Genomic DNA, 40896 nt, shown 5'->3' with positions numbered 1-40896 from the left:
TTATCCTGTGCTTGTATTGTCGTCAGGGCAATTCAAGTTTTCGGATAGGCACTTAAAAGCCTACTAACCTGTTGCCCATTTTTCTGATTAGGTGAGCGTATGGCTTTTAAGATTAGTGCCCTCAAATTACCCATTTTGAGAGTCGGGTCTACGGGGGCCGCTGTTGGCGCGTGGCAGCGTTTTTTACAAGATTTGAACTTTCCGATCGGCGGGATCGACAACAGTTTTGGCCAGGCGACCGATCGCGTGACTCGTGACTTTCAGAAGAAAAACGGTCTGACCGCAGATGGCATTGTCGGGGCCGGAAGTTATAGTAAGGCGCTGGCTCAAGGGTTTATCTATCGCGTCGCAAACCTGACCCCAGCCATGTTGCTGGACTACCTTAACTATGGGCCGTCTGAAGTCAGGGATCTGCAAACCAGCTTGAATGCGATCGGTCGGCTCAATCCTGCTCTGAGTGCGGATGGTGACTTTGGGGCGAGAAGCGCTAAGGGGTTGTCAGAGGCGTACAAAATTCTGGATGTGGGGTTTCGATCGCGGCTAGAGCAGCAGCTTTCGACGGCAACCAAACAGAAATTGGGCAGTGATTTTACGCCTGGGTTGGAGATTTTGACGGAGTATGCGAGACGGCTGCGCGCTCGGTTGAGTGGGGCCCAGTGGGTGAGATTTTTCCCGGCGAGTCGGTCGATCGATGATCTGGCCTCTCCGTTTCGGCAGCGGGTGCAATCATTTGAAAAGGCGCTCAGAGATGCGGGGGCGACGATCGAGATCACCAACACGTATCGACCTCCAGAGCGGGCTTACATGATGCACTACAGCGTCTCTATCAACAATCGAGACATTGCCCCCGAAAATGTGCCGTCGATGAGTGGGGTTGACATTGACTGGGTGCACTACACCAACGCGGGATCGCTACAGGTTGCGCGGCAAATGGTGGAGGCGTATGGGATTGGGAGCAATCCGGCGGCGCTGCGATCACGTCACACTCAAGCGCTGGCGATCGATTGGCTGATTGATTGGCAGGGTAATTTGAATATCAGAAACGGGTCGGGCAGAACGGTGAGCATTGGTGCGCCTCGCAATGGGAATGACAATCCTCAGCTTTGGACGGTGGGTGCATCCTATGGAGTTTACAAACTGGAATATGATCCGCCGCACTGGTCGGTGGATGGGTTTTAACGTGAATTCGATGAAACCTTTCGCTGCGGTTATAGATCCAGGCAGCCCCCTAAATCCCCCATTCTGGGGGACTTTGAACATTTTGAAACATCTTCTGACGGGAGTTGGAGGTGAGGAATCGGAAGGGCGATCGCTTCAGGTATAAAAATTTTTGCCACTTTGCGGGGGGGCAGGGTGGGAGCGGTTATTCTGAATGGGAGTAAAATGCTGCGATCGCTCTTATGTCTGACGTTTTCATTTCTTACTCTCGTAAGGATAAGGTGTTTGTCGAAAGGTTGCATGAGGCTTTGTTGGCTGACCAGCGTGAAACCTGGGTGGATTGGCAGGATATTCCGCTGACGGCTGACTGGTGGCATGAGATCGAGCGGGGGATCGAGGGGACGAATACCTTTGTGTTTGTGATCAGTCCTGATGCGATCGCGTCTCAGGTGTGTCGAGATGAGATTGATCATGCGGTCAGGCACAATAAGCGGGTGGTGCCGATCGTGCGGCGGGATGGGTTTGAGATGGCAAAGGTGCATCCGGTGTTGTCGAAGCACAATTGGCTGTTCTTTCGGGAAACGGATGAGTTCGATCGTGGGTTTCGGGATTTGGTTGGGGCGATCGAGATGGATTTGGGGTATGTGCGATCACATACTCGCTTGACGGAACGGGCGGTGGAGTGGGAGGGCAAGCAGCGCAATGAGAGTTTTTTGCTGCGGGGCAGTGATCTGGAGGATGCGGAGCAGTGGTTGACGCAGGGGGCGAGTAAGCAGCCTCAGCCGACGGAGCTTCAGGGGGAGTATCTTGGTGCGAGTCGGAGGGGGGAGACGGCGCGGCAACGGGCAGAGGCAAAAAAACAGCGGGTGTTTGTAGGGATCGTGGGAGGGTTGGCGATCGCATCGACGGGAATCGCGGTTTTTGCATTTCAGCAGCGGCGGGTGGCGATCCTTCAAAGAAACGAAGCTAGATTGAGCGCCCAAAGTTCGACTTCGCTTAATTTGTCTGCATCTAAATTGACGTTGGAGGCTCTGGCGGAGGGCTTGAAGGCGGGGCACAACCTGAAGCAGTGGGAAAAAGACCTGGATAGCGGAACATCAATGCAGGTGAAAGCTAATCTGCAACAGGTGGTCTATCGCATCAATGAGCGCAATCGGTTAGAAGGGCACAGCTATGTTGTCCGCAGCGTGAGTTTTAGCCCGGATGGTCAGACGATCGCCTCCGGGAGTACTGACAGCACGGTGAAGCTATGGGATTTGCAGGGACGAGAGTTGCAGACACTCAAAGGGCACAGCAGTGCTGTCACCAGCGTGAGTTTCAGACCGGATGGACAGACGATCGCCTCTGGGAGTACTGACAATACCGTGAAGCTGTGGGACAGGCAGGGACGAGAGTTGCAGACACTCAAAGGGCACAGCCATCACGTCTACAGCGTGAGTTTTAGCCCGGATGGACAGACGATCGCCTCTGGGAGTTGGGGGTGGGGGGACAACACGGTGAGGCTGTGGGACAGGCAGGGACAAGAGTTGCAGACGCTCAAAGGGCACGGCGATGCTGTCAGCAGCGTGAATTTTAGCCCGGATGGACAGACGATCGCCTCTGGGAGTTGGGACAGCACGGTGAAGCTGTGGGACAGGCAGGGAAGGGAGTTGCAGACGCTCAAAGGGAACAGCGGTGCTGTCAACAGCGTGAGTTTTAGCCCGGATGGTCAGATGATCGCCACTGGCAGTGATGACAGCACGGTGAAGCTATGGGATTTGCAGGGACGAGAGTTGCAGACGCTCAAAGGGCACAGCAGTTCTGTCAGCAGCGTGAGTTTCAGCCCCGATGGAAAGACGATCGCGTCTGGCAGTGATGACGGCACCATAATTCTCTGGAATCTCAATTTAGATAGCCTGATGACGCTAGGCTGCGATTGGCTGCTCGACTACCGCACCAACAACCCCAATGGTCAGCAAGATCGAGAATTGAATGAAGCTTGCGGTGAGACAAAACAGTCCCAGGCAGTCCATAAGATGTCGCTGTGGCAAAAATTTGTGGCATGGGTTTGGCAGAGTTGAGCCAGGCAAAACACAGGCGTTGGGGGAGAGTCCGTCTCCTGCAAAAGAGGCGTTGCTGAATCGAAGCATGATTTTCCAGGTAGGGGTCATGCCCTCGCGTACCCTCTTTCCGCATCCAGGGCGACCCAGAGAGATGATTGTGATTTTGGCATGACGACTGGGGATGTGAAACTCTACGGTAGGGAATGCTGCCCTCGTTCCGATTCCAGGCCTTCGGGCAGCTACAGGGGGATTGCCCCTACCGTATGACTTTTCGACGCTTGCGCTTATCCTTTGCGGCGTGGGCGGCTGAGAATGCTCATCACTTCGCTGCGGTTGGGGGCGGGTAACAGCGGACTCCAATCACCCGCATCAGCGAATCCCCTTTTGTGGAGGTTGGCGATCGTTTCAGTGACTGCTCTTTTGAAGGAATAGAAGCAAATTATGAACGCTAAAATAACGTGAATTCGACAGAGTTTTTTCGCTTCGTGATTCAGCACTTTCGCCCCCCAACCCCCCAATCTGGAGGACTTCCGGACGGGATTTTTTGCTCAAAGTCCCCCAAACTTGGGGCATTTAGGGGGCAGCCCGGAGCGATCACCGCAGCGAAGGATTTCATCGAATTCACGCTAAAATACTTGCCGGAAAAAGGTTACGTCGTTTTTTAGTGATTTTACTTCTTCTAGCGTGACATTAGAGGGATAACGAGAACCGAGTTTACAGCCGTATAACAATTCGCTTGATCTCACTACCGCAAAATCTTCGTGTGGATGTCGAGGATATTTACAGCCGCCCAACCGAAACGTTATCGAGCGACTAACACTTGATGAACACCCCGACCCATATCAACAACATACCCTGTTCGTTGTAGCTCTGGAGTTGGCTTTTCGATGACTCGCCAGAATTCGATTCCACCTTCGGGTTTTGGGGTGAAATAGTCATAGATCGTGACGGCTAATGCCTTACCGCTAGCATCGAAGGCTGCACCCTCTGGCAAAATTCCCTCAAATGGATAATCCTTGAGTTTCGTGAGCTGACCTGATGCGCGATCGAGCATCATCAAACTCAAGGTTGCTTGACGGGTAAATCGAGGTGAATTAGTCGGGAAGGCAGTCCCACGCATATTTACAGTCACGACCTTTGAGCCATCTGGACTGATTGCTAAACTTTCGGGTGAAAGATCGGCGATCGCAGTTGAAACCACTCGATGCTGTGTTCCAGACGTATTTAATGGAGCAAGTTGAATGACGGATACTGTTCCTCGCGTTTCGGGTAATCGTTGTTCCAAGGTTTTGATTTGTTCACCAAAATTGCGCCCCCAATTGCTGCTGAGATAGAAGCGCCCATCAGGGGTGAATTGTCCTGTAAACGGGTCTTTGCCAACTTTCACGGGTGAACCCCAGGGAGTCAGTTGCAGTGCCCCTTCAGCGTTGCGATCGACTTCGTAAAAGACAATTTCATCTCGGTAGTCCAGATTTACAGCTAGATATTTTCCAGACGGATGCCACTGAACTTGACTCGCGTACAATCCATTTTGGAAATACTTTGGGTCAGGTTGAATTCCGATCTGACGAAGGGAAAATTCTGTCGGTTGACCGAGTTGATTGTTCTGAACTGGAATCAAAACAATTTCTTTGTTTGGAGTCTGCGTTGAAATTGCTAGTAAATTTCCATTGGGATGAACATGAACCGTTTCAGGCTTAGGAGGAACTTCAATTCGATCTCGAACAATGGGACGACGGGGATTGGATAAATCGATCGCCACCAATTGATTGCCAGAAGGAAGTTGCTCTCTTCGAGTCGCATTCGCTGGCATTGCTCCAAGGGTTTCAACGACAAATGCAGTTCGATAATCGGGTGATAGCGCCAGCGCATAAGGCGCTCCAATCACTGAATTTGAAGCATTAATTTGCGCGATCGCTTCCTGCTTTCCGTTGAGTGGCAAAGTTACGATCGAGAGTTGATCACTCACCCCTTGAGCAGGCAACTTACCATCTGCATAGGTGCTGGCAAGAAAATCACCATCTGAAATGGCAGCAATGTAGCGTCCTGTAAATTCCAACAACTGCTGTGTGGGTTGGGGATTGCTCAATTGAGTTGAAATTGAGATGCATGTGAGACAACCAATGATGAACGCGATCGCGCTGCGGGTGATGCTCAGATTAAAGTTTTTCATGGTCTTTGAATTAACCTTAAGCACTTCGTTCCTTAAACACTTCTTCCGCTACAGCCATTGCTTGCTGCACTTTCACAAAGCCAACATAGGGAAGCATATGTAGGATAGTTTCAACAATTTCCTGACGATTGGCTCCTACGTTTAAGGCTCCATTGATATGGACTTTGAGCGGTAACCCTGAAGCCGTGGTATTCAACCCAGTCAAGGCAGAAACGGTTGCCAGTTCACGGGTTTTTAGATCGAGATTTGGACGAGAAAAGACATCGCCATAGGCAAATTCCACGATGTAGCGTCCGAGGTCAGGAGCAATATCTTCAAAGCTGTTCACCACTGCCTCACCCGATGCTTTGCTAATTTGATTGAGAGCGTCTAAACCCCGGCGGTAGCGAGTCTCATTGCTTTCTGCCTGCCGCCGACTTTCTAGCTCTGGTTGTGGACTAGCAGGCGGAATTCCCTGTTGTTTGAGAGCGACAAGTTTCTGCTGCGCGGCAGCAATGGCAGTCAGGGTTTTGGGATAACCTGCATACACGGTCATTTGCATCAGCAATTCTTTAATTTCAGTCTCCGTTGCGCCCGCCCGCAATGCCCCTTCAACGTGAGCCTCAACTGAATTGTTCTGATTGCCGAGAGCCGTGACCATCGCTAGCGTGGCAAACTCGCGAGATTTGAGGCTGAGTCCGCGCCGATTCCAAATTTCACCCCGCGCAAATTCAACGATTAGCCTTGGTAAATCGGGGGCAAGGGTGGCAAACCGAGTGGCAATGGTTTTGACACGATCGCCTTCTGTTTGTTGCAAATTTTGAATCCCAAGCTGGTAGCGATCGCCCTCCGGTCTGGCTGAAACAGGCTTGAACTGAAGGTTACGCTCTTTGAACACTTCCCGCGCGATCGTCATTCCATCTTGCGCGGCTGGAAAGCCAGCATACACAACGGCATTCAGAATCGTCTCTACCACTTCTTGAGGCGTACAGCCGACATTCAGCATTCCATGAATATGAAACTTCAGTGCCGGACGTACCGAGCCGATCGCAGTTAATGCCGCCACGATCGCGATTTCTCGCTGTTTCAAATCCAGTCCGGGTCGAGATAAAACATCGCCAAACACATGGTTCACAACCATTTGGGCTAAATCTGGCGAAAATGCTTCTAGTGGGCGAGTAGCGCGATCGTAATCATTACCCCCGACTCGCTTGAGCGTTTCAATGCCGCGAGTGTAGCTATCGCTGGGTTGAGCTTGCGCTTTTTTAGTAAAGATTCCTAGAACAAAAGTTGTCAGTGTTGCGATCGCGGACGTGAGCAGCGATCGGCGCATTCGTTGAGCAGTTTGTGACATGATTTTTACGACAAAATAATTGTAATTTTGCAAATCTCAACTACAGATCAGACATCATGCCCCCATCTGCCAAAAGAGAAACGCCAGTATGGTGTGGAAAACGATCGAAAATTTTCGTTGATTTAGAAGTCTTTGTCCAAGTTATGAACAGCGGCAACTTTGCATTTCTCTTTTCGGGGTTTATACAGGTGGCGGATTTCGTTCGGAAAATTGCCCGTTCCAATAGGGGTAATAGGGATATGGCGGTGTCAAATAACTTGCCGTATCTAGTCTTGCAATTTGCTCCTGGGTGAGGTTCCAGCCGACTGCCCCAAGATTCTGCCTCAACTGCTCCTCGTTGCGCGCACCAATTAGAACAGTCGCGACGGTGGGTCTTTGCAGCAGCCAGTTCAGGGCGATCTGTGGAATGGTTTTATTGGTCTCTACCGCCACTTCGTCGAGCGTATCGACGATCCGATACAAGTGCTCATCATCAACTGGCGGCCCGAACTTAGCCGTATCGTGTAACCGACTGTCCTCAGGTAAAGGCCGTCCCCGCCGGATTTTTCCGGTTAAACGTCCCCAACCGAGCGGACTCCACACAACAGCCCCAACACCTTGGTCTTGACCTAATGGCATCAGCTCCCATTCATAATCGCGACCGATCAGTGAGTAGTAGGTCTGGTTGGCGACATAGCGCGAGTAACCATAGCGATCTGCGACAGACAGAGATTTCATGAGGTGCCAGCCAGAGAAATTGGATACTCCGAGGTAGCGCACTTTCCCGTCACGCACTAGGTCATCAAGCGTTGACATCACGCTTTCAATGGGTGTCATCGCATCGAAGTGGTGTAATTGCAGCAGATCGATATAGTCCGTACCAAGGCGTTTGAGTGCAGCGTCAGTAGCCTGTATAAGGTGATGGCGAGAAGCTCCAACGTCATTTGCACCTTCGCCCACACGAAGCGTAATTTTAGTCGATAAAATTACTTGGTCGCGGCGACATCTGACTGCTTCCCCCAGAATAGATTCCGAGATTCCGTCAGAATAGACATCGGCGGTATCAAACATATTCACGCCAGCCTCAAGGCAAATATCGATCAAGCGTTTCGCCTCATCTACATCCGTATTACCCCAAGCACTGAAAAGCGGTCCTTTGCCACCAAAAGTACCTGCGCCAAAACTTAACGCAGGAACCTTAAAGCCAGATTTGCCCAGAAAGCGGTACTCCATGAGTTATTATCCTCGTTGATAAGTGTTGAAAAACTTTGTCGTGAGGTTGTGAATCACGATCGACGTAGAGGTTGAGAGATTTGTGACATGACTTTTACGACACAATGATTATGATTTTGTAACCTTTAATTACAGACCGGACATCATACCCCCATCAGCTAGAAGAGACGTACCTGTAATGTAGGGACAATCGTTGGATGCAAGAAACAATGCTGCTTCGGCAATCTCCTCTGCGGTGGCAATTCGCTTCAGTGCATCTGCCAACTGTCGAGCCGCTTCTACTTTCTCTTTTGAACCTCCGGTCGATCGCTGAAATAGCGGCGTATCCGTGATTCCAGGTGAAAGCACATTCACTCGAATCCCTTGCTGCCCGTAGTCCAATGCTGCCGCTTGTGCTAAACCCAAGAGCGCCCGTTTTGCAGAAGCATAGCCAGAAAACCCCGGTCGGGTGGCTATAGTATGCTGTGAGGCAGTAATGACAATATTTCCACCCCGCTTCAGCATGTGTGGAATCTGGTACTTCATGGCAAGAAAAACACCCCGTAGGTTCGTATTCTGAACCCAGTCCCATTCCTCAACGGTAATCTCGTGGAGGGGTTTGGAGAGTATATCTCCCGCATTGTTCAGCGCAATATCCAGTTGACCGTATTTTTCCACGATACGATCGACAAACGATTCAACTTCTCTCGGCTGGATCACATCTGCTTTGAGATAAGTCGCCTCGCCACCACTTTGCCGAATTTCCTGTTCTACCGCAGCACCCAGGTTTTCTCTCCGTCCGCAGAAACCGACTTTCGCTCCTTCACGAGCAAAGGCAAGTGCCGCCGATCGCCCAATTCCAGAGGTTGCGCCAGTGATCATCACCACCTTTCCAGCAAAGCGCCCTTTTGCATCTGTGGGCTGAGGGGCTGGCTGCTGAGCGTTCGCCGTTAATCCATTCAGAGTTAATCCATTCGGAGTTAATCCAACTGTAGCGGCTCCTGCCAGTCCAGCCAGCCCAGTTTGAATCACTTGCCGACGGCTAGACTGTTGATCTGTAGTGCATTTCATCATTAGTTTTTGGGGTGTAAAAACGACTCAAAATTCTGTGGTTTCTGTGAAAGTTTTTTCGCAGGTTGATGATGGACTTGCAAAACAAGCTTCGATAGCCTAAGTGTAGATTCATGCTCAAAAAAATAACAATGGCTTTTTCAGGCACCACTGTCATGCTAAAAACGCATTAATTATCATGAGTCGTTTACACGATTTAGAAGTCTTTGTGCAAGTCGTCAACAGCGGCAACTTTGCCAGAGCAGCGGCAGCATTAGAAATTAATCCATCAGCTATCAGTCGCCGCATTAGCCAGCTTGAAGATCAGTTGGGTGTCCGTCTGTTTAATCGCACCACCCGCAGCCTCAGCCTGACCGAAGTGGGAGAGCGCTATTTCAATCGTTGTCTCAGCATTTTGGCAGATTTAGAAGAAGCCGATCGCGAGGCAAAACATCACAGCGCAGCCCCGCAGGGTGTTCTGCACGTTAGTTGTTCAACCCTGTTCGCCCATCGTCATCTACTAACGCGCATTCCTGAGTTTTTGACCCACTATCCCCGCCTCAGCATTCAATTAGCGCTGACCGATGACTTAGTAGATATTGTGGGTGACAGTATCGATGTTGCCATTCGCATTGGTGAACTGGCAGATTCTGCTCTGATTACCCGTCGGTTAGTCTCCGATCGCCGGATTCTTTGTGCGGCTCCAGCCTATCTCGATCGCTATGGAACTCCCACAACTCCCGATGATTTAGCCACTCACAATTGCCTCGCCCTGAATGCCTACAAAACGACCTTGAATCAATGGCGCTTTTGCGATCCTGTTGGAGTGAGAGAAATTAGCGTGGGTGGAAATTTTACCGTCAATAGTGGGATGGCCCTGTATGAGTCGGTTCTGGCAGGTTTGGGCATTGCTCGTGTGACGGCATTTTTGGCAGATCAGGCGCTGCGATCTGGACAACTGATTCACATCCTTTCGGAATACGAAGATGAGAATGATGTGGGAATTTACGCCATCTTTCCTAGCAATCGTTACTTGCTTCCCAAAGTGCAATGTTTTGTCGAGTTTTTAGTTGAAAGTTGTTCCAGCAAAGCAGTAAACGGACAAAACAGTTTAACTGAGGCGTGACTCCAAAGATCTGGACTGTTCCTCCAGGGCCGCAATTTGCTGTCTGAGCTTCAGAGTAGGGATTGTAAAATAAATTGCATCAAAGTCAGAAGTTGAGATTTAATGAACTACTGAACCAAAGACATGAGTACGATGACCTTTCAACCCGAACTGCTGGATCAACTGCTTAGGTTTATACTGTGTTCTGGACAATGCACAAACTAATGAGTTTTGACCAGATTTTTGGGATGTCAAAGTGCTGCCTCGTCTCACAACAAGTAACAGCCTTTCAGAGAGAATATGAGAATTTTTCATTCCGTCAAGTGGGCAGACGAGAGAAAAAAGTCCAAAGTCCAAAGTCATTCCTCATCCCTCATCCCTCATCCCTTCTTCTAGCTCCGGCAAAGGCTCCTCTGCTTGCAAAAATTCCGGTTCAGTCTTGTCGTAGCGATCGTTCTTCCACTCATCCAAAATATCTCTCACCAACGCCTCTCTCAGCCAAATCTGACCCACCAGCACCAGCGGAATCGCCAGAAACAATCCCAAAAAGCCAAAAAAGATGGCAAAAACTACTTGAGATAAGAGCGTGACCGCCGGAAGCAGCGATAGCTGTTTTGACATGACAAATGGCACCAGCAAATACTGCTCAAGCTGCTGAATGACAATATACAAAATCACTACAGCGCCCGCTTTCCAGGGGGCATCGAGTAAGGCGATCGCCATCGGCGGAACCAAACTCAACACCGGCCCCACATTGGGAATCGCCTCTAACAACCCGGCTAACAACGCATTTGCCAGCACCAATGGCACGCCCAAAATCCACAAACTGATGCCGCTGACGACCCCAATCACCACCATGTTGATCAAAATGCCGCCGACCCAGTTGACCAGCGCCACCTCACACAGTCCGAGAATTTCATCCGCTCGCCGCCGATAAAACGACGGAAACAACAGCACAAACCCTCGACGATAAGGTTGGGGATTGATCAGCAGCATGACCGTCAGAATGATCACCAGCAGCAGATTTAACAAAACCGCCAGCACATTGGAGAACAAGGAGAAGAAGTTTCCGACGACTCGCCCGGCTAGCGGTTGGATTTGTTGAATCAGATCATCAATGCCCGGCAAGTATTGTGATGACCCAGGAATCATATCCTGCATGTCTTGAAACCGTTTCTGAAGATTGTCTAACCCCTTGGGCACCAATTCCACAAGCTGTTGAAACTGAGTGATAAACGGTGGCACAATCAGCCCGACAAAGATGATCGAGAGAATGACGAAGAGCGCGATCGAGAGTGCAGTTGCCGCCCCTCGTTTTAAGCCAGCCCGCTGCATTCGGCGCACCAGACTATTGAGTGCAGTGGCAAAAATCACCGCCGCAAACACCAGCAGCAAAACCTGATGAATCTGCCACAAAATGTAAGCTGACACCGCAAATGCCAAAAGCCCAACCCATTTTCCCAATCCCACAATCTCACTCCTTCCCATGCTGGCTTAACTGAGTATGCCATTTTGCAGAAAAAGCGAAAAAGAAAAGAGACAAGACTTCTGCGAAGATGCACCAAAAGCCTAACTAAAGGAATACATCAAACGCTCGAATCGGTGATTGGGGGTGAGACTAAATCACGCTGCCAGATTTTTGGGAGGACGATCGTGCGTCACAATAGCGATGGTGTTCAAAATAGTTGAGTTATGCGATTTGCAGTTTCGGGCAGTTCTGGGCAGGTGTTGGCGTATGGGAAGCTGTTTATCCAACCGGATGAGGAGGGGCAGCGTCTTTGTTTTTGCACCGATCGCGGCACTGTCATTGTCGGGGGAATCATCGATCCAGATGGCGATTTGTCCAATGCGAGTCAGGAGTTATTTCGAGAATTTCTTAAAACCTGGGGGATGATGGGGGTAACGCTCACGTCTCAGGCTCGTTAGGCGTTCAGAATTTAGTCTTATTGTATAAAAGCGCTACTTTTTCGAGCAATTGCCCACTCTAGAGTAGAACGGTTGAGAGATCAGGAACAATCTGGCTTCTGATCTCATCCGATAAATCAGAGTGGACGATGCAATGCAAAGATGTGGAACCAGAGTGCTGAATTGGCTGATTTTTGTGCTGGTGGGCTGGGCGATTGTCACTCAGAGTCAGCCGTCTATTAGCGCCACCAAAGCAGAATTTGTAAATCTTCAAGCGATCAGTCCAAATATTGTATTGGATATTCGCTATGCAACGACAAATAATTTTACAAAACAAAAGTTATACCGTCAGGCAAAATGCTTTTTGAGAATCAGCGTGGCAGAAAAGTTATCACGAGTGCAAACAGAATTAGAAACGCAAGGGTTAGGACTCAAAGTATACGATTGTTATCGTCCGCTGTCGGTGCAAAAACGCATGTGGCAACTCAAGCCTGATCCCAATTATGTAGCAAACCCAGTTTATGGATCGAGACACAATCGAGGATCTGCGGTGGATGTGACGCTGGTCGATCGCACAGGCAAAAATTTAGCAATGCCGACTGAGTTTGATGAGTTTAGCGATCGTGCTCACCGCGACTACAATAGTTTAAGCAATACCGTCAAAACAAATCGAGCAACGCTAGAGCGAATCATGGAAAAGCACGGATTCGTTGGGCTACAAACTGAGTGGTGGCACTTTGATGCGACTGAATGGAGACAGTTTCCAGTTGCGGATGTCTCGTTTGAGGCGATTTAGAAGGCGCTATTTAGAAAAGTTCGGTAGTCACAGGAAAGCATTCAAAATTGCGGCGTATCCATTCCCACTTCGTTGTTGATGTATGACCAGATGAAATACATTCTGAATCACTAGTTCTAGCAATTGTATTTGTGGTAGCGTTCTCTGCTGCAATCTGGGTAGCGTTGTACAACCTGTATGATCAGATTCTAAAGCGTGAAAGGGACAGGCGATCGTACTACTAACGGGTTCGTATTGGCTTGAAGATGCGTCGCTATATCATTGCACCTGAAGCAAGCGACAACCTAACTACTAAATCGCTCCACCGAAAGAACAAACCCAGGTAAAACAGCTTCACCCGACAAGTCGATCGGAAGCCCCAACTTCTGAACGTCTTGATTAAGTCGATAAACGTCAACCTGTTGATCTTGAGGATTGATCAGCCAGCCCAAACGCACACCGTTCTCCAAATATTCCTGCATTTTGTCTTGTAGCATTTTTAGCTCGTCTGTTTCGGAGCGCAGTTCGATGACAAAATCGGGGGCAATGGGTGCAAATTTCTTGCGTTGAGTGAGGGTGAGTGCTTCCCATCGGCTTCTTTCAATCCAGGCAGCATCAGGAGAACGGACAGAACCATTCGGAAGTGTGAAACCTGTGGACGAACTAAAAACCCGCCCCAAATTTGTTTGACGATTCCAAATGATCAAATCGCCAATGTAATCCGCTTCTTGACTGCCGCCCTCTGCTCCAACGGGTGCCATGATGATCAGTTCTCCTTTGCAATTGCGTTCTAGTCTCAAGTCCTGATTGTGCTGACAGAGTTCAAAAAACTGATCGTCTGTTAGATGAATCGCATCTAGATTTAAGGTCAAAACTGTCATGGTTCCGCTCATAATTTACTAACGTTTGCTAACAAACTGAAATCTTCCTGCTTCAACTCGGAGAAGTCGGCTTCACCCGATCCACAGGCTGACACGGGATGGCTTCCCGCGTTTTTCAAATTGATTGCCGCATTCAGATCTCGGTCAAGACTGAATCTGCAATGCTCACAGGTGAACACGCGCTCAGAGAGAGTGAGTACTTCTTTTTTGGCTCCACAATTCGAGCAAGTTTTACTCGACGGAAACCAGCGGTCTACGATGACGAGTTCTGATCCGTACAGCCTGGTTTTGTAGTCCAACTGACGACGGAACTCATAGAAGCCCATATCACCTACGGCTTTTGCCAGCTTGTGATTTGCCATCATTCCAGATACATTCAAGTCTTCAATGACTACCGTGCTGTGGTTCTTGGCAAGAGAAGTCGTGAGCTTGTGGAGCGTGTCTTTGCGGAGGTTGACAATCCGTTGGTGCAATCGGGCAATTCTGATTTGCGCTTTCTTCCAGTTGGCTGATCCTCGCTGTTTGTGGCGATTGAGCCATTGCAGTCGAGACAGCTTTGATTCAAGTTTGCGATACGATTTCGCACCCTCAAAGACTTCGCCCGTGCTGAGAGTGGCGAGAGACTTCACGCCTAAATCCACTCCCACAACATCAACTGATTTAGGCGATGCGATCGGCTCTACCTCAATTCGGAATGAGAGATACCATCTATCGGCGGTGCGGCTAATCGCGACATTCTTGATGGGCACTTGCGGCAACTCTTCGTAAGTTCGCAGGATGCCAAGTTTCGGAACCTGAATTCGACGAGTACCACGAATCTTGATTGTGCCGTCCAACTCAAATGAGTCGCCTTTACCTTTCTTCTTAAACCTGGGAACCCCTGAGACTTTCTTAAAGCACCTATCCCAAGCCAGTCGTAAATCTCGCAGCGCATATTGAGGCGCACATTTTGAGGACTCAAAGTACCAGGGATTTTCAGGCTTCACCCATGCCACCAACCATTTATGCAAGTCAATTGCAGAAGGGAATTTAATTCTGTTCTCTGGATTTGCTTGGTTGTGGTCAAGAATTTGTTTGGTTAGTCCGAGTCCCCAATTCCACGCATGACGCGCTACGCCAGAATGTTTCAGCAGGTCGGTACGCTGCTGATGGTTGAGTTTGAGTTCCGTCTTGAATCCTAAGAGCATGATATTATCGTACGGCAAGTAACGTACAAACACCATGTCTAAACGATTAGATTTTCGGGTTTCAGATGAAGACTTTGCAGCACTCGAAGCATACTGCAAGAAAACAGGTGCCACCAAGACAGGCGCAATTCGGATGTTGCTCCAAGTTCTCAAAGATGAGCAATTGTTAGTAATTGTGAGAAAATCAATCACTGTTGATTGACCTCTTATCTTCCAACAGGATTATTCTTTGTCTTTTAGCCCGATCGCTTCAATTCCCAACTGTTTTTGAATTTGTCGAATCGCCTGATACATGTCATACAAACGGCTATACATCGCAGAGGCTTTGAGATAAACCTTGTGTTCGACCGCAGGGTAGCCCGAAACCGTCATCCCCGGTGGCACATCTTTATGAACTCCAGCTTTCGCAGAAGCGACAGAACCGTCTCCCATTTTGGCGTTATTCGCTACTCCGACCTGTCCTGCGAGAATCACCCGATTGCCGATCGTCGTCCCCCCTGCGATGCCACATCCCGACGCAAACGCACAGGCTTCTCCGACCGTCACGCCATGACCGACTTGCACCAGATTATCGATTTTGGTATTGCGACCAATGCGCGTTTCACCAACTGAGGGACGATCGACATTCGAGTTACAGCCCACCTCAACGCCATCTTCTAACACGGTGTAGCCAGACTGCTCCATTTTGAGCCAGCCTTCACGAGTCGGCACAAAGCCAAATCCCTCGGAGCCAATCACCGCTCCTGCATGAATTACACAGTCTGCCCCAATCTGCGATCGCTCATGAATTACACAATTGGCATGAAGAACGGTACGATCGCCCACAGTTGCCCCCGGATAAATCACCACATTGGGATGAATCACCACCCCATTCCCAATCTGAGTTTCTGCCTGAATGACGGCATGGGCCCCGATCGCCACCTCTTTACCAATTTGCGCCGATGGATCAATGACGGCTGTTGAGTGAATGACTGGTGCAGGTTTGAACGGCTGATAAAAGAGCGCGATCGCCTGAGCAAACACCAATCGAGGTTGACGAGTCGCAATCCAGGGAATGTGTCGATCGTTGGCTTTGGCCTGTAGCGTTTCGTCAGGCGGCAAAATCAGAACGCTGGCTCCAGTCGTGTCAATTTGTGAGCCAAACTTATGACCGTCGGCATAGCTAATTGTGCCTGGAGTTGCCTGATCGATCGCTGCCACGCCTATAATTTCGGGATCGTTGTCAGGGGCGATCGACAAGCTGTGTGAAACGATAGAGGCGCTGAGTCTTTCGACAATTTCACTAAACTTCATAGACGGGTTGGAGGGATGAGGGATGAATTCGTGATATCGAATAGTGTGGATGATTTTATCAAACTGCACCGCTCCATCTTTTCTATTCCTAATTTAGAACTCATCCGGTCAACCGTTATCCTTCATTTCTTCTCAAAAACGAAGCGCTCTCAACGTGAGCCGTCTGTGGGAAGAAATCTGCGGGTTGGACTCGTTCAAGCTTGTAAGCACTTGATTCGCAGAGCATCTTGAGATCGCGGGCTAGAGTAGCCGGATTGCAACTAATGTAGACGATGCGTTCGGGCTTCATCTCTCTCAGCGTTTGGATTACAGCCGGGTCGCAGCCTCTACGAGGAGGATCTAATAAAACAACGTCAGGATGGACTTCTAGCAAGGGCAGAATCTTTTCGACGGTGCCCGTTTCGATCGTCACATTCTCCAATCGATTTAGTTCGGCGTTCAATTTAGCTTGTTCGACGGCTTCGGGTTGGACTTCGAGACCGATCGCTTGTTTGACTTTTTTGGCGATCGGCAAGGTAAGCGTCCCAATTCCACAGTAGGCATCGACAACGATTTCGTGACCCTGAAGATCCAACTGGCTCAAAATCACTTGCAGTAGGGCTTCGGCTTGCTCAGTGTGGACTTGAAAAAAGGTGTCAGGGAGAATCTGAAACTTGAGTCCCGCAAACTCTTCTTTGAGATAAGACTGACCTGCGATCGTTCTCGTTTCTTTGCCAAAAATGGCGTTGGTGCGATCGGCGTTCAGATTTAGCGATACGCCTACGAGATTGGGATGTTGAGTTAACCAGGTTTGCGCCTGTTCTTCAAGCCCCTCTAGATTGGCATCTCTGGCGACCAACGTCAGCAAAATTTCACCCGTGTGGCGACCAATTCTCAGACCCAAATGACGCACTTTGCCACGATGCAGCGTTTCGTCATAGATGCCCCAGCCGCGAGTTTGCAGGTCTTGTTTGACCTCTGACAACAACGGATTCAACCGCTGATCTTGAATCGGGCACTGATTGAGATTGACAATCTGATGGCTGCCTTTTTGGTAGTATCCCGCTTGCACCTGTCCAGTGGAGGAGCGCCGCAGCGGATAAGTGGCTTTGTTGCGGTAGCCCAGCGGTTCAGACACATTGAGAACGGGGTTGATGTCAATCTCGCGAAAGCCGCCCAGTCGCTCTAATGCCTGCACGAGATGATTGCGTTTGGCTTGTAGCTGATAGTCATAATCGACATGTTGCCACTGACAGCCGCCACATTTGTCGGCCACAATGCAGCCGGGGCGAATCCGATGGGGTGAGGGGTTGAGAAGCTCATGTACCTTGCCTTGTGCATACTGGGGCTTGACTCGGATCAAACGAACTAAGACACGATCGCCCGTCACCGTATCGGGCACAAAAACCACGCGCTGCTCAAATCGACCCACGCCATCGCCACTGTCGCTGAGGTCTGTGATTTCGACTTCGACCAGTTCTCCTTGCTGCCACTGGTTGGTCGCGTCGGTTGTTTCAGAGGGATGGGAAGTGGGCACAAAAATTGTCCTGTTAAGTAAGATAGACGAACTCTATTGTGGCGTTTCTTTTTGAGATATGGCTGATCTAACGAGTGTCTCGCAATTTATCGCAACGATCGAGCGACAAAATCCCGGTAAGTCTGTTTACGAAATTGCTAATATTTTGCGCGGCTACACCAAGCCTAGCTACACGACAAAAATGTGGACAATCGCCACTGGTTTTGAGCAAGCTTTTATCGAAGGAACGCTGAATCAAGACCTTACTTTAGCAGGTGAAGTGACCGATCTTGGGCATCTAATTGCTTCGCTGTCGGATCAAATTAATCAACCGGGGCTACGCTGGTCAGACTTTACGCGCTGGACGGCTGATCATACGGCGTGGGCTGGGGATATTGGGTCAGCGATCGGGCTTTATCGCACGACTCCAGAAAAATTCAAAAACCTGGGGGAAGCGCTCGATCGGTTTGCTTCAAATTCTGATTATGCGGCGGATGTGGCGGCGTTTGTAATGGGAGCCATCATCAATTCAAATACTCAAATCCCCCTGTCAACGCTGATTTTGCAATACGATAAAAAAGCATTGTCGGAGCAGATCAAACTGTTGATTAAATATCGCTTTGCGGGCGTGGTTGAAGGCAATCAATTAAAAAATCCTGCTAAGTTAGAAGCCGAAATTCGTAGTTGTGTGTTTGCTTATTTAGAACTGTCTCCAGATTCAGGAGTTTTGAAGTCGTTGAATAAGATCTTTACTCAAAAACTCAAGATTGAATGGGCGGAGAAAGAGAGCACGATCGGTGCTGATATTCTTCAAGGTTCTCTGCACTTTTTAACCTTTCTCATTCAAAAATCGGGCCTAGATCCCGTAAGATTTAAGCCCTACCAATTGCCCCAAGCGCCCTGGCTGGGAACCGTTCACTATGAAGTAACAACTCTGCCAGTTTGAATGATTTATCGTCAGATCAGAAGATCGCTAGATCAAGAGAAATCTCAGCAACCTCGAAAAGTGCAAAGCATCCAATCTCCGCAAAAAGTTGAAAGCTCCAAATACAAAGCTCTCTACATTCGGTCAGACTACATGCGCGATAGGGCAATCACTTTTGATCGCTTGTCTTGGGCTAATCCCTCTAATTCAGTAAGATGTAGCCAGCCTTCTTTGACCAATCCAGCAAACACAAAAAGTAGAGCAGAATATTGATAGTCGTATTTACCGTCAATTTCATGTCTCTTAGCACTCAAAAAGTCGTGTAATTTCCAAAGATCACTCAATTCAGCGATCGTGCTGGCTTGTTCTTGAACTTGTTTTAGCAAAGCCTCCACTTCTCGGTTGTATGCTTTATCAAAAACAGTTTTGGCTACTTTTTTTTCGGTGTCAGTCCACTCGGCTTCAGTCACTTGCATGATCCAGTCTAAAGTTTGTACGGTTGTAGGGTGGGTTAAAAATGCTTAGGATCGATCGTGAATTAAACAACCTGTAATTCTCGCGGTTTCGCTTCGTTTGATTCGGCTTCTGCCCCCTAAATCCCCCAAATTTGGGGGACTTTGAACCGCGAAACTGCCTTAAATTCTAGAATGTCTGCTTTCTCAAAGTCCCCCAGAATGGGGGATTTAGGGGGCGAAGCAACCAGGCAATCATCGATCTTATTCAATTCACGATCCTTAGAAAAATTGAGCGCCCTGACAAAGAGAGCGCCCATTACGATCGTTCTCGATCCTGTTGATTTGTCTTTAAGCGCTTCCTAGCGAACCAGGTTTAAAAGCTCTTTAGGAGACGCTAACAGGTCAATAGCAACAAAGAAAATTTTGCCTTCAGGATTGAGCAAAAAGCGCCAGGCCATATTCATGCCGACGGCTGCCCCAAACCAGGGAGTTTGCACTTTGCCCGTGACTTTTACCTGAGTGTAGCCATCGTCTGCGGGTTCAGACACGCCGCGCTCTGGGAGTAACTGGAGGTTTTGGCACTCTTCTCTAAAGAAGCGCATGATTGCATCTTTGCCCACGATCGGTCTCTGGAAGGGAGGCTGCAACGCACCGTCTGCGACAAAGAGCTTGATCATTTCGTCAAAGTCATTGGCGTTTAGGTTGTTCATGTAGCTCAACACGGTTGGATTGTTGAGACCTTGAATGGTGACCTTGGTACGTTGAGACTGTTCTTTGGGTGCGACGACAGGCTCAGAAACTCTGGTGTAGCTGCCGAGCTTACCTGCATCAAATCCCATGTCTACGACAGAGTTTCGCAGAACGGTGATCTGTTGTCCTTGATCCAGGGACTTGAGGGTTTCTAAGACGGCCTTCGCGTTGGCAGAAAGCTGGTAACCCGTCGGAATGGGGGCGACGATGCCTTGCTCCATCCATTTCCCAAGCTGATCCCAGAACCCTAATTTGATGTTGGGTGACCAGGTAGCATAAGTGCGACAGATCGGTGTGTCTGTGTGGTTTGCCAAGTCACACATGACTTGAGTTTGTTGCTCAAAGGTCATCTGCTTGACATCGTTAAGAATGCCTTCGGCAAACTGCATACTCGCTGCACCGGGAGCCGCCACGGTGATCGTTTTACCCATTTCCAGAAATGCAAACCAAGTCCATGCCAATTGATCTTCAGCGCTAAGTTGGTTGAATCGCGCGGTCAATGCGGGCACTGCATCAGCAGATAAAGTGCCGGGAAAAATGCCACGAGCGGAGTCAATAGTAATCGCCATAAAAAAGGCTACCTCATTAAGTTTCCAACTGACCAAAAGCGAAGCAAGACATTTTGGAAGTGCTGTTTTGCTCTCGGTTATCAAATTATCACAGAACGTTACAAAAGTTAAAACCCTTCCATATTAATCTCAGAAGGTCAAAACAGATAAACGCCACGAAGCACAAAGGAATTTCTCCATTGGAATTACTTATCTCTTATTTTGAAATTAAGTTTAGATACATTTCTTAATCAAATAGAATTCATATATTTTTCAAATGTTTAAGTGAGCCATTCACCCTGCGATTTTAAAATCAATTCGATCAAGCTTGATCTAAAAGGCGTTCTCAACTCGATCGCTGTAGACTGTAGCGAGGTTGTCGATCGCATTCACATCATTTCAAGAGAAAGCTGAATCAGGAGAGCTTGCGGCCTGCCAAAACTCTTGATGCGCCTGCACAATTTCTGCCTCAACTTCAAAAATCGGGCCCCACACTTTAATGGGCTTTTGACCTTGCTCAAAGAGCGATCGACAGGGCAAATTTAACGTGAGATTCTCCGTATGATTGCCCGTCAGCTCCAATAATCGCGCTTCAGAAATGCCGTAGACTAAGCGACCGATGTTTGCCCAATAGAGCGTTCCGGCACACATAGCGCAGGGTTCCGCCGTCGTGTAAAGCGTACAGTCCCATAGATAATCAAAATCAAAATTCATCCAAGCTGTGCGAATTAGCACCGATTCAGCATGATTCACCGTATCGACGTTGCCCTGCTCAAATAGCACCGTTTCGTGATCAGGAGCCACCAGAATTGACCCAAACGGATGGTGCCCAAACTGACGAGCGCGGAGGGCGATTTGGTGCGATCGCCGCAAATGTCGAATCATCTGTTCTCGTGTCGGTTCATCTAGATGTCTCAAACGGCTCTCCTTAGCTTCTTCTACCGTGTATACACAAGTTGGTCGATCTGTGGTTGGCGATAGGCTTCGCCCCCTAAATCCCCCAGTCTGGGGGACTTTGAGAAAGAAAGGCTTCTAGAAGGCAGAGAAACTTCTCAAGATTTCAAAGTCCCTCACTCGTGGGGGATTTAGGGGGCAGAAGCCGGCTCAAACGGAGACAATTAATGACTTGTGTGTACACCGTAGTCTTAGCTTCTTCTAGCCAGATTTGCAAAAGTGATCCCCCAAAGCCGTAGACTAAATGATGCAATAAATGATCTTTTAACCTGACGACCTGTGCGAAAAATTGTAATTGCTGGCAACTGGAAAATGTATAAAACTCAGGCAGAAGCCCTAGAGTTTTTGCAAGGCTTTACTTCTGAGCTAGAGACGATTCCAGACGATCGAGACATTGTGCTGTGTGTCCCTTTCACCGATCTGGAGATTTTGTCAAGAAGCCTGCATGGTAGCCGCATCCAGATTGGCGCACAGAATGTCCATTGGGAAACCGCAGGCGCATATACGGGCGAGATTTCTGGCTCCATGCTGACCGAGCTAGGAACGCGATTTGTCGTCATCGGTCACAGCGAACGCCGTCAATATTTTGGCGAAACTGACGAAACGGTGAATCTTCGTCTCAAAGCCGCTCAAAAAGCAGGACTCACCCCGATTTTGTGTGTCGGAGAAACCAAACAGCAGCGCGACGCAAACGACACCGAATCTCACATCTTTAGTCAGCTTGAGAAAGGACTGATAGAGGTCAACCAGTACAATCTGGTGATCGCGTATGAACCGATCTGGGCGATCGGCACCGGAGATACTTGCGCCTCTAGTGAAGCCAACCGCGTCATCGGACTGATCCGCAGCAAACTCTCCAACCCCCACGTCACCATTCAATACGGCGGCTCGGTCAAACCCGACAACATCGACGAAATCATGACCCAACCTGAAATCGATGGTGCTCTGGTCGGCGGAGCCAGCCTCGATGCCAAAGGGTTTGCCCGAATTGCCAATTTTAAGTAGGGTCAATGCCCCGTGGTTGCCCAACGTGATCGGTAGAGTGTGTTGAGCCATGCAAAACGCACCCATTTTAAGTTGTTAAATTTACGTGAATTCGATGAGAGGTTTTCCGCTTCGTTGTTCACGGCTTTTGCCCCCCAACCCCCCAATTTGGGGGACTTTAAGAGAGGAATTCTGGTTCAAAGTCCCTCACTCGTGGGGGATTTAGGGGGCGTTCCTGGATCTAAAAGCGAAGCGAAGCGTTCATCGAACTGACGTTAAATTTACAGGCTGGATGTCAAAAGGGTTGCCTTAAATTTACTTTTTGCCCCTGAGCCAGTAGGTGATCATTTCGCCTTTGCCGCGCACCTCGATCGCCCCTCTCTCTTCAAACCAGTATTTATCGAACAGACGATCGTAGGTCGAAGCGGTGACTTGAATGCATCCGGCCGAGCCTTGCGACTCCATGCGGCTGGCCATGTTTACGGTGTCGCCCCACAGATCGTAGATAAATTTGCGAGTGCCAATCACGCCAGCGACGACCGGCCCGGTACTAATGCCAATTCGCATTCTAAAAGACTCGCCCGTTTCTTGATTAAAGTCGGCGATCGCAATCTGCATGTCCAGCGCCATTGCTGCGATCGCAGCCGCATGAAACTCATTGGGCGTAGGCAGTCCACCAACCACCATGTAAGCATCGCCGATCGTTTTGATTTTTTCTAAGCCGTGCAAATCCGCCAGTTGGTCAAAGGCAGAAAAGATCTTATTGAGTAAAGTGACAATCTCGATCGCCGATCGCTGAGTCGAAAGCTGCGTGAATCCAACAATATCCGCAAACAGAACCGTCGCTTCGGGGAAGGTGTCAGCGATCGTGCTGGAGCTTTGTTTCAGTTGTTCGGCGACCGACTTGGGCAAAATGCTTAACAGCAAGCGTTCTGACTTTTCTTGTTCTTCTTGCAGACGTTTTAGATAAGCTTGCTCCTGGTCGCGCAGCCGCTTTTTTTCGAGGCAGGCCCCGATCCGAGCTTTGAGCAACGTCGGGTTAAACGGCTTAAACAAATAATCTTCGGCCCCTAGCTCAATGCAGCGCGCCACGCTTTCAATATCGTTTAATGCAGAAATCATGATCACGGGAATATGGCGCAGGGCAGGATTGGCTTTGAGATGCTCTAAAACCTCGTAGCCATTCATTTGCGGCATCATAATATCGAGCAACACGACATCGACAGACTGCTCCTGTAGAAGACATAGCGCTTGCTGTCCGTTTTCGGCCATTACGATCGTGTGCCCTTGCTTCTTCAATCGACGAGAGAGCAAATCGCGGTTTGTCTCAATATCGTCCACAATCAGCACAGTCCCCTGTTCGTCACTCATTCCACTGTTCCGCTCTACTGCTGCATCGAGTTGCACAATCTGACCTAACCCGTCGCTTAGATTACAAGCTTAGTTTCATTATTCTATGCCTTCTGCTTTTTGCCCTTCAAAAAATCAAGATTCGCTAACTGATTGTCCTGAGTCGTTTTTCACGAAGATAAATGGGTTTCTGGAAAATTTTCTAGAGAGCGCTAATTAAGGTTGGTAAAGTTTCTTAGCTCTGGTGTTGAAGGCTTTTGCTCCCCAAGCTGCCAATTTTTGGGGACTTTAAGATTCCTGGTTCAAAATCTGCCCTTATCGGAGGATTTAGAAAATTTCAGAGCGACGCGCAAAGCGTGATCGAGTCTCCGTTAATTGGGCCATCGCGATCGAGCAAAAATTCTGAAGCGACGATCGGGAGTGAGACGGTGAAGGTCGATCCCTGGTCTAGAGCGCTCTCGACAAAAATATCGCCGCCCATCATACGGACAAAGTGACGAGAGATGGCCAGTCCCAATCCGGTGCCGCCATATTTGCGGGTGGTTGAGGTGTCCGCTTGCGTGAAGGGGTCAAACAGGGTGGTGGACTGGTCGGGGGTCATGCCGATTCCGGTATCAGAGATGCGGAAGAGGAGGGAGGAGGGAGGAAGGAGGAGGGAGGAACTGGGGAATGGGCTGCTTTGCTCAACGGTGAGGGTGATGGTGCCGTTTTCGGTAAATTTGGCGGCGTTGCTGAGGAGGTTGAAGAGAACTTGCCGAACTTTGGTCAGATCTGCGTTGAGAGAACCGATCGCCTCTGGGCAGCAAACAATTAGCTGATTGTGATTTTGGGTAATTAGTGGCTTGACGGTGTAGGCGACTTCTTGGATCAGTTGGGCGACATCGAAGCTTTCTACAAATAACTCGGTTTTGCCTGCTTCGATTTTGGAGAGGTCTAAAATGTCGTTGATCAATCCCAGGAGATGGTTTCCGGCGGCGTGAATTCTCTGAAGGTCGGGGAGAAACTCAGTTTGTTGGCGTTCGATCGCGTCTTCTTGAAGCATTTCGCTGTAGCCAATGATCGCATTCATAGGTGTGCGAAGTTCGTGACTCATGTTGGCCAAAAACTGACTTTTGGTGCGGTTGGCGGCTTCGGCTTTTTCTTTGGCGGCTTGCAGTTCTTGTTCGATTTGTTTGCGCTGGGCGATCTCTTGAAACATCTGGGTGCAGGAAGTCTCAGCGTCTAGATCAGAGTGAACCGTCCCCCGTAAGGCTGTGAATCGATGAATGAGATGAGTCCCGATCGCCCCCGTCAATACGGCCAGACCGCTGCTTAAAGATGACTTGCCCGTGAGCAAAACCAATCCCATCAAAGCGCCAAACATTAGTCCATGACCCGCCCAAAAAAACAGCACGGAACTGCTGAAATCGGTCAATTTTTTGAAGGCGCTCCGATACTTTGGATGGCGCATCAGCCCAGATTCTAAACATAAGAAAGTAGCCTGCACCAAGAAAACAAGGCTGGCACTGCTGATGATCCATAGGGTATCGCTCATGGTTCGATCCAGGGTTATGCGTGTTTTTAACGGCAGTCGGCGGGGTTGTAGCCGGGACTTTAGACTTTAGACGTTGGACGTTGGACTTTAATGTTTGGTCTTTGGTCTAGCGTTGGTTCGACCCCTTACGGGTAACTCGAAGAGATCAAGTTTTTTCGCTTCGTCGATCAAATCTTTTGCCCCCCAACCTCCCAGTTCTGGGGGACTTTAAGAGAAGAGTTCTAGATCAAAGTTCCTCATTTGTAGGGGATTTAGGAGGCGTTTCCTAGTGAAAAAACGCAGCGAATTTCATCGAATTTATGTCTGGTCTAACGTCTAAGGTCTATCTTCAGTCCCGCTCAGTTAGTTATTCCCGTTTGTGATTACTTTTAACGGCTTCGTTGGTCATCTAGCCGATATTTCAGTGTTTTCTCTAGCAATTCTCAAACTAACCCCGATCGATACAAGCTGTGTTGTTTGATTTAGAGCGACTGCATTTTCTCTCGTGTTGCGGACAGTGAAATTTTGGGGTCTTGACCGACTGGCAGATACATTGTGAAGGTTGACCCTTTGCCATATTCACTTTCGACGGCGATCGTGCCCCCCATGATTTGACAAAATCTTTGGGCGATCGCCAATCCCAACCCGGTGCCGCCATATTTGCGAGTCGTCGATGCGTCTGCCTGCGTAAACGCCTGAAACACTCTCTCTATCTGCTCTGCTGTCATGCCAATTCCAGTATCAGAGATGCGAAATATGATAAATGATTGAGGTTTGAGTGACGCATCAGCCTTGGAAGGTGAGGGTTGAGAATTACCCGCCCCAGCGCCTTTTTCGACCGTCAGCGCGATCGTGCCTTGAGCCGTAAATTTACAGGCATTACTCAGCAAGTTATATAAATTTTGGCGCGTCTTGGTCAGGTCAGCATAGAGACAGCCCACATTGTCAGCACAGTGAACAATCAAGACATTGCCGTTTTGCTCAACGAGCGGCTGAATTGTGCTAGATACTTCTTGAATCAGAGGATGAACTTCAAAACTTTCGAGGTATAAATCCATCTTTCCAGCTTCAATTTTAGAGAGATCGAGAATGTCATTGATCAATCTCAACAAATGTCTGCCAGCGCTGTTAATTTTTTGTAGATCTGGAACCAAACTATCTTGTCCGCAATCGATCGCTTCTTCTTGCAGCATTTCACTGTATCCCAGAATTGCATTCATCGGCGTGCGTAACTCGTGACTCATATTAGCCAAAAACTGACTCTTGGCCCAGTTTGCTTGCTCTGCAATTTCTTTGGCCTGTTGAATCTCGCTGGTTGATTTCTGGAGTTCTTGTTCGTATTGCTCTAATACGCCTAACATGATGTTGATTGTGGTGCCCAGATTAGAAAGCTCGTCTTTGCCAGGGGCAGAAACTCGCAGCGATAGATTGCCACTTTCCCCAATTTCTGCCACTTCGTCACTCAGGCGCGATAGTCTCGACAAAACCAGCTTTTCTAACAGCAGCAGCGTCACCCCCCCAAACACAAAGCCCACCACGACAATCAGCAAACTCAAAAATCGAATCGCTTCTTTGCCCTGCTGATAAATTTCTCTAGGATTTTGCACCTGTAAAATGATGGCGGGCTTGCCGTAAATATCTCTGAGCAACGCAGATCCCGCGATCGTTTTCTCATTGATTGGGCGCACCGTGACGGTGGCATTTTCGAGTCTCATCGCAGACGGGCTAAAAAATTCGATCGGCATTTTGCGATCCAAAAGTGGCTGCACGGTCAGAGGCACTTGCAGCGATCGGGTCAACTGACTTACGTCTTCTTCTCGCACATAGCGACCGACAATCAAACTGCCCAAAATTGGCCCCTTACCCGCGCTGTTGACGATCGGGCGAGAAGCCACCATCATCGGCCCCTCTGGCAGCATGAGAATGCCCGTGGTCGTACTTTGAGGCGTGGCATGTTGAAGCAGGCGATCGCTGACTCCAATGTGCTGTTTTACGCCCTGGGGAATGGGGACTCTTTGCCCCTCTTGTAAATCAAATCCAGTGCCAAACACGATCTTGCCGGAGCGATCGATAAATAAAATCAGGTTGACTTGCAGCATGGCTAACTGCGGATCAATCAAATTAGTGCGAATAAATTCTGAATTGCCATCGCGAATAAATTTGGCGGCATCGTCCCAGGATGACCAATCAGCAAAATTTGCGTTGAACTGCTCCAAACTTTGGTTAAAAACATTCAAAACGCCCTTCATCATCTGGCGCGTGTCTTGGTCTTCGGCACGATTAGAACTACCCAACAGCAGCGTCGAGGCAACCGTATAGATGGCGGCATTCAGACTGACCAACGTCACGCCAATAATCAGTAAGGTTCTTCTCCGCAGCGTGAGAAAATTGCTCTTTCCTAGTTTCATCATGCGGTCTATCCGAGAAGGGTCTGAATTTTTTCGAGCAGTCGCGGCAGTTCTACAGGCTTGGTGTCGTAGTCGTCGCATCCCGCCTCCAAACACTTTTCGCGATCGCCCGACATCGCATGGGCCGTCAGCGCAATAATCGGAATCTGCTGAGTCGCCGTCACGGATTTGATCTGGCGAGTCGCCTCCCAACCGTCTAAGACGGGCAAACTCATGTCCATCAAAATCAAGTCTGGTAACTCAGCCTGAGCAACCTTAATTCCCTGCTCACCATCGATCGCGCTGACCACTTCAAATCCGCGCCGAGACAGACGACGGGACAGCATATCTCGGTTGATTTCGTTATCTTCGACTAAAAGAATTTTAGGCATGGCTGACTTATTAGAGCAATTTTAAGCGGGCTGGGGCTACGGCCGTTTGTCCAGACTGGTTAACGTTTCTCGGACTTCTTGCAGCAGATCGTCACGGGTATAGGCTCCTTTCTGCAAAATTTGTTCGACATCGCCGCTGAGTTGGGCCCGATCGGCTGGCGTGAGCGTCATGGCCGTTACGACAATTACAGGAATCGATCGCCACTCGGACACCTGCCGCAGTTTGGTAATAAACTCGAAGCCATTCATCTCTGGCATCATCAAATCCAGCAGGATCAGGTCGGGTTTTTGTTGAGACAGGCAGGTGAGGGCGACTTTGCCATTGGGGGCGACGATGCCTGTCCAGCCTGCTTTGGCGAGGGTGCGCTGAAATAATTCGCGAGTTGCGAGGTCGTCTTCGACAATCAGGACTTGTCCGGTGTGGGGGGCGGCAGGGCGATATTTGCTGAGAATGGCGAACAGTCGTTTGTAGTCGATCGGCTTGGTCAAATAGTCAGACGCGCCCAACGCAAATCCTAAATTTTTGTCATCGACGATCGTTAAGACGACAACGGGAATATCTGCCACGTCTGGGTTGGCTTTGAGGGCGGACAAGACGGCCCAGCCGTCCATTTTGGGCATCAACACATCCAGCGTAATCGCATCAGGACGCAGCTCGATCGCTCGCCTCACGCCTTCTTCTCCGGTCGAGGCCGTCTCTACGCGAAAGCCTTCTTTGGTCAGAGCGCGCACCATTAACTCCTGAGTGGCTACATCGTCGTCGATCACCAAAACGGTAAAACGGGGTTCACCCGTGGGGTCTAAAAAAGGCACAAGGGAATCTGGAGGGGGAGCCACTTTGCGATCGAGAACAGCGATCGGTAATTGCACGGTGAAGATCGACCCTTTGCCAATCTCACTGGTCACGGTAATGTCGCCACCCATCAATTGACAAAATCGCTGACTGAGGGCCAGTCCTAACCCGGTGCCGCCGTATTTACGCGTGGTGGAGGTGTCTGCCTGGGTAAATGCCTGAAATAGCCGTTTTGCTTGCTCTGGGGTGATGCCAATTCCGGTGTCGGAGACGTGGAAGAGGAGGGAGGGAGGAGGGAGGAGGGAGGAGGGAGGAGGGAGGAGGGAGGAGGGAACTGGGCTGCTTTGCTCGATGGTGAGAGTAATGGTGCCGTTTTCGGTAAATTTGGCGGCGTTGCTGAGGAGGTTGAAGAGGACTTGTCGAACTTTGGTTACGTCGGCATACATTTTTCCGATGTTGTCAGGGCAGGAAACTTGTAGCGTGTTGTTGTGTTTGGCGATCAGGGGTTCGATCGTGGTTTCGATGTCTCGAATCAGCAGGGACACTTCAAAGGTCTCTAAAAAGAGATCCATTTTGCCTGCTTCGATTTTGGAGATGTCGAGAATGTCGTTGATCAAGTCCAATAGATGTTTGCCTGCGCCGCGAATCTTATCTAAGTCGGGCAAAATTTCTGTCACGCCCAGATCCGCCGCGTCTTCTTGCAGCATCTCGCTGTAGCCAATGATCGCATTCAAGGGGGTGCGGAGTTCGTGGCTCATGTTGGCCAAAAACTGGCTCTTGGACTGGCTGGCCGTCTCGGCAGCTTCTTTGGCGTTATAGAGTTCTTGGGCGGTGCGCTTACGATCGTCGATATCCTGTACGGTTCTGACATAAAACAAGAGGCTGCCATCGTGATCACGGACTGCAACCGCACTTTCGCTGATCCAGACCACGCTGCCGTCTTGTCGATAGACTTGAGATTCAAAATCGGCAATGCGATCGTCTCGATTGATGAGTTGCACAAAGTCAGCGTGGCGATCGGGGTCTACATACCGCTGGTTACTGTTAGACAAATGGCTGATCAACTCCTCTGGTGACTGATAGCCATAAATGCGAACGAGAGCCGGGTTGACGCTCAGATATTCGCCAGTGGGGGTTGTTTGAAAGATGCCTTCGGTCGAGTTTTCAAAAATGCTGCGATATTGTTCTTCGGCATGGCGTACGGCAATTTCAACTTGTTTGCGCTGCATAAACTGGCCGATTTGAGTGCCGACCGTGGCAATCATTTGCAGCATTTCTGGATCTAATTGACGAAACTCTGTACTAAAAAAAACCATGACTGCAATAACTCGACCCTTTGTGGGTACCTCGAAGCGATCGCCCTGCAAAATTGGGAAGCCGAAGGCACTGTGCAAATTTGCTTTTGTAGCCAACCCTCCGGGTAAAAAGAAGCCAGGTTCTTGATTGAGATCGCTAATCCAAATTGGTTTTGTCGCTGCCCAAACTCGCCCAATCAAACCCACTCCCATCGCGAAGCTATTAGATTGACTGTGGGCCGCAAAATCGGCGACTTTGGTTTGCGATCGACACCAGCATTTCACCAAGCGCATCATCTGGCTGGTCGGGTCGATCGTCCAGAGTTCGCCCAGTTCCCAGTTAAGATTTTCACAGATTGTCTGCAAAATTTCGGAGGTTGCTTCGTCTAGATTTTCTGATTCTGAAACTGCTTTTGTCGTCGTATATTGCACTCTCAATCGCTGCTCTACTTGCTGTCTTTTTTGCCAATTTCGAGTGAGCGCCCCATAGATGACAGTCACCGCAATTAACACCAACGAGGTGAACGCGATCGCTCGATATTTTCGCCAAACATAGTCATCTAGACGGATTTGTAAGAGCTGATCTGTAGCGGGCACCATCGCATCATAAAGCCTGAACTGATCCGCGATCGCCTGACTCCCAACGCCTGAGTAATCAATCGATTCCGACGAAATTGTTTGCAGTGTATCTTCGTGAATAAGTTGTAGAAAATCGTTGGTGCTGCTGAGGCTAGTTCGCACTGAGGTTTGTAAAGCTGCCCGCACTTGGGGGTTGTATTCAAAAATGACTTGAGTCCCTCTGGCGATCGCGCTCATGGGCGTATTAATTGAGTAATTAAAGACCGTCATTTGGGCTTCTTCACTCAAGGTAATTTTTTGACGCGCTGCGACTTCTGTGCCAAATTCTTTTGCTTGGGCGGTCTTTTCGATCGCAGACGGTAGTTTGGTAATCAGCGCATCTAGTAGATAATAAGCATCTAAATTAGGGTCAAGAATCATGTTAGAGGTGTCCCCTACATGCGTAATTTGAGCCAGAATGCTTTCGATCAGAGCCGTATGACGCGCAAAGCTTCTTTCAGTGGTTAACTCTTCTGCTTTAAGGGATGCCCAATCTTGCTTAATCGCCTGCCAGTTTCTAGTCGTTTTAAGCGTTTTCCCTAACCGACGATCGACGATATCAATGGCTTGAATGTTAGCGGCGATCGCTCGTTGACTGGCTAATAATGCTTCTTCATCACTAGCATTACCCGATAGATAAAGATTAGCCAACCTGCGATATTGGATGGCATTTTCTAACAGTTTCCTCAGCGCTTTATTGTATTCCAGCCCATGTTTCTCGTTTTGAGTAAAGCGAATTCCGACATCAATTTCGGCGACCAATTGTTGAACGACGACCGCAAGCGGCAACGTGAAGGTCGCTAACAACGTCACCAGGCTGACTTGTCCGAGCCACTGTTTGAGTCCGTTTTTTTTCACGCTGGTCTCCTCAAACTTTCAGAGTCTTCGCTTTCGTCTTTTTGACGACAACCTGGCTCCCTGGGGTAACATCCTCGTCCTCACCAAGCCCTACCAGATCAATCAAGTCTGTGTAGAAAAATCCGGAAGTCGTCAGGAACTAATGTATTCTTTATGACTGAAGCGGTTGATAAAACGAAGTAGAGCATTCCCGACTGAGCGATCGCCAAACCTGATTGAACGTAAGCCAACTACAGACTACTTTTTTCTGCCCTATAACTCAAACGCTTGATGCTTCGGTCAAGTTCCCACACAACACCTGGTAGTTTTAACACCGTTTTAACACCGAGTTAACAGAACTGAACCGACAAAACGTAGCCCCTTGTTTATATATTGCCCAAAAAAATCTGTAAAATCACAGAGGCGCTCAAGATAGCAAGACTCCGTAACAAAGGTTTCTGAACTAGACAAATCGCGTTAATTGCACTCGGAAGCGGTCTTTTTTGGTAACCATGACTTCGCCCACTTCGACTCGACCCTTGCCCCGGATGGCGATCAGATCCCCAGGCTTGACGGTGTAGCTCGTTGAAGTTGTTTCTTTCCAGTTGACGCGCACATCTCCCGCCGAAATCATCTCGGCCATTTTGCTGCGCGACATGCCAAAGCCCGCAGAAGCGACCGCATCCAGCCGCATCGAAGCCTCGACTGTCGTCAGTTCTTTTTTCTTTGGCTCCCGAATCTTTAGCTCTTCTAAAGGAATGGGCTGCGTTTTGACGGGCACCGATCGCACCTGAGTCAGACTAGCCTGCAAAAAATCGACTAGCTCTTTGACAACGATCGCTTGAGCGCCTCGCTCTCCGAGTACGAGAATGTCTCCGACTTTTTCGCGTACGATCCCCGTTCCTAAAAGCGCCCCCAGAAAGTCTCGATGGCTGGCCGGGTCAAACAAAAAATTACCCGCAATGCTCAGGGGTGCGACTTCGACCTGGGAGGGGTCTAGCGGCAATTCGGAGCGGGCGATCGCAAGACGCTGCCGTTCTGCTTGAGGATAGCCCCCCCAGGCCACCATCTGCACGTCTGACAAGCGCCCAAAAGCTTGCTGAACTTCGGCCAGTTCGGGAGGTGACAAAAAATCGGTCATGACGACTTCCCAGGTTTTGACGGCTTGTTCTGCCTGGTCAATCACCCGTGCAACACAGTCTCGATTTTCGACACCCTTGAGCAAATCTTCTCTTGGCAACATAGAGACAATACTTCAAAAGAATCTTTATTCTACCGACTGTTCTCCAGGCAGGGTCATCACTCGTTGGATACTATTTCTACAGGTGACGATCGATAAAGGACAGGGGACTTATGAATTATCTAGTGGCAGTGTTGGGCGATCGCATTCAGGCAGAAGAAGCATACTCGGCTCTGGAGCGGGACGGGCTGCCGATGGAGAGTGTGTCGATTTTGGGCAGAGGCTATAAGAGCGCCGATGAATATGGCTTGATCGATCCCAATGAGCAGGCGCGAAAACAGTCGAAGTTGATGGCGGCTTGGCTGATGCCTTTTGGGTTTGTGGCGGGATTTTGCTTTAACTTGATCACTAAGCTAGATACCTTTCCTTGGGCGGGTGAGTTTGGCAATCAAGCGATCGGGGGTGTTTTGGGCGCGCTGGCCGGGGGAATGGGGAGTCTGTTTATCGGTGGAGGCGTGGGGCTGATTGTTGGCGGTGGAGATGCTTTACCGTATCGAAATCGGCTGAATGCAGGCAAATATCTGGTCGTCGTTAAGGGGTCGGATGCCCTGACGCGCAAAGCCACAACGATTTTGAGACGGTTTGATCCCGAAAACTTGCAGGGTTACTTTTACTCAAGCGATGTGTAATTGAATAGCGAAGCGAAAAACCGTTACCAAATGCCCGCTTAGGAGATTTCTAGCAAAGAAGTTACCAACCTTGGGAAGCCCCCTAAATTCCCCAATTCTGGGGGACTTTCAGAACTCTCAATGGAGACAGCCGGGTATATTTACTAACGTGAATTTAACGTGAATTCGATGAAACTTTTTCGCTTCGTTGTTCACGGCTTCTGCCCCCCAAGCTGCCAATTTTGGGGGACTTTAAGAGAAGAATTCCGGTTCAAAGTCTCCTGCTCGTGGGAGATTTAGGGGGCGTTCTCGGATCTGCAAGCGAAGCGTTCATCGAACTGACGTTTTATTGACGTTTTATTAAAGGAAATCTCCTTAAATCTCAAAAGATGCCTACACGCGCACTTGTTTTATGGGGATTTCGATCGCAAATTCGCTGCCTTTTCCCAGTTCAGATCGACCGCTCAAGTTGCCGTTGTGTTGAGTGACGACAATTTGGTAACTGATGGATAAGCCTAGTCCTGTGCCTTTGCCGATCGCTTTGGTCGTAAAGAAAGGGTCAAACATTTTGGAGAGGGTTTCTGGAGTCATGCCGTTGGCGTTGTCCCAGATGCGAATCATGATCCAATTAGAGTTGACAACTTTTGTCTCGATCCAAATAGTAGGTAGAAACGTGTCAGAAGTTCCCAACGATGCGATTTCTTTTGCTTCTTTGAGTATTACTTTCATACTGTCTTCTAGGGCATCGATCGCGTTGTTGAGAATACTCATAAATACTTGATTGAGGTGCCCTGGATAACACTCGACTTTGGGGAGATCGCCATAGGTTTTGATCACGCTAATTTGGCTGCGGCTAACCGTTGTTTTGAGACGATGTTGAAGTAGCAGTAAGGTACTTTCTAGCCCTTCGTGCAGGTCAACGAGTTTGATTTGAGATTCGTCAAGTCGTGAAAAATTTCGTAAACTCAGAACAATGGCTTGAATGCGATCGGCTCCATCTTGCATCGACTTAAACAGTCGTCTCAAGTCTTCTACAATGAATTAAAATCGCTGTCTAATAACTGTTCTTGAATCTCATTATTAGGGTTTGGATAATGCTTTTGATAAAGCTGCAAAATAGTTAATAACTCATAAATATATTCATTGGCATAAGTCAAATTGCCGTAGATAAAACAGACTGGATTGTTAATCTCGTGGGCGACTCCTGCCACCATTTGTCCCAGGCTAGACATCTTTTCAGTTTGGATCATTTGAGCCTGAGCTTTTTGTAGACTATGGAGGGTGCTTGACAGCCGTTCGGTGCGTTCATCGACTCGATCTTCTAGTTCGGCGTTGGTTTTTTCTAAGGTTTCAAACGAGGTTTTTAGCTGCTCGGTCATGCGGTTAAACGATCGCGTCAAGGTTCCCAATTCTCGGATTCCTGGTTCTGCGATCGCTTCATAGTGGCCATCAGAAACGGACTGAGAAGCTTGATTTAAGTGACGAATCGATCGCTCAATCCAGCGCGAGGTTCCGGCTCCTAAGAGGGTAGCGATCGCTGAAGCCACTACACACAGCAAAAAAGTAATTTGAGCATTTTCATTAATTTGCTCTGTAAAGTCAGATTCCGGAACAGTGACGACGATCAGCCAATCTAAACCTAAATCATCTTGCCAAACGCTTACTTTGAGAAAGGTTTTTTGTCCATTAATATCGAGACTAAACTGCTGTTCATCTTGAATGGATTTCAAACTACCAAAACGCTGAATTAAACTTTGAGTTGTCGATCGAATAGTCGGATCTTGACTTTGAAAGGCAGACAACCTCTGAGCTTCACCTTTAACCACTTTATAACTGGGTTGTTGACTAGAGCTTGCAACCAGATTGCCATCGCGCTCCAAAATAAAGGTACGACCCGAAGAACCAATTCTCAACTGACGCAGAAACTGATCAATTTGGGAGAGTGTCAAATCAATGCCAATGACTCCTAAAAGTCTTTTTTTGACATCATAAACAGGATAGCTTGAGGAGATTGACAAAATGTTTGGCTGGTCACCCCACTGATAGATTTGGCTCCAGATTGGACGCTTTGCTTTAGCAGTATCGGTATACCAGGCCTCAACCTCAAGGTCAGCCGGATCGCGAGAAACTTTTTGAAGTTTGGTACGATTTCCCTGACGATCGACTTCATAAACTTCCAGTTTTTTTAGATCACTTTTTAGCGTTTCATTTAGCAATAACTTGCCAGTTGTCGTTCGCTCAATGCCTATAAATTCCCCGATCGAGCTGGCGAAGTTGATGTAGCTAAAATTTGGGTTAACCTGCATTTGTTCGCAAAAATATTGACCCAATTGCGGAAGATTTTTTAAGTCAACCAGACCGAGTTCAATGGCTCGCAAATTCATCTGATTGACTTGATTGGGGCTGGTTAAGTAAGTATCCAGGTGTTGATCGACGCGATCGCTAATCTCACTCTCTAAATCTGTGACCAATTGATTGATAGCTTTTTGCCCGTTTTGCACTGAGAAGTAGCCCGTCAGCACCACCGCAGTCAAATTTTGCACAATCAACGGAACGACCAAAATAAGACTCAGCGGAACGGACTTTTGTGTACGGGGGTGTGACACTATTCCTACACCTGGAAAACGTTTAGTCTCTAGAATGCCCCTTCGGAGATCAACGTCAACGGTTGAGTAAATTGGACATTGGGCAGGTCTGTGAAGTCTCCGGTTTAACGTGAATTCGATGAAGTTTTTTTGCTTCGTTCTTCAGCGCTTCTGCCCCCCAACCCCCAATTTTGGGGGACTTTCAGACAAGATTTTGGGTTCAAAGTCCCTCACTCGTGGGAAATTTAGAGGGCTGCCTGGATTAACCACAGCGAAAGATTTCATCGAATTCACGTTGGTTTAAAGCTCTAAAGTCTCCGGTCTAAAGTCCTGCTTCCCTGATTGCAAACCACAATTCTCGATAGACTTGTGCCAATCCATCTATTTGATAGTGAGCATTTAAGCCGCTGGGATTGGGCAGCACCCAAACAATCGTACTCTCAAAGCCATTTTCCTGTCGTCCAATTTTTGATTTGGGTTGAGAAAAGGCTGTTCGATAGGCGCTAATTCCCAAAACGGCCAAACATTTGGGGCGATAAGTTTGGATCTTTTTGGCCAGGTTTTGATGACCGAGTAGTAACTCTGAGGGGTCTAATTCATCGGCTCTGGCGGTGGCCCGATCGACAATATTCGTAATACCCAACCCCAAATTTAATAAGTCTTGATCTTCAGAGGGCGAGAGAATGCGATCGGTGAAGCCTGCTAAATGAAGTGCTTTCCAGAAGCGGTTTCCCGGACGGGCAAAGTGATGACCGACGACAACGCTGTAAAGGCTGGGATTGATGCCACAAAAGAGAATCTGCAAATCGGGCGCAATGATATCTGGAACGGTTTTCCCGATCGCCGCTCGAATCTCATCTTTCGTAGGTTTATGCACAATTGATCCTTTCTAAATCGTCTTTCTAAGCCGTCTTCTCTAGATAGTGTTATGCACATTTGAAGCCAATGCTCACATATCGCCTAACCATCAACAGGACAAATGCAATCAAGTGAAACCCGACCAAGGTTTCGGCTAATTGCTCGTAGTCTCTTGCTAAACGTCGAAAGCGGGACATCCACCCGAAACTGCGCTCGACAATCCACCTTTTGGGCAACAGGACAAATCCCTTCTTGGCTTCTGGCAGTTTCACGGCACTCGGTTGCGCGTTGCGCCCCTCTAGAATCCTCAGCACCTCGCGCAGATCGGTGACCATCAAGCGTTGCGTTTGTTGGTAGACCGTGTACCACGGCGGCAAGTCGTGAGGCATCAGTCGCCAGACGCTTCCAGCACGCGCCATCCACCGCAGCCCGTTGAACACTTCTCTCAAACTGTATTCTCGTTGAGGTGCATCTTCTTTCATTAAGGTTAAGTAGGGCGCGACAAATTCCCATTCTGCGTCGCTGACATCACTTGGATAGGCTTTTCTATTCATATCTCTAGTCTAGCTAAAAGTGCATAACACCCTCTAGCGATGACACAGGGATAGAAAATTCCAACGGGCCATACACAAAAGAAATCTTCTCGGCTGCGATCGCTGAAGCTGGGTATAGAAAGGCAGAAAGACAGCCAATTCCGAGCAACTGTCTGCACCACCTGCTGAATGTCATATACAGCGCCATGCGTTTGTTAGCAGCACCAGTCCTGAATTTATACCACACCATAAAAATTTCAAATGCTGTAGTTAAAGTTGAGAAGCAGACCGAAAGCGAATGAATTCAGAAAAATTGCATTTGTGCATTGTTTGCAAAGCACGATCGACCGCTTGTAATAGATTTGACCACTCAGAACAAGCAATATAACTTTCACAAGCTGCATCAACTCCTGCGGTTTGAAACACCTGCTCAACGGCATGATAGATAGCCCATACTGAGCGCACTTCATCTATATCTTTGAGGAAAAGACCGATCGTAAAATCAGGCTCTGTGGTTAAACTTGTGGTGACATAGACAAACTGAAGTAATGTACTCAATCGGTTTGTCTCCGTTCGGGATAGAGATTCCTGGCTGACCCAATTCTGGATTTGTGTTTCTGCATCCTTAATCTGATGCAATACTCGAAGCAGCTCATCTCTAATACAAGGATATTCTAACTTGCAGTATGTACTAAACTGTTCATTCATGCTACTGGATATTTAGCTATAATGCCTCTACTTTAGTGATTCTTAGACTGTCAGCCATTCGCTTGATAAATCCCGCAATCGGAATGATTAGAAGTAGACCTAAAATGCCACCGAACTGAATTCCAGCTAACAAGGAAATAAACACAATTGCTGGATTAAGTCCTGTCATTTTACTGATCAATCGAGGTGCAATCACAGTCTCGATTATTTGACCCACCAAAACTGTAACCAGCAAAACTTTAAGTCCTACCCAAATATTTTGTACAGCCAGCAGCGAACTAATCAGAGTGACGCTGAGACTTCCACCAAAAGGAATCAAACTGGCAATCCCGATCGTTAAGCCAAATAATAATCCGAATGGAATTTGGAGCAACAGAAATATAGCCATAAGAGCGAGGCTTTGCATTGTAGCGACTAAGGCTTGACCCGCAAAATACCCTTGAAAACTTTGGTGAAGAGACTCTCTGATTTGGCAATTCCAGGAAGTAGGTAGCCAACTGAGTAAACCTCCCCACAATGGCTTACCATTGAAGACCAAAAAGATAGTAAGCACTAAGATCAGTAGCAGATTTAAAGCACTGTTAATTGTGTTGAAAGCAAGATCGATCACTTGGCTTGATGCTGACTGAAGGACTTGAGAAGCTTGGTTTGTCAACTCTGTCGTCAAGTGATTGAGATCGATAGGAATATTCTGGAAAATTACAACTGTGTTGAAGTTAGGAATTTGCTGCTGTGCCTCTTCAAACCAAGCAGGTAGCCGATTGCCAAATTCTTGTAATTGTTGAAATACAATGGGTAGCAATCCTAAGCCTAATACACTTATCAAAATGAGTGCTAGTAATAGAACTAGCCCAGTTGCCCCAGATCGGTGCAGCCCTCTTCGTTCTAGGAACGTGATGGGATACTCTAACAAAAACGAAATCAAACAAGCTGCAATGATGATGCTAGAAATCGGCTGTAAATATTGAAAAAGTGAAACAATGAGCCAGAAGTTGAGAAATATCAAGGGGAAGGTTAGGCTAACTTTGAGCCACTGGGGTAGATTTTGATATGAAATCATAAGGTTTTTAAGTTCATCTTCAGTTTTTTAACCGACATTCCGCACTTCCAACTGGCACATCGAATATTTCGACGAAGCAATCGGACTCCCAGAAACGCTAGGCGGAGAATTATCTCAACAATACGAGGTTGTTCTCAATTAGGCGCAAGTGGTTCGCTTGAACTAAAAATCCTGTATTCCTTGCCTACCAAAGCTTTTAGCATTAAATATTTGAGTGTGACACTTAAAGTGCGGAAAGTGGGTTTTAAGTTCATCCTCGCGGAACTGACATGTGGCTATTTCACAGCGGCAGCGGCATCAGGATGATCGGCTAGACGACCATCTTCCATATAAATAATGCGATCGGCAATATCTAAAATCCGGTTGTCATGTGTGACTAATAAAATGGTACAGCCCTGCTCTCTGGCAAGTTTTTGCATGATTTCTACAGCGTCACGTCCAGACTTTTTATCAAGGGCGGCTGTTGGTTCATCCGCTAACACGATTTTGGGCTGACTAACTAAGGCACGAGCGATCGCGACGCGCTGTTTTTGTCCACCTGACAGGCTATCAGCGTAGTAATCAACTCGCTGTTGCAGCCCGACTGCTTTTAGGATTTCAATGCTCGTTCCATCAATGTCGCGATCGAACATCTCGTCATGTAATTCTAGTGACATCCGCACATTCTGTTTTGCAGTCAAGAAGGTTAGTAAGTTATGTGCTTGAAAGATGTAGCCAATGTTGCGGCGCAGGTGCGTCAACTGTTGTTTGTTAGCATTATACAATTCTTGACCGAGAATCTTGAGGCTGCCTTCTTGTGCCGATCGCAGTCCACCCATCAGCGTTAGCAGCGTTGTTTTTCCTGAGCCAGAGGGCCCTGTCATGATGATGATCTCACCTGCGTAAATATCCAGGTTGATGTCAAATAAGGCTTGTTTGCGAAGTTCGCCGCTGCCAAAATAGTGGTTGAGATGTTGAGCCGAGATGACGGGCTGTGAGATTGAATGAGCTTGGTTAGATTGGTGAGTCATTGCATTTGTCTTTTGTGTGAATAGGCAGAACTTGGTCGAAAACAGTGTTCGCTTCTACATCTGAGGCAATCAAGATGATTACAGTTAGTAGCGATCGGGTTAACACTTTTTCTACGTCTCAGGAAATGGCTTTGCCCGACAATAGCAATAGCATGGAGATAAAAAGTGTGAACTGCGATGTCTTAAACAACATAGTCTTTTAAATGCATCCCAATCCTTCTCAGCTTTGATATTGCCTGAATCTCTAGTTTTCTGACCGTTTCACGACTGCAATTAAGCTGTTGACCAATTTGTGTAAGACTCATAGTCTTTCCAGTTTTTAACCCAAAGCGCAGTGATAGGATTTCCCGCTCTTTTGCTGGAAGAGAAAGAAGGAGCGCTTCCAGATCTCTTTGCAAACAAGCTTCGATGACAGTCGTTTCTGGAGAGCGACACTCAGCTTCAATCAGACTCGCTAGGGTCTGTCCTTCAACTTCACCGATCGGCTCATCTAGCGATCGCATCGATCGAAAAATAGACAAATAGCGTTTCACCTCATTGAGCGGCAAACAGACTGCATCTGCCAATTCGGCGAGTGTTGCAGTTCGGCTCAGTTGTTGGGTAATCTGGTGCTGGGCTTTTCTTAGTTTGCTGAGTTTTTGAGCCACATGCAAAGGTCGGTGAATTGAGGAGCTTTTTTCAGCGATCGTTCGAGTAATCTTCCGTCTAATCCACCAGTGAGCATAGGTTGAAAAACGATAGCCTTTTGTGGGATCAAAGCCTTCAACTGCTCGTTGTAAGCCGATGTTGCCTTCCTGAATTAGATCGAGCAAATCCAAGTTGCATTCTGCGTATCGTTTTGCAATTGAAACTACTAAGGGCCTATCCGAAAACCATAAAATCTGTGAGATGATGAAGGCAAGCGA

At 48.3% G+C, this 40896-nt stretch carries 36 protein-coding genes; 9 read left to right on the top strand and 27 right to left on the bottom strand.

The genetic code is table 11. The annotated features are described in order from the left end of the window. The first annotated feature begins 99 nt into the window (after positions 1-99). Positions 100-1179: a peptidoglycan-binding domain-containing protein gene (locus ACJ2PR_RS20880; RefSeq protein ID WP_446878405.1), complete on the top strand. Its 1080-nt coding sequence runs from the start codon at positions 100-102 to the stop codon at positions 1177-1179. Positions 1180-1400: 221 nt separating this feature from the next. Continuing rightward, complete coding sequence (locus ACJ2PR_RS20875) at positions 1401-3218, top strand: toll/interleukin-1 receptor domain-containing protein (RefSeq protein WP_446878404.1); 1818 nt, start codon at positions 1401-1403, stop codon at positions 3216-3218. A gap of 266 nt (positions 3219-3484) precedes the next feature. On the opposite strand, the gene ACJ2PR_RS20870 is transcribed toward ACJ2PR_RS20875, so the two are convergent. From ACJ2PR_RS20870 to ACJ2PR_RS20850, 5 genes are all read right to left on the bottom strand, one after another. Further along, on the bottom strand, positions 3485-3697 hold the full coding sequence (locus tag ACJ2PR_RS20870; RefSeq protein WP_446878403.1) for a hypothetical protein: 213 nt from the start codon (positions 3695-3697) through the stop codon (positions 3485-3487). Between the two features lie 305 nt (positions 3698-4002). Then, the gene (locus ACJ2PR_RS20865; protein WP_446878402.1) at positions 4003-5373 is read right to left on the bottom strand and encodes a beta-propeller fold lactonase family protein; all 1371 of its coding nucleotides are present in this window, start codon (positions 5371-5373) and stop codon (positions 4003-4005) included. Positions 5374-5389: 16 nt separating this feature from the next. Then, complete coding sequence (locus tag ACJ2PR_RS20860) at positions 5390-6706, bottom strand: carboxymuconolactone decarboxylase family protein (RefSeq protein WP_446878401.1); 1317 nt, start codon at positions 6704-6706, stop codon at positions 5390-5392. A 180-nt stretch (positions 6707-6886) separates the two neighbouring features. Continuing rightward, the gene (locus ACJ2PR_RS20855) at positions 6887-7918 is read right to left on the bottom strand and encodes an aldo/keto reductase (RefSeq protein WP_446858171.1); all 1032 of its coding nucleotides are present in this window, start codon (positions 7916-7918) and stop codon (positions 6887-6889) included. Between the two features lie 129 nt (positions 7919-8047). Beyond that, positions 8048-8971: an SDR family NAD(P)-dependent oxidoreductase gene (locus tag ACJ2PR_RS20850; RefSeq protein WP_446878400.1), complete on the bottom strand. Its 924-nt coding sequence runs from the start codon at positions 8969-8971 to the stop codon at positions 8048-8050. Positions 8972-9146: 175 nt separating this feature from the next. On the opposite strand from ACJ2PR_RS20850, the gene ACJ2PR_RS20845 reads away from it, so the two are divergent. Continuing rightward, on the top strand, positions 9147-10073 hold the full coding sequence (locus tag ACJ2PR_RS20845) for a LysR family transcriptional regulator (protein ID WP_446878399.1): 927 nt from the start codon (positions 9147-9149) through the stop codon (positions 10071-10073). Between the two features lie 345 nt (positions 10074-10418). On the opposite strand, the gene ACJ2PR_RS20840 is transcribed toward ACJ2PR_RS20845, so the two are convergent. Continuing rightward, a complete protein-coding gene (locus ACJ2PR_RS20840) occupies positions 10419-11540 on the bottom strand; it encodes an AI-2E family transporter (RefSeq protein WP_446878398.1) in 1122 nt (373 codons plus the stop codon). A 204-nt stretch (positions 11541-11744) separates the two neighbouring features. Between ACJ2PR_RS20840 and ACJ2PR_RS20835 the strand changes: the two genes are divergently transcribed. Both ACJ2PR_RS20835 and ddpX read left to right on the top strand, forming a co-directional pair. Continuing rightward, positions 11745-11978 carry a hypothetical protein gene (locus tag ACJ2PR_RS20835; RefSeq protein ID WP_446871532.1) on the top strand — a complete coding sequence of 78 codons (234 nt, stop codon included), beginning with the start codon at positions 11745-11747 and terminating at the stop codon, positions 11976-11978. Positions 11979-12111: 133 nt separating this feature from the next. Continuing rightward, positions 12112-12753 (top strand): D-alanyl-D-alanine dipeptidase, encoded by a 642-nt coding sequence (gene ddpX / locus ACJ2PR_RS20830; protein ID WP_446878397.1) that lies wholly within the window; start codon positions 12112-12114, stop codon positions 12751-12753. Positions 12754-13037: 284 nt separating this feature from the next. On the opposite strand, the gene ACJ2PR_RS20825 is transcribed toward ddpX, so the two are convergent. Continuing rightward, positions 13038-13613, bottom strand: coding sequence for a Uma2 family endonuclease (locus ACJ2PR_RS20825; protein WP_446871534.1), 576 nt, complete (start codon positions 13611-13613; stop codon positions 13038-13040). An 8-nt stretch (positions 13614-13621) separates the two neighbouring features. Next, positions 13622-14800 (bottom strand): RNA-guided endonuclease InsQ/TnpB family protein, encoded by a 1179-nt coding sequence (locus ACJ2PR_RS20820; protein ID WP_446878396.1) that lies wholly within the window; start codon positions 14798-14800, stop codon positions 13622-13624. Positions 14801-14834: 34 nt separating this feature from the next. Between ACJ2PR_RS20820 and ACJ2PR_RS20815 the strand changes: the two genes are divergently transcribed. After that, on the top strand, positions 14835-15002 hold the full coding sequence (locus tag ACJ2PR_RS20815; RefSeq protein ID WP_446878395.1) for a hypothetical protein: 168 nt from the start codon (positions 14835-14837) through the stop codon (positions 15000-15002). Positions 15003-15022: 20 nt separating this feature from the next. Here ACJ2PR_RS20815 and lpxD read toward each other — a convergent pair whose 3' ends face one another. Then, complete coding sequence (gene lpxD, locus ACJ2PR_RS20810) at positions 15023-16093, bottom strand: UDP-3-O-(3-hydroxymyristoyl)glucosamine N-acyltransferase (RefSeq protein ID WP_446868749.1); 1071 nt, start codon at positions 16091-16093, stop codon at positions 15023-15025. 115 nt (positions 16094-16208) lie between these two features. Then, positions 16209-17609 (bottom strand): 23S rRNA (uracil(1939)-C(5))-methyltransferase RlmD, encoded by a 1401-nt coding sequence (gene rlmD / locus ACJ2PR_RS20805; protein WP_446878394.1) that lies wholly within the window; start codon positions 17607-17609, stop codon positions 16209-16211. Between the two features lie 58 nt (positions 17610-17667). Between rlmD and ACJ2PR_RS20800 the strand changes: the two genes are divergently transcribed. Continuing rightward, complete coding sequence (locus ACJ2PR_RS20800) at positions 17668-18534, top strand: hypothetical protein (protein ID WP_446878393.1); 867 nt, start codon at positions 17668-17670, stop codon at positions 18532-18534. Between the two features lie 128 nt (positions 18535-18662). Here the strand turns inward: ACJ2PR_RS20800 and ACJ2PR_RS20795 are convergent, their stop codons facing one another. From ACJ2PR_RS20795 to ACJ2PR_RS20785, 3 genes are all read right to left on the bottom strand, one after another. Then, positions 18663-18989 carry a hypothetical protein gene (locus ACJ2PR_RS20795; protein WP_446878392.1) on the bottom strand — a complete coding sequence of 109 codons (327 nt, stop codon included), beginning with the start codon at positions 18987-18989 and terminating at the stop codon, positions 18663-18665. A 338-nt stretch (positions 18990-19327) separates the two neighbouring features. After that, a complete protein-coding gene (locus tag ACJ2PR_RS20790) occupies positions 19328-20287 on the bottom strand; it encodes an orange carotenoid-binding protein (RefSeq protein ID WP_446878391.1) in 960 nt (319 codons plus the stop codon). Positions 20288-20665: 378 nt separating this feature from the next. Continuing rightward, the gene (locus ACJ2PR_RS20785) at positions 20666-21184 is read right to left on the bottom strand and encodes a nucleoside deaminase (protein ID WP_446878390.1); all 519 of its coding nucleotides are present in this window, start codon (positions 21182-21184) and stop codon (positions 20666-20668) included. Positions 21185-21499: 315 nt separating this feature from the next. On the opposite strand from ACJ2PR_RS20785, the gene tpiA reads away from it, so the two are divergent. Beyond that, complete coding sequence (gene tpiA, locus ACJ2PR_RS20780) at positions 21500-22225, top strand: triose-phosphate isomerase (protein WP_446878389.1); 726 nt, start codon at positions 21500-21502, stop codon at positions 22223-22225. Between the two features lie 294 nt (positions 22226-22519). Here the strand turns inward: tpiA and ACJ2PR_RS20775 are convergent, their stop codons facing one another. The 6 genes from ACJ2PR_RS20775 to ACJ2PR_RS20750 form a co-directional block, all read right to left on the bottom strand. Then, positions 22520-23575 carry an adenylate/guanylate cyclase domain-containing protein gene (locus tag ACJ2PR_RS20775; protein ID WP_446858157.1) on the bottom strand — a complete coding sequence of 352 codons (1056 nt, stop codon included), beginning with the start codon at positions 23573-23575 and terminating at the stop codon, positions 22520-22522. A 316-nt stretch (positions 23576-23891) separates the two neighbouring features. Beyond that, positions 23892-25088 carry an ATP-binding protein gene (locus ACJ2PR_RS20770; protein ID WP_446878388.1) on the bottom strand — a complete coding sequence of 399 codons (1197 nt, stop codon included), beginning with the start codon at positions 25086-25088 and terminating at the stop codon, positions 23892-23894. 461 nt (positions 25089-25549) lie between these two features. Next, on the bottom strand, positions 25550-27478 hold the full coding sequence (locus ACJ2PR_RS20765) for a sensor histidine kinase (protein ID WP_446878387.1): 1929 nt from the start codon (positions 27476-27478) through the stop codon (positions 25550-25552). A gap of 5 nt (positions 27479-27483) precedes the next feature. Then, positions 27484-27846, bottom strand: coding sequence for a response regulator (locus tag ACJ2PR_RS20760; RefSeq protein ID WP_446868759.1), 363 nt, complete (start codon positions 27844-27846; stop codon positions 27484-27486). A gap of 36 nt (positions 27847-27882) precedes the next feature. After that, positions 27883-31410 (bottom strand): response regulator, encoded by a 3528-nt coding sequence (locus ACJ2PR_RS20755; protein ID WP_446878386.1) that lies wholly within the window; start codon positions 31408-31410, stop codon positions 27883-27885. A 442-nt stretch (positions 31411-31852) separates the two neighbouring features. Continuing rightward, positions 31853-32632: a photosystem II S4 domain protein gene (locus ACJ2PR_RS20750; protein ID WP_446878385.1), complete on the bottom strand. Its 780-nt coding sequence runs from the start codon at positions 32630-32632 to the stop codon at positions 31853-31855. 110 nt (positions 32633-32742) lie between these two features. On the opposite strand from ACJ2PR_RS20750, the gene ACJ2PR_RS20745 reads away from it, so the two are divergent. Further along, positions 32743-33258 carry a hypothetical protein gene (locus tag ACJ2PR_RS20745; protein ID WP_446858151.1) on the top strand — a complete coding sequence of 172 codons (516 nt, stop codon included), beginning with the start codon at positions 32743-32745 and terminating at the stop codon, positions 33256-33258. Positions 33259-33630: 372 nt separating this feature from the next. Here the strand turns inward: ACJ2PR_RS20745 and ACJ2PR_RS20740 are convergent, their stop codons facing one another. The 8 genes from ACJ2PR_RS20740 to ACJ2PR_RS20705 all read right to left on the bottom strand — a co-directional run. Next, the gene (locus tag ACJ2PR_RS20740; RefSeq protein WP_446878384.1) at positions 33631-34263 is read right to left on the bottom strand and encodes a sensor histidine kinase; all 633 of its coding nucleotides are present in this window, start codon (positions 34261-34263) and stop codon (positions 33631-33633) included. 5 nt (positions 34264-34268) lie between these two features. Further along, a complete protein-coding gene (locus ACJ2PR_RS20735) occupies positions 34269-35843 on the bottom strand; it encodes a cache domain-containing protein (RefSeq protein WP_446878383.1) in 1575 nt (524 codons plus the stop codon). A gap of 301 nt (positions 35844-36144) precedes the next feature. Further along, positions 36145-36699 carry a G/U mismatch-specific DNA glycosylase gene (gene mug, locus ACJ2PR_RS20730; protein WP_446878382.1) on the bottom strand — a complete coding sequence of 185 codons (555 nt, stop codon included), beginning with the start codon at positions 36697-36699 and terminating at the stop codon, positions 36145-36147. A 49-nt stretch (positions 36700-36748) separates the two neighbouring features. Continuing rightward, positions 36749-37234 carry a transposase gene (locus ACJ2PR_RS20725; protein WP_446878381.1) on the bottom strand — a complete coding sequence of 162 codons (486 nt, stop codon included), beginning with the start codon at positions 37232-37234 and terminating at the stop codon, positions 36749-36751. Positions 37235-37483: 249 nt separating this feature from the next. Beyond that, the gene (locus tag ACJ2PR_RS20720) at positions 37484-37921 is read right to left on the bottom strand and encodes an SCO4402 family protein (RefSeq protein WP_446878380.1); all 438 of its coding nucleotides are present in this window, start codon (positions 37919-37921) and stop codon (positions 37484-37486) included. 16 nt (positions 37922-37937) lie between these two features. After that, the gene (locus tag ACJ2PR_RS20715; protein ID WP_446878379.1) at positions 37938-38981 is read right to left on the bottom strand and encodes an AI-2E family transporter; all 1044 of its coding nucleotides are present in this window, start codon (positions 38979-38981) and stop codon (positions 37938-37940) included. A 275-nt stretch (positions 38982-39256) separates the two neighbouring features. Then, positions 39257-39991, bottom strand: a complete 735-nt coding sequence (locus ACJ2PR_RS20710; RefSeq protein ID WP_446878378.1) for a DevA family ABC transporter ATP-binding protein — start codon at positions 39989-39991, stop codon at positions 39257-39259. A gap of 182 nt (positions 39992-40173) precedes the next feature. Then, positions 40174-40896 (bottom strand): sigma-70 family RNA polymerase sigma factor (locus ACJ2PR_RS20705; protein WP_446878377.1); only part of this gene is annotated, 723 nt, incomplete at its 5' end.

This window comes from Phormidesmis sp. 146-33, from assembly GCF_052939515.1.
Note: the sequence above shows the minus strand (reverse complement) of the source record. Positions and strands in the feature narration are given on the sequence as shown.

Bases quoted from the DNA above. Each gene is read 5' to 3' on its own strand.
- ACJ2PR_RS20880 (WP_446878405.1), top strand. From the start codon at position 100: ATGGCTTTTAAGATTAGTGCCCTCAAATTACCCATTTTGAGAGTCGGG.
- ACJ2PR_RS20875 (WP_446878404.1), top strand. From the start codon at position 1,401: ATGTCTGACGTTTTCATTTCTTACTCTCGTAAGGATAAGGTGTTTGTC.
- ACJ2PR_RS20865 (WP_446878402.1), bottom strand. From the start codon at position 5,373: ATGAAAAACTTTAATCTGAGCATCACCCGCAGCGCGATCGCGTTCATC.
- ACJ2PR_RS20860 (WP_446878401.1), bottom strand. From the start codon at position 6,706: ATGTCACAAACTGCTCAACGAATGCGCCGATCGCTGCTCACGTCCGCG.
- ACJ2PR_RS20855 (WP_446858171.1), bottom strand. From the start codon at position 7,918: ATGGAGTACCGCTTTCTGGGCAAATCTGGCTTTAAGGTTCCTGCGTTA.
- ACJ2PR_RS20850 (WP_446878400.1), bottom strand. From the start codon at position 8,971: ATGATGAAATGCACTACAGATCAACAGTCTAGCCGTCGGCAAGTGATT.
- ACJ2PR_RS20845 (WP_446878399.1), top strand. From the start codon at position 9,147: ATGAGTCGTTTACACGATTTAGAAGTCTTTGTGCAAGTCGTCAACAGC.
- ACJ2PR_RS20840 (WP_446878398.1), bottom strand. From the start codon at position 11,540: ATGGGAAGGAGTGAGATTGTGGGATTGGGAAAATGGGTTGGGCTTTTG.
- ACJ2PR_RS20835 (WP_446871532.1), top strand. From the start codon at position 11,745: ATGCGATTTGCAGTTTCGGGCAGTTCTGGGCAGGTGTTGGCGTATGGG.
- ddpX (WP_446878397.1), top strand. From the start codon at position 12,112: ATGCAAAGATGTGGAACCAGAGTGCTGAATTGGCTGATTTTTGTGCTG.
- ACJ2PR_RS20825 (WP_446871534.1), bottom strand. From the start codon at position 13,613: ATGACAGTTTTGACCTTAAATCTAGATGCGATTCATCTAACAGACGAT.
- ACJ2PR_RS20820 (WP_446878396.1), bottom strand. From the start codon at position 14,800: ATGCTCTTAGGATTCAAGACGGAACTCAAACTCAACCATCAGCAGCGT.
- ACJ2PR_RS20815 (WP_446878395.1), top strand. From the start codon at position 14,835: ATGTCTAAACGATTAGATTTTCGGGTTTCAGATGAAGACTTTGCAGCA.
- lpxD (WP_446868749.1), bottom strand. From the start codon at position 16,093: ATGAAGTTTAGTGAAATTGTCGAAAGACTCAGCGCCTCTATCGTTTCA.
- ACJ2PR_RS20800 (WP_446878393.1), top strand. From the start codon at position 17,668: ATGGCTGATCTAACGAGTGTCTCGCAATTTATCGCAACGATCGAGCGA.
- ACJ2PR_RS20795 (WP_446878392.1), bottom strand. From the start codon at position 18,989: ATGCAAGTGACTGAAGCCGAGTGGACTGACACCGAAAAAAAAGTAGCC.
- ACJ2PR_RS20790 (WP_446878391.1), bottom strand. From the start codon at position 20,287: ATGGCGATTACTATTGACTCCGCTCGTGGCATTTTTCCCGGCACTTTA.
- ACJ2PR_RS20775 (WP_446858157.1), bottom strand. From the start codon at position 23,575: ATGAGTGACGAACAGGGGACTGTGCTGATTGTGGACGATATTGAGACA.
- ACJ2PR_RS20770 (WP_446878388.1), bottom strand. From the start codon at position 25,088: ATGAGCGATACCCTATGGATCATCAGCAGTGCCAGCCTTGTTTTCTTG.
- ACJ2PR_RS20765 (WP_446878387.1), bottom strand. From the start codon at position 27,478: ATGATGAAACTAGGAAAGAGCAATTTTCTCACGCTGCGGAGAAGAACC.
- ACJ2PR_RS20760 (WP_446868759.1), bottom strand. From the start codon at position 27,846: ATGCCTAAAATTCTTTTAGTCGAAGATAACGAAATCAACCGAGATATG.
- ACJ2PR_RS20750 (WP_446878385.1), bottom strand. From the start codon at position 32,632: ATGTTGCCAAGAGAAGATTTGCTCAAGGGTGTCGAAAATCGAGACTGT.
- ACJ2PR_RS20745 (WP_446858151.1), top strand. From the start codon at position 32,743: ATGAATTATCTAGTGGCAGTGTTGGGCGATCGCATTCAGGCAGAAGAA.
- ACJ2PR_RS20725 (WP_446878381.1), bottom strand. From the start codon at position 37,234: ATGAATAGAAAAGCCTATCCAAGTGATGTCAGCGACGCAGAATGGGAA.
- ACJ2PR_RS20720 (WP_446878380.1), bottom strand. From the start codon at position 37,921: ATGAATGAACAGTTTAGTACATACTGCAAGTTAGAATATCCTTGTATT.
- ACJ2PR_RS20715 (WP_446878379.1), bottom strand. From the start codon at position 38,981: ATGATTTCATATCAAAATCTACCCCAGTGGCTCAAAGTTAGCCTAACC.
- ACJ2PR_RS20710 (WP_446878378.1), bottom strand. From the start codon at position 39,991: ATGACTCACCAATCTAACCAAGCTCATTCAATCTCACAGCCCGTCATC.